Raw genomic sequence first — 57,671 nt, forward strand, 5'->3', positions numbered from 1 at the left:
CCCTTGTTCCCCCCTCTCGACCAAAGTAGTGGCCCAATTTTACGGGGCAAAGACAATCGCAGGGTTCACGCATGATTTTCGAAATAAATACTTCGGTTGCACCAGCGCTCTTTTGCGACCGCGGAATGTAGCGGACGTTGCCCGGATTGTAGAAAAGTGTCAGCAGCACGGCGTGGGGCTGGTGCCAGTAGGGGGCAACACAAGCTACTGCGGAGGCGCGACGCCTAGTGCCCAAGGCGATCAGTTGCTCATCAGTATGCAAAGGATGAACGCAATTCGCGAGGTTGATGTCAATAACCTCTCGATGACAGTCGAAGCAGGATGTCTGCTTTCGGAAATACAATCGGCGGCGGCCTCTGAAAACTTATTCTTTCCGCCTTCACTCGGATCGCAAGAGTCCTGCCAAATCGGTGGAAATATCTCGACGAACGCTGGCGGTGTTTCAGCTGTACGCTATGGTATTACAAGAGATCTGGTCCTCGGGTTGGAAGCCGTTCTTCCTAATGGTGAGATCCTGAACAACCTGTCGCCACTACGCAAAGACAATCGTGGGTACGCGCTACATCACATGTTGATTGGGGCTGAGGGTTCACTGGGAATAATCACCGCGGCATCCCTGCGTTTGCTTCGTGCACCCTTGTCACAAGCTACCGCATTTTTGGCTGTACGCGACATCGGGGATCTGATGCCCTTGCTGGCGATGGCCCAAAGTGCCACAGGTGAGGCCGTCACGTCATTCGAGTACATATCGAACTCGTCTCTGCAACTTCTGCTGAACAAAGTGCCGGAACTACGGCGTCCGACAGAGGAGCCAGCGGAGCACTATGTACTGATCGAAGCTGCGACATCCTCAACTATTTTGTCCCTTGATCCCGCAATGGAAGCGTTTTTCGAAGCAGGGATGGAACAAGGTTTGATCCTTGACGGGGCAATTGCGTCCAGCGAACAGCAGCGCAAAGATTTTTGGAATCTCAGAGAACATATACCTGAGGGCGAGGTGCTCAATGGTAGCTCTGTCAAACACGATGTGTCTGTAAGAGTCTCGCATGTCGGGCGCTTCATTGAACTCGGGTCAGCATTGGTAAACCAGTATGGGCAAGGTGCTCGTCTCTCCATCTACGGACATGTTGGAGACGGAAACATACACTTTAATCTCTTGGCGCCAGAAGGTGCAGACAATGCAGCATTTCTTGAAATGCTCCAGACTGAGATTTCTCCTCGGATTTATGACCTTGTCGCAAAAATGGATGGCTCATTTAGCGCAGAATACGGGTTGGGGCAGGACAAAATTCAACTCAACGAAGCTTATGGGGACCCTGTTAAGCGTGCGCTCATGTCGACACTTAAAGAGGCGATTGACCCCAATAACATAATGAACCCAGGTAAAGTGGTTCGACCTGGCAAACTCGGTTCAGAGGCCGAGGCCTCAAGCGTGTAGAGGTCGAAAAAAAGCCGCAAACAAAACCCTCATGTTGAACTGTGAGCCGCACTCATAAATCAAGTTGGCCGAGAGAATCCTCGGCCACTTGGTTGCGATGCGGATTTGTTGCTGATGCTGAAAAGCGTTGGTTGCCTGGCACCAGCCAAGTCGACAAGGTGGAAATACCTCAAGTTGTCGTTTTACAAAGCCACCGGTTCATCAAACGCCAGATTAGGCCGATCTTGGGTTTCAAGCCTTCTGATTCAGCGGCATCCGCTCTGGCCGGAATTGAACGGACTAATATGATCCGCTAGCATCAATTCAAGCAAGTGCTCGCGTCGTTTCAACAATTTGCGCAACGATTTATATCCGCAAACCGTTGAACCTATGTTCCAAGGATTCCTGCTGATTTCGCCCAATTGCGCGGATTAAAGCATGCCGCGTTCTTCCAGCACTTTACGTGCAACCCGGAAACATTCCAACGATTGCGGAACGCCGCAATATATGCCGATTACGTGAATGATCGAGCGGATTTCTTCTTTGGTTACGCCGTTGTTCAAAGCGCCATTGCAGTGAATTTCCCATTCATGCATCTTGCCCAGAGCGCCAATCATAGTGAGGTTCAGCATTGAACGTGTCTTGTGATCGATTGTGTCGTCACCCCAGCCAAAGCCCCAGCACCAAGCGGTCATGGCTTCTTGGAACGGGCGAGTAAAGTCGTCGGCGGCTGCAAGGTTCTTTTCGACATACTCGGCGCCCAGCGTCGATTTGCGCTGTTTCAAGCCGCGTTCGAATAGGTTGTCGTCCATGTTATTCTCCTTTGATGAAAAGGGCGGTCCTCCAGTTTGGCCGACCCGATCGAGTTTTGTTGTTCCGACAGCGTCGTTGAGACATTGTTATCTTCGCAAATCGGAAAGTTCAGGTAACAAATGCGCCGACCAGCCGCTTGGTGGTATTAGTTATGTCCTTTGTGAAGCCACTACAGAACCCGGCTTTTTTGTGAGTTCGGTCACGCATGGCTTAATCGGCACTTGGTTTGCTCCTCATCGTCGATGGTTTTTTTCCGCTGATCAACTCCGCAACCGGATGGCCACGTTTTTGGTCTGGACATAATTCCAAAGCGCTTCGCGTCCTTTTTCGCGCCCATACCCGGATTTACCGTAGCCGCCGAATGGCGTTTCCACCCCGCCTGCATACCATTCGTTGACAAAGACCTGACCAGCACGGATCTGCCGTGCGGCCTGCGTTGCCCGGTCGATATCGCGTGTGAAAACACCGCCGACCAGCCCATAGGGTGTTCCGTTTGCAATCTCGATAGCCTGGGCATCACTACGGAATTTCAGAACCGAAAGGACCGGTGCAAAAGCTTCTTCATTCGCGATGTTCATGTCAGGGGTGACGTTGGTCAGAAGGGTTGGTTCCAGAAATGCGCCGGGGATATTCATTTTACGACCGCCGGTGGCTACCGTGGCCCCCGCCGCGATCGCATCAGACACCATACCAGCCGCACGATCACGTTGCGCCTCGCTGACCATCGGACCCATATTCGGGCCAAATTCACCACGTTCGATACCCGGACCGACGGAAAGGTTGCGTGCGACATTCGAAATGCGTTCGACCAGCTCGTCATGGCGACTTTCGTGTACGATCACGCGGCTCATGGCCGAACACACCTGACCCGCGTTGAAGTAGATCCCCCAGCGCACATCGCTTTCAAAGGCGTCCAGATCAGCGTCATCATGAACGATGGCTGCGGATTTTCCGCCAAGCTCCAATACACAGGGAACCACATTGCGCGCGGCTGCGCTGGCGATTGCGATACCGGTCGGTACAGAGCCTGTGAAGACGATTTGATTGACATGCGGATGCGCCGACAGCGCCGCACCAGCCTCGTGACCCAAAGCGCACAGGATGTTTACGGCGCCTTTAGGCAAGCCAACAGCTTCGGCCGCGTGGGCGAACCAAGCATTGGTCAAAGGTGTCAATTCAGGCGTCTTGATCACTACGGTGTTGCCAGTCGCCAGCGCGGCCGAAAGGGAACGCGCGGTCATTTCAACCGGGTAGTTCCAAGGAATGATTTGAGCGGATACCCCAAATGGCTCATACGTGGTGAAATCGAAGTAGTTGGCGCCAAGCGGGATGGACCGCCCCTCGACCGTTTCAGCCTGATTTCCGTAATATTCGAAATACCGGGCCGCGCCTTCGATCTCAACGCGCGCTTCCCAGAGCGGCTTGCCCTGTTCAAAGGTCAGAACCGGGGCAATCTTGTTTATGTTATCCAGCAGGTACCGGCCCATAGCCTGTACCATGCGGCCACGTTCCACGGGGCGCAGTTCGCTGAGCGCACCTGAAAGATGCACGCGGCGGGCCGCCATTACAGCGCGATCCACATCCCCGGCATCAGCCAGCGCCTGTTCGGCCAGCTTTTTGCCTGTCCCGGGGTTGAAAACATCGATCCGACCTGCACCACCATCGATCCAGGTGCCGTCCACGTAATTCTGCCAATAGGGCTTCACGTCGTGCATTTCGCGCATCTCCAAAGCTTCGGAGGGCAAAACACCCTCCGAAAAAAGTTGTTTAACTGTGCTGGGCTTTATTCCACCGCCTCACGCATCCATTGTTGGAGCTTGGCGATGGAATGTTCACTCATGACGCCGCAGGCGGGGTCCAGAACCAGCGGGCCGGGAACGTAGCCTTTGGATTTCAGCCCGCGGTGAACGGATTCGACAAGGCGGATGTCTTCTTCGACCGTTGTTTGGCGGTCTTGTACCGCGAGCCCCCGGATAACATCGCTTTCATGACCGCCTTCGGTGTACCAGCCGCGCCATACGGTGCAGGTGTCCACAGTGTTGGCACGCCAGTGATAGGTGTTCAGCACGTTACCCGGATAGCACTGGAACGAGAACATCGGCCACAGGAACCACGACTGATAGTCGCCTGCATGCGGAACTGACATGTCGATCGGATAGGTCATCTTTTCCAACGCCTGACATTCAGTGGTGTGACGCAACACGTAACCGCCGCCCACGTCGGGTTGAATGTCGTAAGTTTCAGGCTTTACAACGCCTTCTGCAAAAGTGGGGTGGTTAGAGGGGCAGTGGTAGCATTCGGAGTAGTTTTCGATCGAAACTTTCCAGTTGCAGTTTTCCGGAATCTCGACCCATTCCAGCGGTGCCAGGTCGTTTATACCAGGCACGTATTCCGAAATCTCTTCCCTCACGCCGGGATACCATTCGTCCATGGGGGCGGCATCTTTGTCGAGGTTGACGAAAAGGAAGCCCAAAAAATCTTCGGTGCGGACCTCGGTCAGGCAGATTTTTTCGCGCTGAAAGCCGGGAACGTTCTTTACGTTAGGGCCTGCGCGCAATCCGCCGGTCAATTCATAAGACCACTGGTGGTAGGGGCACACCACGACGCGGGTATTGCCGGTGCCGGTAACCATTTCATGAGCCCGGTGCTGGCACACATTGTAAAATGTGCGAATGACGTTGTCGCGCCCACGGATAGCAAACAGGTTCTGGCCGGCAATCTCAAACGCGAAATAATCGCCGACATTTGGGATGTCGTTGGCGTGACCCGCAAATTGCCAAGTCCGCATCAGAAGGCCATTCATCTCATTTTCAAAGACTTCCGGGGCGGTGTAGAATCTGGCGTCCAGCGAATGGGTCAGCGGGGCGTTCATGTGTGTTCCTCCTGGTAAAGGCCAAGCTGATGACGGCGTATGTGAAACTCTTCGACCCGCTCGACGATTTCATCACTCGACACAGCAACAACAAAGCTGAGCAGTGTTTCTAAAAGTGCAATGATAGACAGGGAAGAAGGATAGAATTGAGGGGTGTCTACCGAGACAATGAAACTATGCTGTGCCGACAAAATTATCGGGCTGGCGGGCGAGTCTGATATTCCAATGACAGTGACACCTTGCTTTCGCGCGATGTCCACTGCCTCGACGACTTCAGTACGATAGGGATGACACGTGATGGCAATCAGCACATCCTTCTCATCTGCCCAAGCCAGGTCATCAATAGCCGTTGATCCAGGCCGGGGGATCGCATGAAAGTCTGTCATCCCCGTGCGGGCCAGATATGTGAAGTTTGACGCACTCGAGTTGTTTATTCCAACGCCGAGGGTATAGACGGAACGTGCCGACCAAATAACTTCTGCTGCGGATTGGAGCTGTTCGGCATCAATTTCTGCAAAGGTTTCTTCTATGTTCCGAATGGCGGAATCCAACAGGTCGGCATAGAGTTCTCCAAGGTCACCAGTGCGCCTGATTCCCTGCAGCCAACGCGCCCGGTCCGGGAAAGAAACGTCACTTCGACGAATCTCATCACGAAATGGCTCGCGAAAGTCTCCATATCCTTCAAAACCGATTTGCCTGGCCATTCGCACAACCGTGTTTGGTTTTACTCTGGCAGCCTCGGCTATCTCACGCACGGTGGAAACACCAACTTCCCGTGGGTTTTCCAAAACATATCGCGCGGCTTTCTGAGCTTCGGGTGTCAAAAGCGTCAATTCCTCTGACAGGCGCCCCAGAACCCCAGTTGAAACATCTGTACCATTCATTGCGAGTCTCGGTATGTACATTTGTGCCGTTAGACATTGACTCTGGTACATATGTGGCAATAGGAAGTCCATAGAAATCTGCGACTCTCGAACAGGAATTCTTGCGATGTCCACAAAAGAACTGCCCGAACGCGCCAAGGTCGTCATTGTTGGTGGCGGCGTTATGGGATGCGGCCTAGCGTACCACCTAGGTCATGAAGGCTGGGGGGCTGAGACCGTCCTGCTGGAAAAAGCTGAACTGACAAGCGGGTCGACTTGGCACGCCGCAGGTCAAATCACCCATTCCACCAGTTCTTATGGTTTGGGCCGCATGGTCGACTATAACATCGGCCTGTATTCAAAGACGCTCGAGGAAGAGACCGGGCAAGCCGTAACGTGGCACGGCTGCGGTTCCTTCCGTCTAGCCTACACCGAAGACGAAATGGATTGGCTGCGCCACACCCTGTCGGTGGGTCGTTCGCTCGGCTTCAACATTGAACTTGTGGGCCCGGACTTTATTGCAGCGAAGCACCCGTTCTATAACCTCGAAGGCGTTCTGGGCGCGCTTTACACTCCGGATGACGGCCACGTTGACCCGTCGAACGTGACCATGGCCATGGCCACAGGTGCCCGTCAGAAAGGCGTGAAAATCTTCCGTCACTGCCGCGCCACCAACATCACCCAAAACGATGCAGGTGATTGGGTGGTCGAGACCGAGAAGGGCACGATTATCTGCGAGCATGTGGTCAATGCTGGCGGCACTTACGCTCGTCAGATGGGCGAATGGTCGGGCCTGCAACTGCCGATGACCTCGATGACGCACCACTATTTCGTAACCGAGAACGTACCTGAGTTTCAGGATCTGGACACCGAACTGCCGGTGATCCGCGACGACAGAATGGTCTCGGGCTACATCCGGATGGAGCAGAAAAAGGGCCTGATCGGGATTTACGAAAAAGAAAACTCGAACTCGGTCTGGCATGACGAATGCCCATGGGAATACGAGAACTGGCTGTTCGAGGCCGATTATGACCGCGTGATGCCCTGGCTGGAAAACTCGCTGGAACGGATGCCGATCTTTGCTGAACTCGGCATCACCCGCGAAGTGCATGGCGCGATCAGCCATCCGCCGGATGGCAACCCGATGGTTGGCCCCGCTCCGGGCGTCAAGAATTACTGGTGCTGCTGTGGTACACAGATCGGTATCGGTTGGGGCCCTGGCCTGACCCGTGAACTGGCCAAGTGGATGGTTCATGGGGCCGCTGACATCTCGATGCGTGACTACGACCCGCGCCGCTTTGGCGCCTATGCAAAGAAAGACTGGCAGGTCATCAAAGCGCACGAAGACTACAAATTGCGCCATGAGATCCCCTTCCCGCACTTCAACCGTCTAGAAGGTCGCCCGATCAAGCCGTCGCCGCTGTATGAAATCCTCAAGGACAAAGGCGCGGTCTACGAAGAAGTCTATGGTTTCGAACGTCCCCGTTGGTTTGCACCCGAAGGTGTCGAGCAGCACGATCACTACAGCTTCCGCCGCAACGTGGTGCATGATGTGGTCGGGGCCGAGGTCAAAGCCGTCCGCGAAAACGTCGGCATCATGGATGTGACCGCTTTCACCAAGGTCGAGGTTTCGGGACCGGACGCTTACGTGCTGCTGGACCGTCTGACCGCCAACAAGATGCCGCAGAAAACCGGTTCGATCACACTAACCCACATGCTGAACCGCCGGGGCCGGATTGAGTTGGAAACCACGCTGGTGCGGATGGCGGATGACCGCTTCTATCTGGTCTGCGCGGCCTTCTTCGAACAGCGTCTGCTGGACCACCTGAACCACAACCGCGCAGATGAGAATGTGACCATCACGCCACTGTCCGCTGGCTGGTCGGCCCTGTCGCTGAACGGTCCGAAATCGCGCGAGGTTCTGGCACAGTGCACCGATGCGGACCTGTCCAATGCCGGTTTCCGCTGGTTGTCGGCACAGGAAATCACTGTAGCCGGTCACAAGGTATGGGCGTTCCGCATGTCCTATGCCGGTGAGCTGGGTTGGGAATTCCACATGCCGGATGAGGCCTGCGTGGATGTCTACACGGCCCTGTGGGCGGCAGGCGAGCCGCATGGCATCGTCAATTACGGTTCTTTCGCCATGAACGCGATGCGGATGGAAAAAGCCTTCCCTGGTGCGGGCGAGTTGACCAACGAAGTCACGCTGCCCGAGGCCAATGTGGGTCGCTTCTTCAAGCTGGACAAAGAGTATCTGGGTGTCGAAGCCACACGCGTCAGCGCCGAGCAGTCCGAGAAAGGCGAAATGCCCTGGGTCTGCGCCTATCTGGAAATCGAACCAGACGGGATCGAAGACGGACATGGTGGCGAGGCGATCAAGGTAAACGGCGAGATTGTTGGCGCGACAGCATCTGTTGCTTACGGCCACACGGTCGGCAAGATTCTGGCCTTTGCCTATGTCAAGCCGCACGCCAACGTGCCGGGTCAGGAGATCGAAGTGATCGTCGCAGGTGAACCCCGTAAGGGTCGCATACTGGGCGAGCCTGCCTACGACCCACAGAGCAAGCTGCCTCGCACCGACGCACCCGTTGCGGTTCCAGCTTAAAACAAAACCGGCGGGCACAAGATCAGGTGCCCGCCACCCAATACCGACAGCTCAGATCAGGACACTGACCGGTTGGCAACATCGTAGTAACGCCCTGAAGCATCTTGCGACCCCAATAGAAAGACCGAAAAACCTGCCATTTGCGCAACGGGTTAATGAAAGGAAACCTGACGTGAAGATCACCCGCATTGCTGCCTGGGAAGTCCCGCTGACCAGCCATGAAACATATTACATGGCAGATGGGAAAACCTGTGACACGACCATTTCGGTGGTTTTGCGGTTGGACACGGATACGGGCTTGTCCGGCTGGGGCGAAGTCTGTCCGATCCCGCATTACCTGCCCGCCTATGCCAAGGGTGTGATCCCGGCCATTGCCGAATTGGCTCCGGTGCTCATTGGTGCGGACCCGGTGGGGCCGGAAACCGTCATGGAGCAAGCCAACAGGTATCTTCACGGCCATGGTTACGCAAAATCCGCGCTCGATACGGCGCTGTGGGACCTGACCGGCCAAGCCGCCGATCTGCCGGTGCATCGCCTGCTGGGAGGTCGGCAGGTCAAGGACATGCCGCTTTATCACTCGATCACATGTGTGGCCCCGGACGAGATGGCCCGCATGGCACAAGAAGCTTATGACAAAGGGATGCGCCAGTTCCAGGTCAAGCTGGGCGCTGATGGCGACTGGCAAACGGATGTCGAGCGACTGGCCAAGGTGCGCGAAACCGTGGGTCCGGGCCCGATGGTTTATGGCGATTGGAACTGCGGCAGTGATGCGCTGACCGCGATCCGGGTTGGTCGTGCTGCGGCCCATCTGGATGTCATGCTGGAACAGCCCTGTGCCACGCTTAAAGAATGCGCCCACGTGCAGCGGACCACAGGCCTTCCGATGAAGATTGACGAGAACGCGCATGACATCGCCTCGATCTTCGCCGCGCATCAGGCCGGATGCATGCAGGCCGTGGCATTGAAACTATCCAAGATGAGCGGCCTGTCTGCCATGCGGCAAATCCGGGATTTGTGCCTGACGCTGGGCACCCAGATGTGTATCGAAGATACCTGGGGCAGCGACATCACCACCGCCGCGTTGCTGCATCTGGCCGCGTCCACACCTGCGCGTGGTATCATGAACACGTGCGACCTCAGCCACTATGTCGGCCCGCGTCTGGCCCCCGATGGCCCTGTACGCGAGAACGGCCGCATCACACCACCAGAAGGGCCGGGTCTGGGCGTCACACCTGATGCCGACGCTTTGGGCCAGCCCGTCACCATTATCGATTGATCCAAACCTCATCCCGCCGAGAGACCTGTTATGGAAGATTTCAGCAACGCCTTCCCCTCACATGATCCTGAATGGGTCAAGGACATGCATGCAGATCACTATCTGCAAAGCTGGTCGAAGCAAGGCAGCCGCCCACGTGTCATCACCGGCGCGCAAGGCAGCTGGTTCTGGGACAGCAACGGCAAACGCTATCTGGACTTTCAAAGTCAATTGGTGAACGCCAATATGGGTCACCAGCACCCCAAGATCGTACAGGCGATCAAGGATCAGGCGGACAAGCTGTGTTATATCGGCCCGGCGATGGGTTCGGATGTGCGCTCGGAAATGGCGGCGATCATGAACGAGATCACGCCTGAAAACATTACCTCGACCTTTTTCACTACCGGAGGTTCGGCGGCGAACGAGACTGCGATCCGTCTGGCGCGGCACTATACAGGCCGGACCAAGATCATCGCGCGCTATCGCTCGTATCATGGGGCAACCGGGGGCACACTGTCCCTGACAGGCGACCCACGCCACCACCTGACCCGCGCCGATATGCCGGGCGTGGTGAGGATGCTGGACCCTTACGTGTATCGCCTGCCGACAGGCCACACCGATCCGGCGAAATGCCCGGTGGCCCAGGGCGGTCCGCATCTGGAAGAGATCCTGATGTACGAAAATCCCAACACGGTGGCGGCCGTCATTCTGGAACCGATCGTGGGCACCAACGGCATCATCGTTCCCCCGGATGGTTATCTGCAATCGATCAAGGAAACATGTGAAAAATACGGCATCCTGCTGATCGCAGATGAGGTCATGGCCGGGTTCGGTCGTACCGGAAAATGGTTCGCCGTCGATCACTGGGGTGTACAGCCGGACATCATCACCAGCGCCAAGGGCATCAACTCGGGCTATGTACCACTTGGTACCATGTCGGTCTCAACCAAACTGCATGACTGGCTGCGCGACTACCCGATGCCAGGAGGTCTGACCTACGCTGGGCATCCGCTGGCCTGCGCCTCAGGCATCGCTGCAATCCGCGCCATGCAGGACGAAGGCGCTCTGGAAAACGCAACCCTCATGGGTGAAAAGATGCGGGCCGAGCTGGCGAAAATGGCAGAAAAGCACCCCAGCATCGGGGATATTCGCGGTAAGGGCATGTTCAACGGCATCGAACTGGTCAAGAACCGCGACACGCGCGAACCATTGGTGCCGTTTGCAGCGAAGGGCCCGGATGCCAAGCCAATGTCGGATATGATGAGTTTTGCGATGAACGAAGGGCTGTACCTGTCCTTCTATTCCAATGTCGTCCGCCTGACCCCACCGCTGAACATCAGAGAAGAGGATCTGATGACGGGTCTGGAGATCCTGGATCGAACCCTCGACATCGCGGACCGCGAATGTGTTTGAGCGTGACTTTGCGAGGTCAATGAAATGACCAACTATGGGGTCATCATTGTCGGGGCGGGGCAAGCGGGTTGCTCCGCCGCAGTCAAACTGCGCAATCTTGGCTATGACAAGCCAATCGCCCTGATCGGAGAGGAGGCGCACCCACCCTATCAGCGCCCGCCCCTATCCAAAGCGTATCTGTTGGGCAAGCTGCCTCGGGACCGCTTGTTCTTGAGGCCCGAGAGTTTCTTTGATGAGCATCAGGTTGACTTGCACCTGAATCAGCGGGTGACGGACATTTCTGTGGACGATCAGACACTTGCCTGTGACGATCAAACACTGGCCTTTGAACACCTAGTCCTCGCGACAGGCTCAACCCCCAATCGTTTGCCCGAGAGCATAGGTGGAAGCCTGACTGGCACCTATACGATCCGAGGGATTGCCGATATCGATGCAATCGCACCGGAATTCAAGCAAGGTCGAAAGGTTGCCATCATAGGCGGAGGCTACATTGGCCTCGAAGTCGCTGCCGTTGCGGCAAAGCTGGATCTGGATGTGACTCTGATCGAAGCTGCGCCGCGCATTTTGCAGCGTGTCGCGTCACCGGAAACCGCCAAGTATTTCCGCGAGCTGCACGATGCCAACAACGTCCGAATTCTTGAAGGTACCAAGATCGCACGCGTCACGGGAGAGGGCCGCGCAGACGGTGTCGAACTCGCCAACGGGGACGTTGTCCCTGCCGATTTTGTTGTTTTAGGGATTGGCATTACCCCGAACACGGCACTTGCCGAGACAGCCGGAGTTACCGTCGAAAACGGCATCAAAACCGATGCGTTGGGCCGCACCTCGCATCCTTGTATCTGGGCTGCGGGGGATTGTGCGACGTTTCCCCATGGGAACGCCCAGATCCGATTGGAGAGCGTTGGCAATGCCATTGATCAGGCCGAAACGGTAGCCGAAAACATCATGGGTGCCACCAAACCCTATAAGGCGAAGCCCTGGTTCTGGTCGGATCAGTATCACGTCAAGCTTCAAATCGCCGGATTGAATGCCGGCTATGATCAGGTCGTCTCACGCGAAGGTGACGATGGGTCGTACTCGGTATGGTACTATTGTGAAGGGAAACTCATTGCGACCGACGCAATGAACGACCCGCGCGCCTACATGGTTGCAAAACGGCTGATCGAATCCGGCAAGTCCCCGCATCCCGAGATGGTTGCAGACAGGGGTACTGATCTCAAATCCATTCTAAAGGTCTGAGGAAAGGCAAGGCAGCGTATGTATATTGAGTCCAAACCCATCACCCGTTGCCGGGGGGGTGAAAACCCAAGCGCTGTCGGGCATTCAGAAATCATTGCCCAAAAGCGCCACTTTTACTTTCTGCTGCTTCCAGGCACCAACATGTTGGATTTCGCGGCGGCAATCGAACCTCTGCGGGCGGCCAATTTAGTGACAGGTGAAACAGAATACACCTGGTCGGTCATGACCGAAACAGGCAGCAACGTAATGTGCTCGAACGGGATCGAAATCCCGACAGAGACCGGCCTTTCTATGACGCGGCATGCAGACTACGTGATCGTGTGCTCGGGGTACTCCGGCTATCTCGACGCTCTCCCTGAAACTCTGCAATGGTTGCGCAGACATTCCAGATTTGGCGGTCGGGTCGCGGCGATCGGAACCGGTGCATTTACCTTGGCGCGCGCCGGGTTGGCAACCGAAGCGCAACTGACGCTCCACTGGTCTCTGGCGCCGGTTTTTGAAGAGATGTTTCCAAAACTTGACTGCTTGTTGGTGCGTGTTGTGGCTGATGACAGTTTGGCGTCAAGCGCCGGGGGCACTGCCAGCCTGGACTTGACGCTTTCCATCATTGAATCGGACTTCGACAGTGGCACTGCCCAGAAAGTGGCGGACCATTGCCTCCATAACTTTGACAATCACAGCAACCGATCGCAACGCCAGACAATGTCAAAAATGGCTGGATCCCGAAACCCCGCTTTTCTGAGCATTCTCAAGAAAATGGAAGACTCACTTCAGGATCCGATCCCGGTTGATGAATTGATTCGAGAAGAAAAAATCTCGAGGCGGCAGATCGAACGGTTGTTCAACAAACACTTGAAGACCAGCCCGTCACGACACTATCGCAATCTGCGTCTGGACCGTGCGCGCGTGTTGCTGCATGGAACGGATTTGTCCATCATTGATGTTGCCGTCGCAACTGGGTTTGCCAGTATCGTCAATTTCTCAAAAGCCTACAAAGCGCGCTTTGGTGAGCGCCCAACCGCCGACCGGTCGATAGCACTGGCGTACAGCTGACCTGAGATGACAGCTCAAGGAAGCGAAACCAACGCGAAACCCGATATGCTGATCCGTTGGCTGGACGTTAAAGAGGGCAAGCGTTGTCATCCGCCCCCTCAATCGATCAGTATGGCGCGGCGTTGCACCCTGCATTCGCGTGACCAACGAAGAAGGATCCGTATTGATGCCGCACGACGTCGACTCTTGGATCGGACGCTCAGAAACGCGTACGGACACTTTGCGCACCGAACCTGCCCGGTTTATGCAGGCCACAATTGGCCGCGAACCGACATTGCAATGCGGCGACGCACTTCCACCTTTGTGGCATTGGCTTTACTTTCTCGAAGCAAAACCGCTGGGCGAACTGGGTCGTGATGGTCACCCAAAGAAAGGTGGTTTTCTGCCTCCGGTCGCTCTACCTCGCCGAATGTGGGCTGGCGGACGGTTCAAGTTCAAGGCAGCTGTCCCACTGGGCTCCCAGGCTAAGAAACGCTCTACGATAAAAAAGATAACCGAAAAGATCGGTCGCAGCGGGCAACTGTGTTTTGTGACGGTTCTACACGAGCTTTTTTTGAACGACGGAACGCTGGCCATAACTGAAGAACACGACATCGTTTATCGGGAAGACCCGCATCCCAATGCTCAAAAATCCTTGCCTATTCCTGCTCCGATCAATGCCGAAGTCTCTGAAATAATATCGCCGTCGCAAGTTATGCTTTTTCGCTATTCGGCCCTGACCTTCAACGGGCACCGGGTCCATTATGACGTAGACTATGCGCGCTCAGTCGAGGGGTATGACGGGTTGGTCTTTCATGGGCCGCTTACGGCAACGCTACTGGTTGATCTTGCGCAACGTACCATGGGAGCGACACCAAGAATCTTTGAATTCCGTGGAACTGCTCCTCTGGCGGGGATGACTCCGTTCCATATCGAAGGAACGCGTGAAGACAACACGATGCAGCTATGGGCTCGCCGCTTCGACGGGGCCAAAGCCATGCAGGCAAAAGCTACTTTCTAAGTTCCAGGACACTTGGCCAACAAACAATGTGGGCTGCGATAGCGCCTGCAGACTGGAACACCTTCGGGCAACTGTCATACTTTGGCTGTCGCAGATGGCGTGCAGTTTCCTGTTCCTTGATCATTTGGGTGATCTTTTTCTGGGTGCATCTGGTCTTTATTTGCCCATCCCTCAGTTGAGCGGACTAAACACTAATTTGGAGGAGATTCTGGGGCTCAGGCCAGGTGACTTGAACACACAACTTTGACGACAAAATATTGCCTGATGGCTCGATACGATTTGTAGCATGACCGAGTCTGAATTCTGAGCCTCAATGATCCGAACATAAGTTTACCCATGGTGGCGTACCGCCACAGTCACCAACTAGGCTTACTCAATCTGCTAACTGTGATCCCTTCAAAAGCAAAAGACACTTTTGCGCCATTGGGTTCCTTTGCCCAAATCGCGTTAACCGAGCATATACCTTGGTGGATGTTGAATGCCAGTCAACTGGCATCTCAACCAGATCACCACGCGCTAGGTAAGGGTCAATGAAACTGAGCCAACCCAAACCCAAACCCTGACCGGATGCCGCCGCTTCTAACAGATAGACATAGCTATCGAATTCTCCACAGATCGGCCAATCCGCATACTCGGGGTGCGCATCCCACCAGTCAATCCAATCCAACCAACCATAGTTCTCTTTCTGCAATCTCAGTAGCGGCGGTGCTTCGCATTCTCCCGACAGGGCGCTGACAGCGCGCCTAACCATTTCGGGCGTCCCAACCGGTTTGACCTTCTCTTCACATACCACAACATGTTCTGTGTCAGGCGCTGTTGCAGAGTATTCAAAAACAATATCACCGCCCGAATCGACTGCAGCTTGAACCAAATTATATTCAGCAGTCATGACACGCAGTTCGGCCTCATTTCCCATAGCGTTCCGAAGGTATCCAAATCGCGGCATCAGCAACAAGTGCGAAACTGAATGAGAACATACCAGGGTGACCCTGTTATCGACTTGCTTCAAATCCTGAACCGCATTTTGCAATGCATCGAAACCTTGAACCACGCCGGCGTAAAACTGACTGCCTTTGGATGTAAGCGCTATCGGGTTTTTGTCGCGATCAAAGAACTCAACACCATATCGGATCTCCAAGTTTCGAATGTGGCGACTGATAGCGGGCTGTGACGTGTTCAGCTCTTCGGCGGCACGTGCGAACCCCTGCAGTCGCGCCACCGCCTCAAAGGCAACCAGCGAGCTTAGAGAAGGGATGTTGTATCTGCGATTAGCCATATCAATTCAGTTATGGCCGTGAGCACTTCAAAGCAATGCAAAACACAAGCGCCCGCAATCAATCCGGTCAACCGAGTTCGAAACCGGATTCAGTTGGGCAGACAATGAAAGGCTGTATAAAGCCTCTGTAATGCACAAACCCTAAGTTTCAGATTGTCCGGGTTTGCTTCACTTGTCCTTCGCATGAATTTGGCGCGGGGCTTGCTTGCTGGCACCCGTCAAAACACTGACCGTTCCGACTGGAATGCGCCTCACTCCTCACCCCGCTCAGACCTTTCGCGGGCGTTGCATAAACGCTGCATTACGCTGTCCAGCCCTGTCTTTACGGCCTCTGTACCTCCTGCTTCAACAAAGACCTGAAACAATTGTGCGTTCAGCCCAGCCGGGGTCGAATGCTCGATCCGCTGCGCGTCATAGGATTTTTCACAATCCTTCATCGCGGTCTGCGCCAGCGCTGCAAAAACGCCATTCAGGTAGCGTTGCGAATCCACCTGCTTAATTCCGTTTGATTGCATCCAGGCCGAAGCGATATCCAAAATACCAAAGTACGTTCCCATCAGCGCACTTGCGGCGGCAAAGGCATCGAATTCTTCCACTGTCTGGGCACTGACCACAGTTCCCAAGGGGTTAAAAAGCGCCTCGCCTATCGGGTCATGTGGAAACAGGACAGTCACTCCGCGGTGCTGTGCGACTGCGGGCAATGGGATTGCTCGGAACAGTCGTACAGGTGCGCCAATCCAGTCTTGCAAAGCATCATGCGTCAACGTGGCGATCAGGCTGCAGACGTGCTGACCCTCGGAAAACGTGAGCGGGCGCAACACCGCTTGGGCATCCTGCGGGCGGACAGCCAAAAACACCAGATCCGAATTATCAACAACCGATTGCGCGGAATCGCAGATCTGCACAAGATCGCTAGTTGCAGCCAGCCGCGCGGACACTTGGGGATTGCGTTTGGTCACATGAACCTCAGCAATCTCTAGGTCGGTCGCCAAAAGGCCGCTTACCACCGCCTCGGTGATCACGCCCGTTCCAATAAATCCTAGTCGCATATGCGTTGCCCTATTTCTTTTAGATCGCCACGAGGTGATTAAATCTTTCAAATAATGTGAACAGATTGACCCCAAGCCATCTGTTCAAGCCCCAAACTCTCAAAATCTCGCCGGATATCACCTTCAAACCCACCAGACGAAGGGCGGCAGCTAGCCTCCCCAAGTGTCCGATAGTGTGAACCCATTCTGAAACGGGTCGGTAGGATCAAGACCAATTTGGCTCAGGCCATAAATCCAACATTGACCGGAAACGCGGTTTTGCGTTGCAGTGTGGCTTCCAATGACTGTTTCGGAGATAAATTCCGTGGTGAATTCCCCGCCAATTATGGAGCGCGAAACCAGTTTGTCACCCGGTTCCACAAATCCGTCGGCATGTCGGGCAGCCATGTTGGCATTTGACCCGGTGCCACAAGGAGACCGATCCACACGCCCGGGACGCATCGTCGTGCAGGTTCGAATGGCCCCGTCATCGTCTTCGCTACGGAACATGACATAAGCCAGCCCATCCAGAGCTGGCGTCGTTGGGTGTTTCACCTCGATGCTGGACGCGATCCGTTCCCGCAAAGATACGCCGTTCATGGCTAATGCGCGTGCATTCTCAGGTGATATGGTAAGCCCCATTTGTTCCACATCTACCAACGCATAAAACACGCCGCCAAAGCAGATATCATACGTGATCTGCCCCCGATCGGGTGGTTCGATGACAGCAGCTTTGGTCAAAACAAAGGAAGGCGGCATGTCCAGCGCCACGTTGATGACCTTGCCATTCTCGCATCGGGCGATGGCACGCACTAACCCGGCTGCGGTATCCAGCACGACCTCGGTCTCAGGCTCAACCATCTGTTTCATGCCGGTTTCCAGAATGGCCGTCACGGCGCACATTGCATTGGAACCTGACATCGCGTGTGCCTGATCCGGCTGCAAGACAATAAAGCCTGTATCGGCCCCCGGTTTAGTGGCTGGAAGCAACAGAACCACAGAGCCCGCAGGGCCTGAACGCGGCTCAGAACACAACAGTCGCCGCAAGTCGTCATCCACCTTGTTGATATGGTCAAGCTTGTCGGCCATCGTCGCGCCGGGGATGTCCAGCATGCCTCCTGTTACCACGCGGCCAATCTCACCGGCGCAGTGCACGTCGACCAATTGCAATGTTCGTGTCCAACGCATCGGGTCCTCCTTTCAAGCTACGGCCTGAGCGCCCGGAATCTCGAAAACGGATCCGCACAAATACCCTGCCTTTTCGGACCACACAGATCAGAAAATTGCGCAGCAGTACACATGCGCCTGTGCCCACCAGTTCGTGGGTGGTTGCCGATCCAACGAACTCTATTGTCGCCGACAAACGCAAGGCTCGAGCGCGTCTGAATGCCATGCCTCGACCTTTCAGATAACGGCGCGATGGTTTGGAACGACCATATGTCGTGACCTGCTCTGTCTCGAGGCAATTATTTAACCGCCACTCTTCCAACAATCCGTCAACACCAGACTGCTTGTATCTGCCTCAGGGTGCCTGGGTGAAGGTTGGTCGCGAGGCTCCTTAAGAAAAGAAGCGGTCACGCAGTACTGGTTGCCAGTTCCATTTCAAGCACAAGGCTTCGTTCAGCGAAACACCCGGCAGACTAACTTGGTGCCTGGAAAACCGGGTCAAAAAGCGTAGCGTGTGCCGGTTTCCGTATAATTCTGGTTTAAGTTTAGGTCTGCTTTCCTGCTGTTGCGAATAACAAGCTGGGCATTGGGCAGATCGTTAGATTTAGCACGTCGAAGCGCGGATTTTGGGTCAAATCCATGCTTTATCCATCGCTGTTGCAGCCTGCTTTCGAGTTCTTCCAAAGTTGGGCTTATGAAAACCGTTGCAGCATACGCATCCGCCACTGTCCTCCACGGGTCGCTGTCCATCAGAAGGTAGTTTCCTTCTACAACAACAACTGGCGTTTCAGGGTGAACAGCAATCGCGTTTGCGATGGCAATATCCATATGGCGGTCGAATTTTGGGTAAAAGAGCTCATGCCGTGCAGACTGAAGCCGTCTGATTGCATCGCAAAACCCAATACCGTCGAAGGTTTCTGGCGCGCCTTTTCTCGGCAGCAGACCGCGCGGTTCGAGTACACCGTTGTCCAAATGGTAGCCGTCCATCGGGATCAGAGTCGCAAACGGAACCACCGAGTTTTGCTGAGTGTTCAGCGATTTTACAACGGTTTCTGCCAAGGTCGATTTACCGGACGCAGGAGGGCCGGCAATTGCAACAATCGTCCGGACCTCAACCTGCCTCCGGGAGGAAATCAAATCGCAAACGCGCTCTACGTCCTGCTTGATCACGCGGCGTCCTCTTTCGGGGGCTCTTTGGCGCCGGTCATGAAGGCGACGGCGTCGGACATCGTATAGTCCTTGGGATCGATCGTGCAGAGCCGTTTGCCTAGTCGGTGCACATGGATGCGATCTGCAACTTCAAAGACATGCGGCATGTTGTGGCTGATTAGGATGATCGGAATGCCACGCGCGCGTACATCCTGAATAAGTTCAAGCACCTTGCGGCTTTCCTTGACCCCCAAAGCAGCCGTCGGTTCGTCCATGATAATGAACTTGGTCGCGAAGGCGGCTGCGCGGGCAACGGCAACACCCTGGCGCTGTCCACCCGAAAGCGTCTCAACCGCTTGGTTGATGGATTGAACGGTCATCAGCCCAAGCTCGGTCAGTTTCTCACGAGCGAACTTTTCCATTGCAGGTCGGTCAAGCTGACGCAGGTATTTGCCCATGAAGCCCTGTTTGCGGATCTCGCGACCCATGAACATGTTGTCCGCAATGGATAACGCCGGGGACATCGCAAGCTGCTGATAGACGATCTCAATCCCCATGTTGCGAGCGTCGATCGGTGAGGTGAAGTTGACTCTCTTCCCTTCGATCAAGATCTCACCCTCATCCGGGATCGTAGCGCCGCAAATCGCCTTGACGATAGACGACTTGCCCGCACCGTTGTCTCCGATGACCGCAAGGATTTCACCTTGGCGCAGCTCAAAGTCGGAATGGTCGATGGCGGTGACGTGGCCATAGCGCTTCACGATCCCGCGCCCTTGGACGACTGGAGTTGTGTCTGACATCAGCCCGATACCTTTCTGATCCACTGGTCGACTGCGACTGCTGCGATGATGAGAAGCCCGATAAGCAAGAAGGTCCACTGCGCATCTGCGCCAAGCAACCTCAGCCCGAGGGTGAAGACACCCACGATCAGCGCCCCGAACAGGGACCCCAGAATGGAGCCACGGCCGCCGAACAAAGAAATACCTCCGATCACGACAGCGGTGATGCTTTCAATGTTGGCCAATTGGCCGGAGGTTGGTGAGACCGATCCGATGCGCCCGATCAAAGCCCAGCCCGCAAAAGCGCAGATCAGACCGGACAGCATGTAGACGGACATTAGGGTTCTGTGGACGTTGACACCGGACAGCTCGGCGGCCTCGGGGTCATCCCCTACGGCATATACGTGTCGGCCCCACGCTGTGTGTTTGAGCGCATAAGCCAGCACAAAGATAAGCGTGAGCATGAATATGACGCCAACGGTAAAAGTCGCCCCGCCAATGCTGAACTTTGTTCCGAAGAACTGAAGGAAGGGGGCGTTGGCTTCGATATCCTGACTGCGAATGGTTTCGTTCGCAGAGTACAAAAAGTTGGTCGCAAGAACGATCTGCCACATCCCGAGTGTGACAATGAAGGGGGGCAGCTTGACGCGACTGACAAGCCAACCGTTCAAAGCTCCGATCATCGTGCCAACGGCCAGACCGCACATGACGGCAATTGGTACCGGAATACCGTAGCGGAAGGTGAATTGCCCCATAATGACAGAAGAAAACACCATGATCGCCCCGACGCTTAGGTCAATGCCGGCGGTCAGAATGACCAAACTTTGCGCTGCGGCGACGATACCTACAATCTGAACCTGTTGCAGGATCAGGGTCATTGCGAAGGGCGAGAAGAATTTTGAACCCAATAGCAAGCCAAAGATCAATATTGCTCCGACCAATACGATCAAAGGCACAAAAGATGGGTTGACGTGGAGAAGGTGCTGTAACTTCCCCAACATGCCGCGCCGGTGGCTCTCAAATTCAGCCACGGTCTCTTTCGGACTGGCAGCAGTCTCAAACTCCTGGGCGCCTCGTTTTGCTTCAGACATCTCTCCCCCTTCCCTAGCGCGCATCGCAGCCACGAGATCAGTTTAAAGGAAGTTTCGGTTTTTCGGTGAACAGAAAGGATGAGGCGCTGCGACGCGCCTCATCCAATTGGTGCTTGCTTAGCCCCAGCAGAGATCCAGGCCTTCGGCGACCGAAATAGACTCGACGCCGTCAACTGGTTGGTCGGTAATCAGTGCAACGCCGGTATCGTAGAAGTCTTTCCCGGGCGTATTTTCGGGCTTCACACCTTCGTCCGCCCATTTCTTGATGGCTTCGACACCCAGCGAGGCCATTAACAGCGGGTACTGCTGACTGGTGGCACCAATGACACCTGCCTCTACGTTTTGGACACCGGGGCAGCCGCCATCAACCGAGACGATCAGCACGTCGTTCTCACGTCCGATAGACTTCAGAGCTTCGTAAGCACCTGCCGCTGCTGGTTCATTGATCGTGTGAACGACATTGATTGTTGGATCTTTTGCCAGAAGGTTTTCCATTGCACGTCGGCCACCTTCCTCGTTGCCGTCGGTTACATCGCTGCCAACCAGGCGCGCATCGGTTTCGTCACCGATCACGTTGGGGTCGGCCAAGTCTACACCGAAGCCATCCAGGAAACCTTGGTTGCGAAGAACATCCACTGTTGGCTGGCTGACGTTCAGATCAAGTGTCGCAATTTTGGCGTCGGCAGCTGCATCACCCATTTTGGCCTTTGCCCATTGTCCGATCAGTAAACCAGCTTTGTAGTTGTCCGTGGCAAATGTAGCATCCGCCGAGTCAATTGGGCTCAGCGGTGTGTCCAGCGCAATCACCAGAAGTCCAGCGTCGCGCGCCTGCTGAACAGCCGGTACAATCGAGCTTGTGTCAGACGCCGTGAGCAGAATTCCCTTTGCGCCATCAAGAATGCAGGTTTCGATCGCCTGAACCTGAGTTTCGTGGTCGCCGTCGACCTTACCTGCAAAAGCCTTAAGCGTCATGCCAAGCTCTTCGGCTTTGGCTGTGGCACCTTCCTTCATCTTTACAAAAAATGGATTGGTATCCGTCTTGGTAATCAGGCAAACGGTTTCACCAGCCGCTTGGGCGGATGCTGCGGCCATCGTAAGCGCAGTCGCTGATGCGGCAATCTTGAATAGATTTCTCATGTTGTCCTCCCAGAAAATTGTTGTTGCCTCGCACGGCATGCCAGCAAGACCCGACCTCATCCTCCAATGAAGGTCTCAATCAGAGAACAGTGATTCTGGCCTCTCTGTCAATAAATAAATAAAGTTTATTTATTAATTTGCGCGGATGTCTTTTCATAAGAAAATAAGGCGTTTATGTTCAAACTTATGGAGAAAGAGGCTCTTAAATCACTGACCGGCGGGGTAAGTCAAAGCGGGGTTCGCGATCACAACGAACGTCTGATTTTGACGGTTTTACAGCGACATGGGCCCACCGCTGGCGCGGACGTTGCGCGGTTAACAGGCCTGTCTCCGCAAACTGTATCAATAATTTTGCGCAAACTTGAAAAGGACGGGATTCTCAAACGTGGAACCCCGTTGCGCGGCAAAGTGGGGAAGCCCTCAATCCCCATGGAATTGAACCCGGAAGGCATCTTGTCGGTGGGGATGAAGATTGGACGGCGTAGTGCCGATCTGCTGTTGATCGACTTTTTGGGCACGCCGCGCCGCCAACTCTCCACCACGTATGACTATCCGCTACCAGAGGTCATTTTCGGCTTTCTGGAGTCTGGGCTGGAGACGCTCCTCTCACACGAACCTCGGACTCTTCGGGACCGAGTGTGCGGTATCGGAATCGGTACTCCGTTCGAACTTTGGAAGTGGCATGACCTGTCAGGGCTTGCAGCCAAGAAATTCAGGTCGTGGAAAAACGTGAATTTCTTTTCCGAAGTTGCCAAATTCAGCGATCTTCCGGTCTTTGTGGTTAACGATGCTACTGCCGCGTGTCACGCTGAGCATCTCTATGGTCGTGGGGCCGAGTATCGCGACTATTTCTATTTCTTCATCGGCTCGATGATCGGCGGTGGCGTCGCGTTGAACGGCACGGTGTTCGAGGGCAACCAAGGCAATGCAGGTGCCTTAGGCGCGATGCGCACAACAGGCCCATTGGGTGAAAGCCAGCAACTGATCGACACTGCATCACTGTTTCTGCTCGAGGACAGGCTGATCGAAGCAGGTGTCGACCCCGGGGTTCTTTGGAGAAAACCGCAGGATTGGAGCAGCATTTCCCGATATGTGGACCCATGGATCGGCACCACTGCGCAGGAATTGGCAAAAGCGGCATTGTCCATCTGCGCTGTCATCGACTTCGAAGCAATTTTCATCGATGGCGCATTCCCACCCGAAGTGCGGGATGAACTGGTCGCCCGGGTTCGCCGGTATCTGGTCAATCAGGATAAACGGGGTTTGATCCCTCCGGTCGTCGAAGCTGCGGCGGTCGGAGAGAACGCGCGCGGAATTGGCGCGGCAAGCAGCCCGATATTCCGCCAATTTCTTTTGAACACCAATGCTGGGCTTTCAAGGATGTAGCGACTTCTTCTCGCGATCATGCTTCGCGACCCTTCAAGATACCCGGAAGCTGTCAAAGGCGATGTGGAGTTCCTTATTGCTACCGACAATTAACGCGTGTCCGACGGCAGATTCTTATCAGGTGCGCTGGGAGACACGCTCGCATTCAAGGCCCTGGACACCAGCCGCGACGAGATCGAGCGCAATATCGTCGAGCAAGGCATAACCAACCCCAAAGCACTCGCAAACGGTCCTTTGCGCCGCTCGGAAACACGACAGTGTTGTTTGAAACCGGACCAAAGGCACAAGATTATCAGAACGTTGTCACAGGGGGCACGATCGAGGATACCGGAGACGGCAGGGAAGGAAATTTACATCGTAACTGTCATCTCAGGTGCTGATCATTCGGCTAACATCGCCGAAAGCTTTTTCGCCCCTTTTTGCAGCGTGCCCAGAAACGACATCAGGCTTTTGACATCGTGACGTTGTGTTGGGGCATGAACCGATAGCGTTCCAGCCAACCTGCCCTGCCCATCTTGAATCGGCACAGCAAGAGCTGTCATTCCGGCCATGAACTCCTCGTCATCTGTGGAAAAATTGTTTTCGGATATACGCCGGATTTCCGCTTGCAAAGCTTTGGGATCCGTCAACGAGTGTTCAGTCTGCGGCAGTAAGTTTCCTGCTGAAAGAAACCCATCCAACGTTTTCTGCCGCAGTGTGGACAAATACATCTTGCCGCTTGCGGTGCAATGGAAAGGCACTTGCGTACCGACAGGCAACTGAATGCGCAAAGGCCACTTCGTTTCGACCCGGTCAAGATAAATCATTCCCTCGCGGTCCGGGATCGCCAGATTGCAGGTCTCGCCCACTTCTTCCGCGACACTGCGCAAGATTGCCAAACGTGCTGTTCGCAGATGCTCTGACGACATTGTATTGACCGAAAGCAACCGTAACCGGCGACCTGGTCCATAAGAGCGACCGTCCAGATCGCGTTGCAGGAAACCTTCGGCTTCTGCCGTTTGCAACAAACGATGAATGGTTGGCTTGGCCAGCCCAAGTGTTTCGATCAAGTCCGATGGTTTGACAGCCACCCCGCGCCGCGCCACCTCCTCAAGAATGAGAAGAAGGCGCAAGTTGGTCGGGATCTGAGTTTCTTTCTCTTGTGTTTCCGTTTCAGCCATCCCGTAACAGTCTAGCTATTTGGCAGTAGGATCAAGGCCAGATCGGGCACAAGCGACACCAAAATCCAAACCGACAGCAACGCCACCAGATACGGCACCGTGTATCGCAACAACCGGAAATAGGGTACGCCTGTCACGCCCGAAGCCACATAGAGATTTAGACCGTAAGGTGGTGTGATGAACCCGATAGATGCCCCAACCAGGAAGATCACCGAAAAATGAATCGGATCGATTCCAACCGAAGCTGCAATCGGGGCAAGGATCGGGGCAAGGATGATTGTGACTGGCAAACTCTCCAGCACCATGCCCGAAAAGAAGACGATGACCATCGAAGTGAACAGAACCGCATAATAGCCACCCATTGAAGTCACGAAATCGCCAATGGTTTGCTGCGCCCCTAGCAAGGACAGGATCTGTTGCATCACCACAGAAACAGCGATCAGCGGCGCAAGAATGCCGGTGATCTGCGCCGAACGGATCACGATCGACGGGATCTCGGGGATTGTAAAACCTTCAACCACGAACATTTCGGCAAAGCTTTTCTCGGTTGGTGGAATGTCGTTCCGTGCGCCCATGATCCGATTGATCGGATAGCTGACCAGACCGGCAATGACGCAGAAGCCAACAGTTACACCTGCGGCCTCGGTCGGGGAAAACTTGCCTGTGTAAATGCCCCATAGCACCAAACCAATGGCGAAGAAACCAAGCCAAGCGCCAAACGCCGTTTTCAGGACACGGTTCAGCTGCAACGGGATCAGGTAGCCCCACCCGTTCATGCGGCAGATAATCCAGCAAGCAAATTGCATCCCGATAACCATCAGTGCGCCGGGTAGAATCCCTGCCACAAAAAGTTCGGAAATTGGCAGATTCATCAAAAACCCATAGACGATGAAGATGATTGATGGGGGAATGATGATCCCCACCGTGCCACCCGCTGCCGCTGTGGCCGCACTGAAACGTTCATCATAGCCGCCCTTGACCATCTCTGGATGCAGCATCGAGCCGATTGTAGCCGTCGTCGCCGAGTTCGACCCCGAGATCGCCGCAAACAACCCGCATGCCCCAAGCGAGGCCATTGCCAGCCCGCCGCGTATCCAGCCCAGACAGGCGTAGGCAAAGTCGCTGAGCCTTCGGGCAATGCCGGATTTGTTGATGAGGTCACCGGTCAGAATGAACAGGGGCATCGCCAAAAGAGCAAAGCCCTTGTTGAAGACATTGAGAAGCTCGGCACCCATGTTGTCCAGGGTGAGACCCAGCACAAAGGAGCAACCGATCACCCAATATCCAATGACCAGAAAAACGGGCACGCCCAGCATGAACAGAAAGGTCACGCCCAGCGAGATTAATGTCACCAAAGTTCCGTCAGCCATCAGTCTGCCCCAATCACGGCCTGCTTGATAAGCGGCTCACCCGTTTTCCAGTTGTGAAGATCACCTGCCAGGTTCTGAAAGACCCGCCCAACCATCAGAAAGAAAGACAGCGGCGCAGCCAGAAGGAACCACCACTGCATGATGTTGTCCGTGCCCAGAACGATCTGGAAATTTGACGCCGACAACGCCACCAGACGCGTGGTGGTCACGATTACGATAACTGCAAAGCCAAACCACAAAATCGCATCAAGGATCAGACAGGTCAGCTGTCCGCCACGGGGCATAGCGGTTCGAAATTCGCTAAAACTCAGATGAGTGCGCAGACGGACGTTATAAGACGCGCCGAACCACGCCATGACCATGAACAAGAGCGGCGGGATGGTCGTCGACCACGGCTCCTGATCGTTAAAGACGAACCGATCAATAACACCCCAGAAGATGATCAGCGCGATGGCGAGATAGGAATACACCATCACCGACCGCTCCAGATGGCGTTCGACAAAGGGCACTGCCCGATAAATCAGCATGATCGCGACCCCGCCCAGGGCCGCGACGACCGCGCCCAATACCCAGGTCGCGTTCGATTCCAGCGCAGATTGAATCTCGAAGGAATCCTGGCTGAGAAAGGCGCTGAATATCGCGCCTGTTTCTGCCCAAAACGACATGTACCCCGTCCTCCCAGTCGGTTTTGCATCGAACCGGCCCGCTATGGGCCGGTTCGCAGAAGCTTATCAGGCCTGGCCCATCCACCAACGGCGTGGCTCGACATTCTCCGGCAGCATGTCTGCTGGAATCTCACGCGCGATGTCGTAGATTTCCTGATAGGTGTCGATGCCACCGGCCCATTTGTTCAGACGCTCACGCCACTGCGCCCAAGGTTCAGGGTTATAGTTGGGGGCACACATCTCCTCGGCCAATTTGATCTGATCGTCGGGCAGGAAGGCCGGACGCACACCGTTCTCAGCAAAGATCGTGTTGGGCAATTGCGGCTCTGAGAACCCAACTGTGTTCAGCAGCGCGGCCTCGTTCGCACCCTGAATCAAAGCCTGAGTGAAGTAAGAGGACTCCATCACTGCATCCTGCAACTCGCCGCCCAAACCGTCAAAGACCTTGGCCGACATCGATGTATGCTCGGTTCCGCAGAAGAACTTCAGGTTGACCGACTGAGATACGACCGGTGCCATATTGGCGTAGGCTACTGCCGAGGCCCAAGTTTCGGCGCCGTCGATCAGACCGGTTTTCAAAGCGTCCAGCGTTTCTTCCCATGCCACCGGCACAGGGTTCAGATTCAAGAGCTGCATGGCGATGCGGCCAAGCTGCGTGCCCGTCACGCGGTTCTTTGTGCCAAACAGCTCTTCCAGCTTGGTCACGGTCGGCTTGTCCGCAAAGGTCGAACCCATTTGCAGACCGCGCAGTTCGCAATGGGTGAACAGGAACTTTAACCCGTGCCGTTTTTCCAGGGGATCCCGCAGGATGCGCTGGCTCGCGGGGCTGTAGAAAAAGTGATACTGCGCCGCGCGGCTCGGGAACATGTAAGCATAATCCAACACGTTCAGGTAAGGCGCGCCACCGGCCGAGTTCTGGGTCGAGGCCGCGTAAATGTCGACGATCCCCTGCTGGGTCTTCTCGACACAGCTCAGCTGTCCGCAGATCTGATTGTCGCCGATGAACTCAATCCGGATCTCTCCGTCAGTGCGTTCCTCAAGATCACGCGCGAACTCGATCGCACCGGCGCGTTCGATCAGCAGGTTGCGAGTGTTGAATCCAGAAGCACCAAACTTCAGCGTGTGTTTCGGCTCTTTAGAAAAGCGCTTTTCATAGGTTGATTCGGCGGCCTGAGCCAGATTCGCCAAACTCATCGCTCCACCGAACCCGCCTGCTGCCAACAGCGTCGAGCTCATGCCGTAACGGCCCGCCACACGGAAGAAATCCCGCCGCGAAATACCACTCAGTTTCTTACCGATCTCCATTGCTTACCTCCCTGATTGCAATTATTGAGACGTTTTGTATCAAAAAAGGCTAGTATAATTCCTCTATCTTGCATAGAGTTTTTTTCAGCGGCATTGGGAGGAGGCGATAATGGAAGTGGATTATGCGATTGTCGGGGCCGGTTCCGCAGGCTGCGTGATTGCCAATCGGCTCAGCGCCGACCCCAACACGAGTGTTGCATTGCTTGAGGCTGGTGGCCGCGACAGCAACCCGTGGATTCACATCCCCGTTGGCTATTTCAAAACCATGCATAACCCCACGGTCGACTGGTGTTATCGCACCGAACCTGATCCGGGGTTGAACGGGCGCTCGATCGACTGGCCACGCGGCAAAGTGTTGGGCGGCTCATCCTCGTTGAACGGGTTGCTATACGTACGCGGTCAAAAGGAAGACTATGACCGCTGGCGGCAAATGGGCAATGAAGGATGGGGCTGGGATGACGTCCTGCCTCTGTTCAAACGCTGTGAAGATCAAGAGCGGGGCGCAGACGAATATCACGGTGTTGGCGGGCCTTTGTCCGTGTCCAACATGCGTATCCAACGTCCTATCTGCGACGCGTGGGTCGCCGCTGCACAAGCGGCAGGCTACCCGTTTAACCCCGATTACAACGGCGCCAAACAAGAGGGTGTTGGGTATTTTCAGCTGACTACGCGCAACGGCCGCCGATGCAGTGCCGCCGTGGCCTATCTAAAGCCCATAAAAGGCCGCCAAAACTTAAACATCATCACCAACGCGTTGGTGTCACGCGTGGTCATGGACAAGAAAAAGGCGACCGGTCTGGTATATCGGGATCGCTCTGGGGTCGAGCAAACGCTGAAAGTTCGTCGCGAAGTCATTCTGTCAGGCGGCGCGATAAACTCACCACAGATTCTAATGCTTTCAGGGATCGGGGACCCGGACCACCTGAAAGAAAACGGTATTGAACCGCTGCACGCCTTGCCGGGTGTCGGCAAGGGCCTGCAGGATCACTTACAGGCACGGCTGGTATTCAAGTGCAATGAACCGACATTGAATGACGAAGTCCGCAGCCTCTTCAATCAGGCGCGCATTGCCCTGAAATACGCGTTGTTCCGCGCAGGGCCAATGACCATGGCTGCAAGCCTTGCAACCGGATTCATGAAGACCCGCCCGGATGTTGAGACCCCCGATATTCAATTCCACGTTCAGCCCTGGTCCGCCGACAGCCCCGGCGAGGGCGTGCATCCGTTTTCCGCCTTTACAATGTCGGTTTGTCAATTACGCCCGGAAAGTCGGGGGGAATTGCGCCTTAACGGCCCGGATCCGTCTAAACATGTCAAAATAATTCCAAACTACCTGTCTACAGAAACGGATTGCCGCACAATTGTGGATGGTGTGAACATCGCGCGCAGGATCGCTAAACAGAACCCTCTGGCGTCAAAAATTTCAGAGGAGTTTCGGCCAACGGCAGAGTTAAGCCACGATGACTATGAAGGCACGCTGGATTGGGCCAGATCGAACACTGCATCAATCTATCACCCAACCGGCACCTGCGCGATGGGCAGCACCAAGACATCGGTTGTTGATGCAAAGCTAAAGGTGCACGGGATACAAAACCTGCGGGTGGCCGATTGCTCGATCATGCCGGAAATCGTCAGTGGAAACACCAATGCACCAGCGATAATGATCGGAGAAAAAGCCAGCGATTTGATAAAGGCGGATGCATAATAACTGATACCCCAGCACCCATTGTCTGGCCTGGCTACAGTGTGGAAAATTGTGCTGTGCTAAGTTGCGAGACAGGGTTGGGGATTTGAATTATCCTCCGAGTATTCGAACCCCTGATCGCAGCTTTGTATAGTTTACATGTTTGAGTTCACAGGGAAACTGCCCCGGCGCGGCGCATAACAGGACGTCTTGCGCGATGGGTTCAAAATCGGCTCGGAAGTGGGTTGTGCTTTTGACGCAAATGATCCGAGCGCGTTCCGGTTCCAGATTGAACAGCCGAATTTGCGCCAGATCCAGACATTGATTTCGAATGCTGGTGACTATGACATGAATTTGCGTTCCAATCAGCTGCAATGCCGTCGAAGGACCCAGCGTTGCAATCCCGCCGCCATACATTTCGCCCGTGTAACGACATTGGCCATCGCTCAGATGATGCACACGCACATTTGCCAAATATGGCGTTTCGCCAAGGCCTCGACCGCCAATTTCTGCCTCAAATTCTGCACCTGGACCCCTGGCATGGGCTTTTGCCGCCAATTGCGGATCATGCAACAGCCCAAGAATGGAAAGTGGGGTATTCTGAATAACAAGTTCACGCAGCAGCCCAGTGGTGTCCGCCGACGCACCGGCACCTGGATTGTCCTGTACATCCGCAATCACAACAGGCCCAGCGCCAGTTGCCTTTTGGGCGGTTTCGACTGCGTCCTTTGGGGTTAGCAAAGCTGTTTCGAACTGTGTTTCAGCTGCTTGCAACTTTGCAAAAACATGCCCGGCCATTGCCTCGGCGTCGGGCTGAGAGGAACTATACGCCAGCACGGATGGACCACAATCAGCTGTGTCCGCTGCGGTAAACCCCATGGCGAGTTCAACCAGTCGCGTGCCGGGCCCGTCGAACGCCTTCAGAGTTCCATACAGCGTTTGGGCTGGCGCCACTTCTGTATACTGGCTGTGCAGCGGGATCAGATACTCCCCTTGTCTCCATGATTTCGCGGGTCGGCCATTTGCATGGATTTCGCGTATCATCCGATACGCCCGTGCGCCTGTGGCTGCCATATCAAGATGCGGGTAGGTGCGGAAAATGGTCATTGCATCCGAGTAATTCACCATTTGTTGCGAGATATTGGCATGCATATCAAGGCTTGCAACAAGCGGAAGATCCGGCCCAATGATCTGTCTGATCCGCGCCAAAAGCTCACCCTCGCCATCATCCCATGACTCTGTCACCATGGCACCATGCAGGTCCAGGTAAACACCGTCGAGCGGCATCATTCCCTGAAGGTTGTCAGTTATGAGCCCCGCGATGGTGTCAAAGGCGTGGTCTGTTACCTTGCCGCCCGGTTCTGCTGCGCACCACAGAATGGGTAGTAATTCCACGCCTTCCGCCAACGCCGCCTTTGCGAATCCGGCGATGGGCAGATTCATACCATCCGTCACGCCCAAAACGTCCCGCCCCCGCAGCAATTCTGGCCAGCTATCTGCCTGTTCAAAATCACTCAGTCGCGTTGGGCTTTCCACGAAGGTGTTGGTTTCGTGCTGAAATCCTGCAATTGCAATTCTCATCTAACTGGTCAGCCGTTTACTGCTGCACCAATTCGGCGCTTAAAATCTCGCGTAGTTTTTTCGCTACGACGTCAGGTTTGTGGCGTGTCATGGAAACATGTCCCAGCCCTGGGATCTCGTGGAATGTTCCGTTCTGCGCCAGGTCCGAAACAACCTTGCACATGACTGGAGCGGTCTGAACGTCCTCAGAGAAAGCGACTACATGTATAGGGACCGGGCAGGTTTTCAGATCTTCGCGGCAATCGAAGTTCAGGCACGCTTCCCATTGATCGATTGTGGCTTGCGGATCGCGGTCGCGGAAGCGTTCGGTGTAAGATGCCTTGAGCTGTTCCCACAGTTCTGGTTCGTGCAGCGCTTTGGCTGGAAAGGCATAGACCGCATAGTGGGGGGCAAGAAAGTAGTCGGGTAGGGTTATGCCATCTTTTCGAAGGTCAATCTCGGCTTGCATCCAGTCGCGCGTGAACCCATCGATATAGGCGGAAGTTCCCATGGGAATGGCAAGTTGAACCTTGTCAGGAAAGTCGATCGCAGTTTGCTGTGTAACGAGGCCACCCAACGACAAGCCACATACAGTTGCGCGACCACCCGCAAACGCATCGATCACCGCCGCACAGTCGGCAGCATAGTCGTTCATCGTCCAGGGAGGCGGGGGTGATTGGGTCTCGCCCGCACCGCGAGGATCATAGGTGATGCAACGAAAGCTGTCGGATAAGCGCGAGAACTGTTCTGAATAGGCTTCAGCAGTTTGGTCCCCACCAGGTACAAATACGATAGCAGGCCCCTCACCCTCGGTAACAACTCGCATGGTCACACCCCCGACCGATAGTTGATGCGTCTCGGCCCGCGGTCCAAACTGCAAGAATACCGACATCATTCTTCTCCTGTTATTATACTGCCGACAGTAGTCTGTTTGGCCGGATACTTGGTTGGGTTTTAGTGGCTACATCCCGTTACGAGGGATGACGTGCACATTCTCCTCCTCATAGACAAGTTCGGTTCCTGCCCAAGCCTTGAGACGTGAGGTCAAATGAAACTCTGTCGGTGTCGCTTTCTGTTCCGAATAGGTCCAGATCTTGGCCGACCAGCCTTCGCGGTCGAAACCGGCCGTCTGCTCCATCGTGGCAGTGGCCGAAAGTGGATCGCTGGGATGGATTGTGTAACGCCGATCTGAAACGTCGCTTAACACTGTTCCAATATCGTCGAGGCGGAAATCGCCCACTGGTCCGAAAACGCCACCATCAAGGAAAAACCTGTGAATGGTTTCTCCGTTGGTCAGATCAGTGCGGATAGAGCGTTCCATTGAACCTGACCGCACTTTCGTTTTTCGGGGCGCCGTTTGAGGCTCGCTTGGCTCGGGCAGCGCGCGTGGTTCCGATTCTTGCCCCTTTTGCGTGCGAACAGGCAGATGCAAACACGATGACCCCGACTGGATCGTCAGCGTTACGGGTGCAGGTGCGGGCCAAAGCACAGGCCAATAAGCCGAGGCTATCTGCACTACGATGCGATGACCGGGCATGACACGGTAACCGCTGCCGTAAAGCGGTATGGTCACGGTCATGTCCTCGCCCGGCACAATTGCGGTCGGGTTGGTGTCACCAATCCGATGGTTCAGATTGCAGAACCCCCGAGAAATCAGGGTTTGCGCACCGCTGGGGGCTTCGTCGACCAACAAAGCAGCAACGAAGCCTTGCTCCTGATCCGCAGAAACTGTGATTTCAACAGAGGGCTGGCCCAGAACGTCAACCGCTGCTTCCAGAGGATCACCTTTGAATTGCAGTGCCCCTGCCGCATCGATCCGGCAGTCTTCAGCCATGTCGCCGGGTATGGCAAACGAACACATATCGCCTGCAGCGGCCCCAAAGTTCTGTGGCGAGCAAATGGACATTGTAGAGCCAGTACGCGGCTTAATGTCCAGAGTACCGTCGTTTAACCACATCGAATGATCTTTGACGTTTGGCGAGGGCCAGCTTGGTTCTTCGACCCAGCGTCCTTCACGTTGCAGATGAGTTCCACTTGGTGCCGCGCTTTCCTGCATGAAGAACCGCAAGAGTGGTTCATCCATTAATCCGGTGTCGATACCCTTTAACCAATGGTCCCAGAACCTAAGGACTTCCCCTACAAAATCGGCCTTGGGGCCCGGCACCCCTTCATGTGGATACAGGTGGGCCCAGGGCCCCATCAGGATTTTCACAGGACCGCTGAGATGTTGAGCGATACGGAACGGGGTGTCGCGATAAAGGTCCATCCACCCGCCGAAAAAGTAAACCGGAACCTCGACGTCGGCGTAGTTTTCGCAAATCGAGCCGCGTCGCCACATCTCATCATGGGTTTGGTGTTCCAGCCACATGGCAGGCCAGAAACTGGCCCCCTCCATACGTTCGCGCCACATGTCGATCCAGCGGTCTTCACCTACGATCTCGGGATCGGGCGGCATCGCATTGTAGAGCTGCATGATGGAGCCCCACCAGAAATTATCGTTGGCCAGACAACCGCCGTAGAAATGGATATCCTCGCGCCATCGATCATCCGTTCCCATCACCGGCGCGATAGCCTTCAAGGCCGGGGGTCGTGTTGCCGCGACTTGGAACGCATTATATGCCCCCCAACTTTTTCCGAACATTCCCACATTTCCATCACACCAGTCCTGATCTGCGATCCACTGGATGACGTCGTGTCCGTCTTGGGTTTCCTGATGTGAATACTCGTCTTCAGCAATGCCGTCGCTATCCCCATAGCCCCGAATATCCACCCGAATCGAAGCATACCCAGCGGCTGCAAAATGCGGGTGCATACTTTCGTCGCGCATTCGCGTGCGGTCTCGACGACGGTAGGGTATGTATTCGAGGATGCAGGGCAGCGGAGTGGTTTTCGCCGCTTCGGGCAACCACAGTCTTGCTGCCAACTGCGTTCCGTCAGGCATTGGTATCCAGACGGTTTCGATGACCTCAACATTACTCATGACAAGACGCTTTCTTTTTGCTCAGGCGGGCGGGCCCCAGGTGCCAGCGGGAAGTGGCATGCGATTGCCCGCTCATCCGTAACATGTCTTTCAGGAGCATCAAAACTGCACTGCGATTGAGCCCAGGGACAACGGGTGTGGAACTCACAACCCGACGGTCGAGCCAACAGCGAAGGGACTTCAGCCGGCAAGGTGATCCGGTCGTGGGTCTTGTCCGGATCAGGCTCGGGGTTGGCCGAGAGCAGTGCTGCGGTATAGGGATGCTGCGGCGCGCTGAATACCTCTTCGGTTTCACCAGCTTCTACAAATCGACCCAGATACATTACGGCAGTTCGATCCGCCACATGATGCACCACGTGCAGATTGTGCGTGATAATCACCATTGCCAGCCCAAGACGTTCCCGCAAATCGTTCAGCAGGTTCAGCACCTCACCCTGAACCGAAACATCCAGTCCCGCAGTCGGTTCGTCTGCGATAATCAACGCCGGGTCCAATGCGATGGCTCGTGCCACTCCAACCCGCCGAGCCTGCCCTCCTGACAACTGATGCGGGAAGCGCGAGTCAAAGCTTGTGGGCAAACCGACCAGCGTCAGCAGACGCTCGGCTTCATCCCGCAGATTACGCCCTTCGATGCCGTGAATGCGGAATGGTTCCGTCACCAGATCACCCACGGTCATACGAGGTGAAAGGGATCCTACTGGGTCTTGAAACATCATCGACATGCGTTTGCGGACAGGCTTCATCGCCCTTGGGTCTAACTCGTCGATACGTTGATCTTCGAACGTTATGGATCCTGCGCTAATTTCCTGCAGACCATTCACAGCCCGCGCGAGGGTCGTTTTACCCGACCCGCTTTCTCCAACGAGTGCAAAGGTTTCGCCTCGGTTAACTTCAAAACTCACCCCGGCCACGCCCAGGATCGAGTTTCGACGCCCGAACCCACCGACTGGGAAAGAAACCTGGACGTCTTCAACCTTGAGAATGGGATCGCTACTCATGCAGTCACTCCGGTTTCCTCGGGACAATCTGCAATAATGCAGCGCGCGACATGACCGTCTCCGATGTCTTTGTCGGGCGGAGGGGCCGAGCAGGCGTCGCTCACGAGATCGCACCGATTGGCAAAGATACAGCCTGCGGGCCGCGCGCGCAGATCAGGGATTTCTCCGGGGATTGTCGGCAGATGCCGGGTGCGTTCGCTTTGCCGCGCCGGGTCGCATTCAAGCAATCGCGCTGTGTAAGGGTGGCGAGGGTCTTGGAATATCTGGCGGACGGTGCCGCGCTCCACCACTTCACCCGCATACATGACCACAACGTCATCACACAGTTCGGCGATGACACCCAGATGGTGCGAAATGAACATGACCGAACAGCCGATTTTCTGCTGCAAATCCTTGAGCAACTCGATCGTGGTCACCTCAAGTGTCGCATCCAACGCCGTTGTGGGTTCATCCGCGATTAGAAGGGCGGGTTCCATCATCAGCGCCATGGCGATGGCAATCCGCTGTTTCATCCCGCCCGAGAACTGATGCGGATACCGCGCCAGCGCCGCGCGGGCATCAGGAATGCGGACCAGTTCCAGCATCTCGACAGCGCGGTTCATCTTTTCGTCTTTCGACAAGGTCGAGCGATACTGGATATTCAGCATCTGCTTTCCGACCGAGATGACCGGGTTCAACGCGCCCATCGGGTCCTGAAACACGGTGGCTATGCGCGGGCCGCGCAGGTCGCGCATCCGCGACGAGGGCAGGCTTGTCAGTTCATCCTGCCCTTCGAACAGGATCGAGCCACCCTCGATGCTACCATTGTCTGCCAGCAGGCCCAAAATGGCGTTGATCAACGTGGATTTCCCGCAGCCGGATTCGCCCACGATGCCGACAATCCGGTTTTCCGGTACATCGAAACTGACGTTTTTCAACGCATGCAGCGGCCCGGCTTCGGTCGAGAAGCTGACGTTCAGGTTGTCTATGCGCAGCGTGGTCATCAGCGTCCTTTCAGCCGGGGATCAAACACGTCCCGCAGCGTCTCACCCAGGAAGGTAAAGCCCAGCGTTGTGATGATGATCGGCACACCGCCGGCAATCGCGATCCAGGCGGTGTCGCGGATATTGGTGAACCCGTCATTCAGGATCGAGCCCCAGCTTGGGGTTGGCGGGCGAACACCAAGGCCCAGAAAGCTCATGCCCGCCTCAATCCCGATGACGACCGGAATGTCCATCGACGCGAGGATAACTAGCGGCCCGATCACGTTGGGCAGAATATGTACCCGCAGGATACGCGCCGATGACGCGCCCATACTTTGCGCTGCCGTGACGTATTCCGAGGTTTTCAATGCAATGGTCTGGGTTCGGATGATCCGCGCATATCCAGGCACGGTGACCAGAACGACAACAACCATCACGGCGGTCAGTGACGGCCCCATCAGCGTCACCAGCGCAAGGGCCAGCATGACGGTTGGAAAGCTCTTCATTGCGTCGAACAGCAAGATCATCAGGTTGTCCAGCCAACGCGGCCCGTAACCTGCGATCAGACCGAGAACGATGCCGATCACCAGCGAAACCGCCGTCGAGACCAGCGCGACAAACAAGGCAATCCGTCCGCCGTGTAGCACGCGTGCAAACAGGTCCCGGCCCAACTGATCCGTACCCATCAGGTGATTGGCGCTTGGTCCCTGAAATCGGTCCCGCGGATTAATCTTGGTCGGGTCCCAACTGGTTAACAGATCGGCGAAAACGGCGCCGAAGATGACAAACAGGACAAGGAACAATCCCAGCGCGCCCAAAGGTTCTCGCAGGATTTTGCGGATCGGGCGCCACAGCTCGGCCATGCGCCCGGGGGCGGGATTAGAAACTGCTTCTGACACGGGGATCCAAAGCTCCGATAATGAGATCTGCCAACAGGTTGAGCAGAACGAACAAGACGGTTGTGATCAGAACGGTGCCTGTCACAATGGGGAAGTTGCGGGTTAGGATGGCGTCATAGACCAGCTTGCCAACGCCGGGTCGGGCAAAGACGATCTCGGCAAAGACAGCCGACGAGAGCATCTGACCGATACCAACACCCAGCAAGGTGACTGTGGGCAGGATCGCGATCGACAGGGCGTAGCGATAGGTGATCGTCCTGTCTGGCAGGCCAAAGGCGCGCGCGGTGCGAATATGGCTGGCCTCAAGCACTTCGAGCATCGAGGCGCGGACCATGCGGGCGATGTAGCCAACCCAGCCCAGACCAACCGCCAGGGAAGGCAGGATCAGGTGGGTCAATTGATCGCCCAAATCGCCGGGTTCGCCCGCGCCGATAGCAGGCAGCCAGCGTAGCTCAACAGAAAAGATCAACAGGGCATATATCGCAATCACGAACGAAGGCACGGCGATCACAGCCACCGAGAGAATGCCTACAATACGGTCGGCCCAGCTGCCGCGGCTGACCGCAGCCCAGCAGCCTAGCGGGATACCAAGCGCCACCGACCACGTGATGCCACCGACGATCAGGGCCAGCGTGTAGGGCAGTTGTTCGAAGACAACCGTGGTGACGGGACGGCCAGATAGAACCTCATCCCCAAGATCACCTGTCCATGCTCCGATGTAGAAATTCCAGAACTGAACCAGAACTGGCTGGTTCAGCCCCATCTTCTCGCGCAGGGCAGCGCGCATTTCCTCGGTCGCCCGAGGGCCCAATGCTACCGAGGCCGGATCGCCCGGGATCAGGTAGATCATGCAAAACAGCAGGAACATGGCGACCGAGACAATCGCAGCAGCCAGTCCAAGCCGTTTGAAAAAATAGCTTAGCATACGCGCCCCCTATTGGCGGACGGGCGGCAGTTGGATGCCGCCCGCTTGCGTGGATTAGGCGGGTTTGAACAGCGGCAACAACGGCTCGCCATTCGGCTTGAGGCCCGGATCGACCGTATCCTTGTGGATCAGGCCAACTACCTCATGCGTCAGGAAGACGTAGCAGCCGCTTTCATCCATGAGACCCTGCATCTTCTTGTAGATCTCATCACGCTTGGCCGCATCGCTTTCGACCAGACCTTCTTCGTGCAGCGCTTTGTATTCCTCGTTGTTGAACCGTTCCCAGTTCCAGACGCCAACTTGTTCCGGCGTGAACCAGACCGTCGCCCAGCTTGGGTCAGGGTTCATCGAGAACCGGCTGAGTACCAGTTGCAGGTTCATGAAGTAATCACCATCCTTGGACCCCAGTGTCCAGAACGTACCGCTGTCATTCTGTTTGATCTCGCAGGTGATCCCAACATCGGCCAGATTGGCCTGAATGACCTGCGCTGCCGTCAGACGTTCCGACTGGTTCAGGATGTCCAAGGTAACGGTCATGCCCTCGGCGCCTGCCTCGGCTAGCAACTCGCGCGCCTTGTCCGGGTCATAGTCATAGGTGACACTGTCGCGGCTGCCCGGCAGACCCGGTGCGATGATACCGTTGCCAACGGCGGCAGCCCCGAAATAGGCCGCATCGACAACCGTTTGCCGGTCAATCGCGTGCTGGATAGCCCGGCGGATACGAACGTCTTTCAACGCTTCGTTGTCCTGATTCATGCCCAGCCAGACATAGGCCAACGAGGGTTTTTCTTCGACGACCGACCCCGCAGGTGGGTTTTCCTTGAGCCGCGGCAGCGAGGAAACCGAAGTCCAAGTGTAATCCAGATCACCAGCTTCGAAACCCAGCTCGGCGGTCGAGGGGTCTTCGATCGGCAGGATGTGAATTTCCTCGTATCCGCCCGGCTCATACGCCCAGTCCGGGTTGCGTTTCAGAACGGTTTTCTGTTTGGGCACCCATTCGGTCAGAATATACTGGCCGGATTGCGCCACCGGCTCAGACCCGATCTTGCCGCCGATTTCCCCGACAGCCTTGCGCGACACGATGCAGGACGCAGGTGTTGGCAAGGTTGTCGTCCAAAGCGGAACGAATTTGTTTTTCAGATGGATCAGGCCTGAGAGGTTGTCCTTGACCTCAACCTCTTTCAGCGCGCTCCAGTCGCCAGCGTATGGACTTTCATTGGCTGGATCAGCAATCCGCTCGATCGAGAACTTCACGTCGTCAGCCGTCATTTGGCCAAAGCCGTCCGTAAAGCCGATATTGTCGCGCAGCTTGAAGGCGATGGTCAGGTCGTCCAGCTGTTCGATGCTTTCGACCGCAACGGGGCGCCAGTTCCAATCGTCGCCTTGCTGGTTCGACACCAGTGGGGCATAGATCGACCGCATGATATCGGCTTCGGGCAGCGCCAGCCAAAATGCGGGGTCCAACACTTGCAGGTCACTATAAGACCGGATGGTCAGAACCGTCCCATCGGCGCTGACGGCCATATGCGGAAAGGCAAGGCTGGCTGCGCCCAATGCGCCAGCTCCGGCCAAAACGGAGCGTCGGGAAACGTCCCCTTTGAAAATCGAACTCATTTGCTTACTCCCTGTTTGTCTTCGTATCCGGGCATCTGTCCGGCGTGGTTGCTTGCGGGCAGAGCCCGCGACTTCAGGTGCCAGCAGGCGTTATCCGTTCTTTTTCTTGTGTGACTGTGGCAGTTGCTCGTCAGCGCCAAGCGCTGAGAATCTTGGAATGATCACGGGTGAGTTCACCCAGATCATACGCGCAGGTTGGTCAGTTACGTTGCGCAGGACGTGCAGGATTTCACCGGGAAAGCTAAAGCTGTCACCCGTGCGCAAGGTGACGGTTTCATCTTCCATCACCAATTCCAATTCACCATCCAGAATGACCCCGTGCATCTCGCCATCGCGCGAGAAGTACTGGTCAACAACCTGCTCGGAATAGGGGCGATAGTCCGACACGCCCAGACAGAACCCGCCACCGATAGAGCTGGACAGCAACTGATCTGCATAGCCCGACTGCTCGATGGGCTCATCATACAGCAGGTTCAGATTGCGGCGGTTGGACTGCCGCACAACATAGGCGCGCTCTAACGGGCCGGATCCGGGGCGGTGATTGAAAAACCATTCCTCTGGCACGCCCAGAGCGTCCGCAATTCGCGAGATTTTGTTGAGCGAGGCGCTGACCGTTCCGCGCTCGATTGCGCTGAGATGGCTGATCGAAACACCGCTGCTGGTCGCAAGCTCGGCCAGTGTCATCTGACGTGCTTTGCGCAGCTGACGTACCTCGGCCCCAAAGGCCGCCAGGCCCTCTTCGCTCGCAGTACGGCTGTATTTTCTTGATGCGCCCTGGCTCACGAATCCTCCCTTCGGTTACTAGGTGTTTCAGGAATGCTACGACAACTTTTCTTTTTCGCAAGAATTTTTGCTAATTTTTCCTTTATTGCTTTTCAAACTCGTCTACAAAACTTGGTTTTGCACGCATGTCACCACCGAATTCCAATCCGCAGCGCGTCATAGATTGCAGCGTGAATGTTGCGTGCCGATACGGCGTCTCCGATACGATAGAGGTCAAATTCCGCCTCGGGGTTTGACTGTGGAAACAATTGGCCCGTGCCCGAGACAAGTGCGCCTTGATCTACGGCACCCCTATTGCGCGAAAGCGGTTTGAGATCAAAGTAAAGGTCGCCCAGCGGTAGGGTGCCCTGATTGACAACTATCTGATCGTAATACTGTTTCTCTCTCAGGTCCGAGTAATCGGTACCGACATGGGCCAATAGCTGATTGCCGGATTTCTCGATCGCGTTCAGTGTACGTGTCACCGTGAAAACGGCGCCGGTCTTTTGCAGCGCACGCATATACGGCACCAGGTTCATCGCCATCACTTCCGGCGCGAAACTGCGATCACGTGTCATGATTTCGACACGCGCGCCGGTGGCGGCGATAACTTCGGCCGCCATCAGCGCAGGATGGTCCCCCGCATCATCATAGATCAGCACGTTTTCACCCGGCTGCACATCGCCAGACAGAATGTCCCAAGCAGAAATCGCCAGTTCATTGCCCGAATCGAGGATCGTCGTCTCGGGCAAACCACCCGTTGCGATCACAACCATGTCCGGCGACAGCGCGGTTACGTCCGCGACATCGGCGAAGGTGTTAAAATGAAATTTCACGTCCCGCGCCGCACATTGGGCCATGCGCCAGTCGATGATCCCGATCATTTCGGCCCGGCGTTTGGATTGCGCGGTCAGGCGCACCTGTCCGCCGGGTTCAGGTGCGGCCTCTAGAACGGTGACTTCATGCCCGCGCTCTGCTGCAACGCGCGCTGCTTCAAGCCCACCCGGACCTGCGCCCACAATGACCGCGCGACGACGTGTTTCAGCCACCGGTATGATATGTGGCATGGTCAATTCGCGCCCGGTTGCCGGGTTGTGAATACATAATGCTTCACCAGCCTGATAGATGCGATCCAAGCAATAGGTCGCCCCTACGCAAGGTCGGATGTCATCCTCCTGCCCGGCTTGTATCTTGGACACAATCAACGGATCTGCCATGTGGGCACGGGTCATCCCGACCATATCCAATAGGCCCGAGGCCACGGCATGGCGCGCCGTCGCCACATCTGGGATGCGCGAAGCATGAAAAGTTGGCATTCCAATCTCGGCCCGCACGCGCCCGGCAAAATCCAGATGTGGCGCACTTTTCATGCCCTGCACGGGGATCACATCCGTCATGGCGGGGTCGGTATGAATGCGCCCGCGAATAACGTTCAGAAAGTCAACCTGACCGCTATCGCGCAGCCTGCGCGCGATTTCCAACCCCTCCTCCTGAGTAATGCCGCCCTTTTGGACCTCGTCGGCGGTGTAGCGCACCCCAACGATAAACTCTGGACCCACACGGTCGCGAATTGCATCCAAGACCATGAAACCAAAGCGCAATCGGTCGTCGAGATTTCCCCCAAACGGCGAGTCCATCGTGTTGGTCAGCGGCGACCAGAACTGATCCAGCAGGTGCCCGTAGGCCTGCAACTCGATCCCGTCCAACCCAGCAGCCTGCATCCGTTCGGCGGCGTCGGCATAATCGGTCACAATCCGCTCGATGTCGAAGTCTTCCATCTTCTTCGGAAAGGCCCGATGCGCAGGTTCACGATAATGCGACGGCGACAGAGACGGCAGCCAATCGCCCTTGTTCCAACCGGTGCGCCGCCCCAGATGGGTCAGCTGGATCATCACGGCACAACCATGGACATGGCAGGCGTCGGTCAGTTCACCCATCCAGCGCACCACCTCGTCCTTGTAGGCAAGGATGTTGTTGAAGACTGGCGGGCTGTCCCGGCTGACAGTGGCAGAACCTGCGGTCATCGTCATGGCAACACCCGCTTTCGCACGCATTTCGTGATAGGCGCGGTAACGTTCCTTGGGCATTCCATCTTCGGGATATGCTGGCTCATGACTGGTGGTCATGATCCTGTTTTTCAAGGTCAGGTGCTTCAATTGGTAGGGCTGTAACAGAACATCGCGGGTCATTGCCGCGTCTCCTGTTCCGCAGCATTGGTCACCGCGACATCCTTTGGAATGACCACTGGTGAGACTGCCCAGATCAGGCGGCAGACCCGGTCTGTTCGATTGCGGGCATGGTGCGGAATACGTGCGTCAAAACTGTAGCTGTCCCCGGCGCGCAGAGTAATGAATTCATCACCGATCTGCATTTCCAGCTCGCCCTCAAGAACCAACCCGTGTTCTTCACCTTCGTGTTCCTGCAAAGGATCCTCGGGGCGTTCTGAATGCGGCGCATAGACCGCCATACCCATGTAAAACTGCCCACCAATCGAGCTGGACAACAATTGGTCGGTATAGCCAAGCTCTGCCGCATCCTGACCGTAAAGTGTATTAAGGGCACGGCGGTTCTGAGCACGCACAACAAACGCTTGCTCCATCGGTCCAGCACCGGCGCGTCGGGCAAAAAACCAGTCAGGCGTGACGCCTAAGGCGCTCGCAATGTCTTGCAGGACGTCAACCGAAGGTTTGGATACACCGCGTTCAATCGCCGACACATGGCTGAGCGAAATACCCGCCTCTTCGCTCAACTGTTTGAGAGTGAGTTGGCGAGCCTTGCGCAACTGTCGAACCTCACTGCCCAGCGAAGAAATTGCAGATGGCAAAGCGACGACATTGTCAGATGGCATTTGGCTCTCCGGATTTAGGTCAAGCGATCTATTTTCTCCAAAATTGAAATCAGACTGGAATTTTAAAGTCAAATTCTATTTTAAAATGAATGAATGTACTGTATTGCAAATATTCTTGGGATTTGCAGAACTGGCTCGAACACAAAACGCATGTGGCGGATCACTATGGCGGACCAAACCGAACATCCTTTTGACGTTACAGAGACGGACCATCTGTGGATCAGAATGCCGGATGGAGTGCGACTGGCCGCCCGGTTGTGGCGCCCTGTGACGCAAAGGCCTGTCCCCGCCATCTTAGAATACATCCCCTATCGCAAGACAGACATGGTGCGCGCGCGCGATGAACGGAACCACCCTTTTTTTGCTGCCCATGGGTATGCATGCATTCGGGTGGACATGCGTGGGTCTGGCGACAGCGAAGGACATATGTCGGATATGTACGCGCCAGAAGAACTGGATGACGCGCGACAGGTCATCGATTGGCTGGCCGCGCAGCCCTGGTGCAACGGCCGCGTCGGGATGTTTGGTACGTCGTGGGGTGGCACGGCCTCGCTGCAGGCCAGCGCAAATGCGCCAGACGCTTTGAAGGCGACAATCGCTGTTTGCGCCACACATGACCGGTTCGAGGACGACATCCACTATATGGGTGGATGCGTTTTAACGGATACGTTCGAATGGGGTGCAACCTTGCCATCCATTCTGGCCTCACCTCCGACACAAAACGTTGGGGCAGGCTGGAAAACCTTGTGGCAAGAGCGCGTTGAAAACCTCTCCTTTCCTTTGGAAAACTGGCTACGCGAGGACGCACGCGGTGCATACTGGCGACATGGGTCTGTAATTCACGAGACAGATGCGTTTTCCGTACCGATCCTATCCGTAGGGGGTTGGAGCGATCGGTATTCAAACTCTGTCATGACAATGGTCGATGCGCGCCCTGACCTGGTGTGGGGGGTGGTGGGCCCTTGGGGGCACCACTATCCCGATCACGGCGCACCGGGACCGGCGATTGGGTTTCAGCGTTTGGCACTGGATTGGTGGGATCATTGGCTGAAACCAGACACTCCGAAAACACCGGATTGGCCGCAGTTGCGAGTCTGGCTGCGCGAATTCGATACGCCGGGCGATACGCTGGTTGAACGGCAAGGCAACTGGATCGAAAGCGGCCCGACGATCGAGCATGTTGACCCTCAGACAGTCTCTTTAACCAGCCTCGAGTCGTCTGCAGGTCACGCGCCTTGGGTGTTACCAAACTCGCGAAACGTTGGGCAGATGTCCGGGGATACGGGATATTTCGGACGCGCAGGTGGTTTGCCTCTGGACCAGTCCGACGACGACGCACGGTCTTTGGTTTTTGAAACAGCCCCGCTGTCCGAAGATCTTGTGCTGTACGGCGCAGCGGACTTGACCCTTTCAGCTGACGTAAAGGGCTATCCTGCGGTTGTCGCAGCCCGGCTAAGCGACGTCAACGCAAACGATGAGGTGGCACGGATCAGTTATGGCGTGCGCAATCTGGCCCTTGATGAAAACCTGGACAGTCGATCGCAACCCGATCAACCGGGCCGGGTGGATTTTTCGATGCGCCTGCACACGACAGCTTATCGCGTTCGAAAAGGGCACCGTCTGCGGCTTGCCTTGTCTTCGGGCATGTGGCCGCATTTACATTTGCACGCACCACCGCAAGATATTGTAATACAAGATGGCGCGCTGAAATTGCCTGTTTTTAATGGTGCCACCATGGACTTGTCAGCGCAATTGCCGCCGCCTGAACCGCTGCCCAAAAAGCCTTCGCACAAGGTTGTTACGTCAAACAATCTGGTGCGTTGGAATAAACAAATAGCCGGCAGTCACGAGGTTGGATGGCATCAGCCGATGATGCAGGTTTTCTATCCAGACATCGGGACAACATTTGGGTATGAGACGCGCATGTCCCACACAACGTCGCTGGATTCGCACGAACACCAGCGAACCCAAGTCGATCATCGGATGGTGTTTGAGCGCACGGACGGAACTGCCGATGTTCGCGTGTCCCTTCTTGCAAGCGCATCACGTGGCGTTACTACTGTTCATGCCAACCTTACGGCAACTTGGAATGGCGCTCCATTCGCGGCACGGACCTGGACTATTCGCCACCCTGCCAAGGGGGGCATTCCAGAACGAGACGATGACAGTTGAGCAAACACTTTTGTCCGCGTGAAGCACGGATCAAGCACTAGCGGTCACCATCATTCAAACACCAAGGTACTTGGTGAGGATCGTTCCATCCTGAGCGACATTCGCAGGTGCAACGGTTTCGCGATCCTGACCGTTTTCAATGAACGTGATACGGTCTGCTATCGACATAACCGCATCAATCCGCTGCTCTACCAGAATGATGGCATAGCCTTGCGCCTTCATTTTGACGACCACTTGTCGGATCTGTTCGATCATCGAAGGTTGCAGACCTTCGGTCGGTTCATCCAGTAGCAGGACTTTAGGGCGCAGGCACAGCGCGCGGGCTGTTGCCAGCATCTGCTGTTCGCCCCCCGAAAGCGTGGTAGCGACTTGGTCCAGGCGCTCTTTCAGCCGAGGGAAAAGTTCCAGAACCCAGTCTCGAGTGTTCGCGCCTTCGCCGCGTGCCATCAGACCCATTTCGATGTTCTCTGAAACAGTCAGCTCAGGGAAAAGCCGCCGACCCTGCGGGATGTAGCCTATGCCGCGTTTGGGCACGAGGTGCGCCGGCAAGCCACTGAGACGTTCCCCATCCAGCGTGACTTCACCTTGGTTCAAGGGTAGTTGGCCCATAATGGCCTTGAGCAGAGTCGTTTTCCCGGCCCCGTTGCGGCCCATGAGACAGTGTATTTCCCCGGCCTTGACCGACAAAGACACACCGAAAAGAACTTTTACCTGACCATAGCCGGTGTGAATATCAGTGACCTCAAGCATTGGCAGTTGTCCCGAGATATGCGGCTTGCACCGCCGCATTCGCGTGGATTTCGTCAACAGTTCCCGAGGCTAAAAGGCGACCTTGATCCAGCACAGCTACATGGTCGGCGGTCTCGGTGACTACACGCATATTGTGTTCGATCAGTAGGATTGTTGTCTCTTTGGCCATTGTCCGCATCAGCGTCACAAATGCATCCACTTCGCCTTCGGCCAAACCCTGTGTCGGTTCGTCAAGGATGAACAGCTTTGGGTCTTGCGCCAGACCCATAGCAATTTCCAGCACCCGTTGATGGCCATAGCTGAGATCCGAGGCAACCTGATCAGCCCGGTCCCCCAATCCAATCTTGTCCAGAACGGCGGCGGTCTTTTGAGCATGGGCCGTCTTGTCGTGCGCCAGCTTCCGGCCTGCCGCTAGGGCGACGTTGTCTTCGACCGTCAGCCCGGGAAAGATCGATGTAATCTGAAACGTGTAAGCCATGCCCAGTTGTATACGTTTATGTGCAGGCAAACGGCTGATGTCCTGGCCCTCAAAAAAAACGCTGCCATTGGTCGGTTTCGTGCGCCCGCTGACCATACCAACGAAGGTCGATTTGCCAGCCCCGTTGGGACCGATCAACGCAGTTATCGCATTCCGCCGCAGGGAAAAATCTATGTCGGTGTTGGCCTGAAGCCCGCCATAAATCTTTGTCAGACCTTTGGTTTCGAGGATACTTACGGCAGCCATGACACAGCTCTCTTGCGCAATGTGCCCGCAATGCCTTGCGGGGCGAACAGGGTAAGAAGAACCAAAGCAATGCCGGCAACCAGCATATAGGCATTGGTAAAGCTGCTGGAGACATCGATCAGGTAGAACATGAAGATCACCCCGATAAGAGGGCCGACCGTAGTTCCGGCGCCACCAAGCAGGACCCAAAGCAACGGAAAGATCGAGTAATGGACCGCTGCAAAGCTGGCCCCGACATAGCCAAACAGCATCGCATAGGCAGCGCCTGCCACGCCCGAGAACAATCCCGATACAACCAGCGCGGCAAGCTTCAGCCGCCCCACGTCATAGCCCAGCATCCGGGCACGTTCCTCATTTTCCCGAATGGCGACGAGGCGCTTGCCAAAAGGGCTTTGCACCAAACGCGCCATGGCGAGAAAACAGATCGCGAACAGGATAAATGCCGTGAAATAGCGCGCCGTTTCCGTGGTCAGGTCAATTCCAGCGATGCTGCGTTGCGCCTGTTGGATGATAAAGCCCTCGTCGCCGCGAGTATATTCTCCAAAATAAAGGATCACGAGATAGAAGGTTTGAGCAAACATCAGCGTCACGATCATGAACGCCACACCAATGGTGCGCAACGCCAAAAAGCCAACAGCGACGGACAACAGCCCTGCGGCGGCAACTCCGACAGCAAAGGCAGGCAGAACGGTCAAACCGCCAAAATTCATGCTCAGCCCAAAGCCGTACATTCCGGCGGCAAAAAACATGGCGTGGCCAAGGCTCAGCAGGCCGGTATAGCCAAAAAGCAGGTTGTATCCGATGGCATAAATCGCCAGCACCATGATCCGCGAGAATGCACCCACGTGATAGGCGGGAAGCACGAAGAAAAGCGCCACAAGCGCAAGCAAAACGCAAGAATGCAAAGCGGCTGATCTGGACACCACCATCAGGCCGCCACCCGCCTCATCAGGCCCTGCGGCCTGAATACAAGCACCATTGCCACAAGGAAAGTTGCGATTATTTTAGCTAGGGTCGGCGAGAAAAAGACCGAGATGATGCCGTCACTCATTCCGATCAGAACAGCTGCAATCACCGTGCCGGGCAAACTGCCAAGACCGCCGATGATCACCACGATAAACGCCAACAACAACGGATCTCCGCCCATCAAATAGTGGGCCTGTTGGATTGGAACGACCAGCACCGCGCCCAGCGCTGCAAGCCCTGCTCCCAATCCAAAGACCCAGGAGTAAACGCGATTGACAGGCACTCCAAAGGCCTGCGCCATTTCGCGATCCTGCTGGGTTGCGCGCATGATCAATCCGATCTTGGTGCGCGTCAGTACGAACCAAAGCACCCCCAGCACCGAAATTGCGGCAAATATCACGAACAACTTGTATGTCGTAACGCTCAGCCCCCAGGGCCAGATCATCTGGAACCCGTCCGCACCAAATTCGAACCACGGAAGCGCCAGGCGGGTATTGAAGGGCGGCTCAACCGGCCGCGCCTCTGGACCGTACAGCATCAGCGTCGATTGTTGCACGATGTACAAAATGCCAATCGTGGCCACGATGGTCCGATCCACGTCATAGTCGATCCGTTTGAGGATCAACTGATCCACCCCCGATGCAATACATCCGACCAGTACCGGCACGATAAGCAAAGCAGCCACGAAGCCAAAAGCCGCATGTCCACCGATCATCGTGCTGACTGCCCAGGCGAAAACCGCACCCAACATGAAGAATTCGCCATGGGCGACATTTACAACGCGCATGACGCCAAACACGATGCTGAGCCCCATCGCCGTCAGCACAAGAATAGCCGAGATGACCGCCCCCTCGATGGAGGCGAGCATCAGGTGAGGGCCGAAGTCCATACCCTGCCTCGCTTTTGCCTGTTGATGGGATCAGAAGGATCGCGTGGTGTAATCCACCTCATCCTCATACAACCCGTCCTCGATCGACGCCGTATGCACTACATCCAGCCGGCCGCCACCGACCTTTGAGATAAACTGTTTGCCAAAGGCCTGATGTGTCTTGCCGTTGAAGACTTTATCGCCCTGCGGGTGTTCGATGGATTCAGGCATGTCGCTCATTGCCTCGACCGCTTCGATCAGTTTGGCGCGATCTGCAGGGCCCTGATAATCCGCCGCTTCCATACCGGCTTTGATGACATGCAGCGTTTCCCAACACCCGAACATATGGGCGTAAGTGGCGACGTTAGAAGGGTCATCTATTGCTGCCCCACTGTCATTGACACCAACGGCGGCACGATAAGCCGAGGCCGCCTCGGATTCGTTGGCCTGCTTGTAACGAGGCATACCTTCCCAGAAATATGTACCTTCAAGGAACTCCAAACCCGGGCTTTGGATATCAACCGCTTCAAGACTGTCGATAAACCCAAAAATCTCGGGTCGGCTGGGCCCAAAGAACTCGCCCATTTCCTTGACGAAGGTCAGCACGGCCGGTCCTACCATCACGTGGTAAATCACCTCGGTCTCGCGAGGGATGTTTGGGAAGTAACGCGTGAAGGTCGTCTCGGTGGGTGGGATCGCAATCTTCGCAACAACCTCACCACCCTGCGCTTCGATCGCTTCCGAGAAAAAGTCGCGGTGATCGTGGCCAAAAGCAAAGTCAGGATAAATCATCGTGACCTTCTTACCCAAATTGTCAGCCACAAAAGGCGCCATCGAGATGACCTGGCTTTTTACATCTGTTATGCCGGGTTGCAGCGTATACCGGTTTAGCATGCCGCTGGCCACGTGGTGACCTTCGGAGACAACAAAATAGGGCAGCTTTAGCTCGCCCGCGCGGGGTGCAGACCCGATCACGACGTGGCTGAACAGGGTGCCGAAGGCAACGTCAACTTCGTGCTGGTTGGTGAATTTTTCTAACACTTCGGCACCGCGACCGGGGTCGGTCGCGTCGTCTTCGGTGATGATCTCGACAGGACGCCCATTGATACCACCCATCTCGTTGATGCGCGCAGCAGCGGCGTTCGTCGCAACGTCATACCATCGTCCATATGCCGCACCGATGCCGGTCGCGTGCTTCTGGAACCCAATCTTGATCGGAGCCGAGCTTTGCGCTTGTGCAAAACCAAGCGAACCGGGCAGCACACCGCCTGCCGCCAAAGCTCCTGCACCGGCCCCCAGACCCAGCAATGTCTTGCGGCGACTGATATTTGAGGTCTTTGTCATGACGTTCATCTCCTCTGTTGTTTATAGGGCGGTGCTTCGCCTCTTTTGTGATCAGTTTGTATGTATGCTAACGAGTTGTCTACTTTTTTAAGCGCCGCGTGGACTTGCTAGTAGCCACAACCCGAAAATCGTATAGCAAATCATCAGGATAGACAGGCCCAATTGCAACACAAGTATGTCCCGGCGCGTGTGGCAAAAGGTTTCAGCCGTCCGGTGGCTGAGTATGACCGCCAGCACATGGGACATCACCACGACCCCGGCCTGAGTAAGCCAAATGGCCTTCACAGTGCCGGGGACCGTCAAAAACCCAACCATGACCCGACGACTGCCAAGCCCGAACAGGTTCCAGCCAAGCGCAAAAGGGTCCGCCAATGTTGCGATCACAACCTGTATTTGCACAAGGAACGTCACGAAGTAGTGGGCAAAATGATAACCAATCGCAATCGGCAGCAAAGTGATGGAAAAGTGAATGAACGCGTTTTTGAAGGGTATTTTCTCGCGCACCAGTACGGTTCCTGAAAACACGGCAAACCCAAACACGCAACTCAGCAGCAGGACGCTGCCATAAAGGCCCACCGTTGTCGGCCAGATCAATGCCGTCCGGCCCGGGTATTCCAACGGGTTGACCCCAATCTGCGCCAACCACCAAAAGGTCTCGTACAGGCCGTCAAAGCTGCCTGCTGCCAAGGTTACAAGAACCAAAGCTGCATGGCTCAGATCGAACCTACTGCCATGAAACACCTGCCACCCCGGCAGACCAAACGCACCGGCGCGCGCGATCCTCATAGTGCCGATCAAGTTGAACAAAACCGAAAAGCACTCGACTTGCTCCAGCCAAGGTCTGCGCCCAAACAGGGTCATTCCCGCCAAGGTGAACATCCAATACCCGAACGCGACACGCGCAAGTCGACCGGGGTCATTTGGTGCCGCATCGGCCAGAACAAATCCTTGAAACGCCGCCACCAGAATAACCGCCGGCCAGATCGAAACCTCTTTGGGCAGCCTAAAAAGCGCTTTGTGATCCGGGGCCAGAAGGCGATGCAAACCCGGCCAGGGATTGACCCATTTCCAGACATCAAAAACCAGCGCCTGCACAACAAACAACAGCATCCACCATACTGTCCACAGCATTAGCGGCATCAGGTTCGCTTGTGGATCCGTCGGCCCTCGCAAGCCAATCAGGATCAACCCTGCCAGGCAGAGGGACGCGGCAATCTGACCCCAATGGTGCCATGTGCTGTTTCCTCGCCCTCGATTCAGAACAATAGGCCTGAGCACAGTTGCAAGCTGGCCGGGCCTGAGGCAAACAAGAAGCAGGATCGTAATTGCTACGGTCAATGTTCCGCCGATAATGTAGGCGGTAGTAGGCAACAAAAGAACAAAGCCCTGATCAGCCGCATGGGCAAAAGCCGGTTCCACGCTCGATACTGCAATGAGAAACGCGGCGAGAAGGGGCTTCAAAATCGGCGCCATTTTGTTAGCATACACACAACTTCGTTCGGGGAGGCAGATTAAATGAGAAAACGCTGGTTCGCCGTGGCAGGCATCGCGGCTGCGTTGGGTCTCGTTTACATGTTCACTGGTACGCCGCAAACCACAATGAAGGTCAGCGACGGACGGGCCATCCCGATGGGAGCCTCGGGATCGATGTTCATGGTTACGCTGAACCTGCAAAACGATGGTGAACCTCGCACTCTTCTAACTGTCACGTCGCCTTCCGGAGGCCAAACATCCATAATGAATCCCGGACGTGACGGACCACTTGTAGTGCCCGGAAGTGATACGGCGCAACTGGCAATGGATGGCGCTCATGTCATGTTGCAAGTCCCGGAGGGCGCGTTCCCCGAAGGCACGTACCATGCGCTTGCGCTGAAATTTGATGACGGCACCGAAGTTGTCGCCCGCATCTTGCACCCCGAAGCGACCGGTGGCGCGCGAGGAATGGATCACAGTATGTCCAACGGGATCGCTGTTTCACCCAGTCCAACCATCGAGCTGGCGCAAGATCCAGATGTCAGCACAGACGGGTTCGCCGTTGAAATCAGTGTTGAGAATTTCGAGTTTGTCCTCATTGAGGATAGCGCACCACATGTCGATGGTCAGGGGCACGCGCATATCTATCTGAACGGTTTTAAGTTGGGCCGCCTTTATGAAGAGCGCTTTGAGGTCGGTGCTCTTGCGCCCGGCGACTATGTTCTTACCGTCGCACTGAACTCCAACGACCACCGCCCTTATGTTTTCGAAGCAGCACCTGTTGCTTTGACCTACAGATTCGACCTTTAACGCACTAGGTAAGAGATGATGGCTGTCAAAGGACAACACACGGCCCCCGTTCAATTTTCAGATGTACCTTAGGCCGGGTGTCTTATCCCTCGCACGCTAATGACTGAGTTTCGATACACCGCTCTGCCAATTGCTTTGCGATGTTTGAGGCTCGCGCCAGAATTTTCTTGACGCGCGCTTGCATACTATATTCGTATACTAATGAATATCGGGAGGGTCCTATGGAAAAACTGGTCATCAAGAACATCGGTATGATCCTGTCCGGCAAGATGGAAGACCCAATCTTTGACGGCGATTGTTTGATTGCGATCGACGGCAAGATCGATGCGTGGGGTTATGAAAAGGACCTTGATACAGACGACCCGACCTGTGTTGTTGACGCGCATGGAGTGACGCTGGCCCCCGGTTTGATCGACAGTCATGTGCATCCGGTTGTCGGCGATTACACCCCGCGACAACAGCAACTCCACTGGATTGACTCCACCTTGAATGGGGGCGTGACCACGATGATCTCGGCCGGAGAGGTCCACATGCCCGGCCGACCCAAAGATGTGATCGGCCTCAAAGCGATGTCGATTGCAGCACAGCGTTGGTACGAGAATTTTCGCCCCTCAGGCGTCAAGGTTCACGCAGGTGCCCCAGTGATCGAACATGGTATGGTCGAAGAGGATTTTGCAGAGCTGGCGAATGCTGGCGTGAAATACCTGGGCGAAGTTGGCCTGGGGTCGGTCAAAGATGGCAAAACCGCGAACCAGATGGTCGAATGGGCCCGCAAATACGGTATTCAGTCAACAATCCATACCGGGGGGCCGTCCATCCCCGGGTCCGGTCTCATTGACGCAGATATGGTGATCGAAACGGGTACGGATGTGATCGGCCACATCAATGGCGGTCACTCGGCGCTGCCCGATGACCAAATCATCTGCCTGTGTGAAACCTGCACCAAGCAAGCCTTTGAAATCGTGCATAACGGTAATGAACGCGCTGCTGTGCTGACCGTGAACACAGCGCGTGAACTTGGCAAGCTGGATCAGGTGATCCTGGGCACTGACGGGCCAGCAGGGTCAGGTGTACAGCCCCTTGGCATCCTGCGCATGATCGCGATGCTGTCAGCCTTTGGAAATGTCCCGGCCGAGATCGCCTTTTGCTTTGGAAACGGCAATACCGCACGACAGCGGGATCTGAATGTGGGCCTGATCGAAAAAGGCCTGTGCGCCGATTTTGTCCTTATGGACCAGGCCCAGCACGCACCGGGGAAAACAATGCTGGAAAGCGTTGCGCAAGGGAACCTGCCCGGTGTCGGCATGACGATCATCGACGGTGTGATCCGCTCGGAGCGTTCACGCAACACACCTCCAGCGCAACGCCTGCCGGAACGCATCCTCTAAGCACGACGGAAGGTCAGGTGATCTTTCTGAGCAATGTCAAAAGCGTTTTTTGTTCAGATTTCTTGAGCGGCGCCAGCGTTTCCTGTGAGATCCCTAACCCATCTGCATAAAGCTGGTCTATCAATTGCGCACCCGCATCGGTCAATGAAATGATCGAGCGTCTTTTGTCTCCGGGATCGGCAGTCGCTTGCAACAGACCCTTGGCCTTCAGCCGGTCGACCACCCCTTTGATCGTCGCGATATCCATTGCCGCAAGTCGGCCCAGCTGATTTTGCGAAACCTCTTTCTTCTCGGCCACGCGGATCAGCGTGGAAAACTGAGTGGGCGTCAAATCTCTGGAGATGCGGTTCTGAAAGATGATCGAATGGCGTTGGCTGGCCAACCGCAATAGGTATCCGACCTGATCTTCAAGACGGTAGGGATCGACGCTGTCTGACATAAGTGCTCCTAACGAAGCCCGTCTTTGCCTTCTGCGTCGTCATGGGTCAAGCCACCAACTCGCGGTAGCGGCCGCCCGCTGTCAGTCACTGCCACAGCTACCATAATCTCGTTTGCGCGCGGCGCATCATTCAGGCGCACTTCAATCCCGTCGAAATGGCTGCGCACATAGGCCGCATCCTTGTGCCCAAGTGGCACATCCAGCACCTGACCCGGAGAGCCCATCTTTTTCGAGGACGGCACCAAGGCCGCTCCTTTCTCTACTTCTTTGCGCAGTGGTGCGCCCAGTTTGGGATGCAGAATTGCAGCGGCGTGTTCCAATTCGCCATTCTCCCCCACCATGGCCGACTTACCATAGCTTTCAGCTTGCTCGGGCGCGATACCAAGGGCTTCGACGCATTTGCGACCCAACAACGCACCCAATTCCGCGCCTATCTCCATCAGCGCACTCAGGTCTTCCTGATAAGCACCTGCAAACGGGTTCTCGATCACGGCCACTGCAACTGCTTTGCGCGTGGCCGGGTCGATCTTGCGCCCGATTTCGGTATGGGTTTCTTCGATGTTCACGGCAATTTTGCGGATCTTGGCATTCATCTCAGCCCATCCTCTCCTTTGATGTCTTTTGCAGCCAGGCCACCAGCCCGGTCGTGGATGCGGGGCCCAGTGCTCATGACAAGAATAACGGCCATCTCGCCCGCCTTGGGTGCGTCATTCAAGCCAACTTCCATGCTGTCAAAATGGCTGCGCACGTATAAAGCATTGATATGGGTGATCGGCACATCCAGCCGCCCACCCACACCGGCGACCTTTTTGGATGAGGGCACAATCGCATTCGAGTTGTCCAGAAGCTCGCGCATCGCGTATCCACCGGGCGCGTGCCACAGTGCACCATGCTCCAACTCACCGGCCTCTCCAATCATTGCGCCTTTGCCATAACCTTCGATTTTGTCAGCGCCTCCCAGCATCTCGACCAGACGCTTTGCCATTTTCAATCCCAGCGGCTTGAGGTCCTCCATGAACCACTGAATGTCGGGCTCGTACCGCCCTGCAAACGGGTTCTCGATGATCGCGATCGCCGCCGCCCGGCGCAAGGGTGTTGCAGGCACAGGGCCACCTTCGTGGAAAATCTCCTCAACGGAATAGGCGGTCTTTCGGACGTTAAGTTGGGACATTTTGGATCTCGTGTTGAATGGGTAAAATATGTGCGCCGGTCGTGACGGCGTGGCCTTGAAGGAACAGTGCCGCAGTTCTAAGGCAACCGTGGGTCTTTAACGATGTTGCGCGACGGACACCGAAGGCCAATGCTTGCTGGCACTCGCTGGCCGATAAAGCGCCACAACCGACAACCACAGGCAAGCCCCCAAGATCGCTGTTCTCGTCAACCCCGCTGGCTGCGCGACGGCTGACCGAAGGGTGCCCTGGCACATCCACTGCATTGGCAACAAGTGTTGCTGCGGCATCAGCCTCGGCGGCAGAGTTAGCAAGAACTGTCACGCTGTCTGCAATACCCAACGACAGGCTACGCCCGTGGCGGCCCGACGTCGCGATACCGCCGATTCGATCCGCACCTGTGACCTCGATCCGGCCCAAATCGCTACCGTCATGGGCCTTGATCGCTGTTTTGAACGAGGTTCCCGGCGTCAGATGTAAGGCAATGTCGCCACCGTTATTGACATAAGCGCGGGTGATATCCGCGTTTTTGGTCATGGCCGCAAGAACCTCGTCTGCTATGCTTCCCGCCACGGCGGCCATCCGGGTTAGATTGCCTACATGCATCAAAGGCAGACACGCATCATGCATTCGGCGTGCCACCGCGCCTTTGGGGCGGTTGGTAAATGGTGACAACATCGCACGAAGGTCAGGCAGCTCCTCGACCACCTCGGCAATAATGGTTTCGAACCGACGCATTGCGGCCCGATACGCGTGATCCCGCGCGCCATCCGCCCATACAATCAGATCGCTGGGGCCATGCTGCAAATGCAAGCGCTGGCCATCGGGCAACAGGCGCGCGTGCGGTTTCATTCCGCGTCTGCCTTCCAGCGGTAGTTGCCAAGGTCCATTGGATTGCCCGCTTTGGGATTTTGCCGCACATGACGGGCCTGATCAGAGTTTATGTCACTCACCTGCCGCATATGGTCGACGTGCCCGCCCAAAGCGGCATAGTCGCTCACGCGCAGGGTGAACTCGATGGGCGCGACCAGAGCAGGCGTTGGCACGTAGCCAAAAGAATTGGTTGGCATGTCCAGAACATCCACCATCACAGTGATACCGCCGCCGGGCCAAACATAGGCATCCGCCCCACCGCAGGACACATGCGTCAGCGCCTCCTTAACCGATTTGGTCAGACGCACTGGGTTTTCCGTGACACCCGCCCGCAGCGATCCCCCTGCCCCGCCCATGAACAGGACCGAGCAAACCGATGGTTCGCAGTTCTCCGCGATCAACGCCGCCGAGGACGCAAGTTTCGCGGGCACCTCACGCTGTTGCGGAACAAGATCAGCATCAAGCTCGTAATATGAGAATTGCTCACCGGTGGTCGACACCATGAACAACCGCAACCCTTCCCAGGCTGTTTTGGGATTGAACGGGCCGAGGATCGCCAGAGGATCTTCAATATCCGTGCCGCCCCACCCTGTTCCGGGTTCTGCCACCTGAAAATACCGCCCCGGCGTCGAGCGGCGCCCCTTGATCTTGATCCCGGTCGCCGGCACGTCTAGCTGCTTGCCTGTTTCGTGCTCACTGAGAACGCCGGTTATGTGATCGTCCACCACCACAACGTCGTCCACATGGCCGATCCACTGTTTCGGGAACATGCCAATGGTGGCCGAGCCGCAGCCCACGCGCATCAGGCTTTCGGTAACGCCATTTATGATCGGGGGTTGACCCGCCTGCACCACGACTTCTGTCGCGTGATCCTCTTCGCCGATCATCATGGTCACTGGTTCTCGGTTGCACAGCCGCAGCAGCGCGTCACAAGTCACACGGCCTTCTTTCTTGCTGCCACCCGTCAGGTGCTCGACACCACCCAAAGACAACATCTTTGACCCGTATTCCGATGTCATTACATGGCCGATCGGCTCGCCATCCACGCGCACCACATCGCGTTCGTGGCCAATATGGCGGTCGGTGTCGATTTTTACCTTCACACCGCAATAGCTAAAGATCCCCTCGGTCACGACCGTGACCATATCGACACCTTCAACCTTCTGACTGGCGATGAAGGGGGCGGGCTTGTAATCGGGATAGGTTGTTCCTGCGCCAACGGCAGTAACAAACTGACGCTCTCCTTTAAAGATGTCCCCATCCCAATCCGCGGACGCGCCCTCTCCCATAAACGGTACAAGTTCCTGCCCGCTTTGGATGATGGTCAGCGGATCCAACCGTACCAGTTCACCACCATGGTTTGCATAGCGGTCACAAGCGCCGGACTTGCCGTCGGCGATGTAGCACATCACTGGGCAGG

General features: G+C 55.8%; 49 protein-coding genes (1 of these 49 running past the window's edge). 12 read left to right on the top strand and 37 right to left on the bottom strand.

Annotated features, from left to right (window positions below):
- Positions 1–1,438: FAD-binding oxidoreductase (locus tag GOV91_RS15940; RefSeq protein ID WP_171236233.1), on the top strand; the 1,438-nt coding region annotated here is incomplete at its 5' end.
- Positions 1,439–1,848: 410 nt separating this feature from the next.
- Here the strand turns inward: GOV91_RS15940 and GOV91_RS15945 are convergent.
- The 4 genes from GOV91_RS15945 to GOV91_RS15960 form a co-directional block, all read right to left on the bottom strand.
- Positions 1,849–2,229, bottom strand: coding sequence for a carboxymuconolactone decarboxylase family protein (locus GOV91_RS15945; RefSeq protein ID WP_171236234.1), 381 nt, complete (start codon positions 2,227–2,229; stop codon positions 1,849–1,851).
- 261 nt (positions 2,230–2,490) lie between these two features.
- Positions 2,491–3,945, bottom strand: a complete 1,455-nt coding sequence (locus GOV91_RS15950; RefSeq protein WP_171236317.1) for an aldehyde dehydrogenase family protein — start codon at positions 3,943–3,945, stop codon at positions 2,491–2,493.
- A gap of 68 nt (positions 3,946–4,013) precedes the next feature.
- A complete protein-coding gene (locus GOV91_RS15955) occupies positions 4,014–5,102 on the bottom strand; it encodes an SRPBCC family protein (RefSeq protein ID WP_171176499.1) in 1,089 nt (362 codons plus the stop codon).
- Positions 5,099–5,986 (bottom strand): MurR/RpiR family transcriptional regulator, encoded by an 888-nt coding sequence (locus tag GOV91_RS15960; RefSeq protein ID WP_171236318.1) that lies wholly within the window; start codon positions 5,984–5,986, stop codon positions 5,099–5,101. Before GOV91_RS15960 ends, GOV91_RS15955 begins: the two co-directional genes overlap by 4 nt.
- Before the next feature lie 106 nt (positions 5,987–6,092).
- Between GOV91_RS15960 and GOV91_RS15965 the strand changes: the two genes are divergently transcribed.
- The 6 genes from GOV91_RS15965 (at position 6,093) to GOV91_RS15990 (ending at position 14,530) form a co-directional block, all read left to right on the top strand.
- Positions 6,093–8,570, top strand: coding sequence for an FAD-dependent oxidoreductase (locus GOV91_RS15965; RefSeq protein WP_171236235.1), 2,478 nt, complete (start codon positions 6,093–6,095; stop codon positions 8,568–8,570).
- A 172-nt stretch (positions 8,571–8,742) separates the two neighbouring features.
- Complete coding sequence (locus tag GOV91_RS15970; protein ID WP_171236236.1) at positions 8,743–9,846, top strand: mandelate racemase/muconate lactonizing enzyme family protein; 1,104 nt, start codon at positions 8,743–8,745, stop codon at positions 9,844–9,846.
- Positions 9,847–9,876: 30 nt separating this feature from the next.
- Positions 9,877–11,238 (top strand): aminotransferase class III-fold pyridoxal phosphate-dependent enzyme, encoded by a 1,362-nt coding sequence (locus tag GOV91_RS15975; RefSeq protein WP_171236237.1) that lies wholly within the window; start codon positions 9,877–9,879, stop codon positions 11,236–11,238.
- A 24-nt stretch (positions 11,239–11,262) separates the two neighbouring features.
- Positions 11,263–12,477, top strand: coding sequence for an NAD(P)/FAD-dependent oxidoreductase (locus GOV91_RS15980; protein WP_171236238.1), 1,215 nt, complete (start codon positions 11,263–11,265; stop codon positions 12,475–12,477).
- An 18-nt stretch (positions 12,478–12,495) separates the two neighbouring features.
- Positions 12,496–13,530 (top strand): GlxA family transcriptional regulator, encoded by a 1,035-nt coding sequence (locus GOV91_RS15985; protein ID WP_171176489.1) that lies wholly within the window; start codon positions 12,496–12,498, stop codon positions 13,528–13,530.
- Between the two features lie 166 nt (positions 13,531–13,696).
- Entirely contained in the window at positions 13,697–14,530 is an 834-nt protein-coding gene (locus GOV91_RS15990) for a MaoC family dehydratase N-terminal domain-containing protein (RefSeq protein ID WP_171236240.1), read from the top strand.
- Positions 14,531–14,903: 373 nt separating this feature from the next.
- Here the strand turns inward: GOV91_RS15990 and GOV91_RS15995 are convergent, their stop codons facing one another.
- The 7 genes from GOV91_RS15995 to GOV91_RS16025 form a co-directional block, all read right to left on the bottom strand.
- Positions 14,904–15,806, bottom strand: a complete 903-nt coding sequence (locus GOV91_RS15995; protein ID WP_171236241.1) for a LysR family transcriptional regulator — start codon at positions 15,804–15,806, stop codon at positions 14,904–14,906.
- A gap of 251 nt (positions 15,807–16,057) precedes the next feature.
- Positions 16,058–16,855 carry a pyrroline-5-carboxylate reductase gene (locus tag GOV91_RS16000; protein WP_171236242.1) on the bottom strand — a complete coding sequence of 266 codons (798 nt, stop codon included), beginning with the start codon at positions 16,853–16,855 and terminating at the stop codon, positions 16,058–16,060.
- 150 nt (positions 16,856–17,005) lie between these two features.
- Positions 17,006–18,022 carry a proline racemase family protein gene (locus GOV91_RS16005; protein WP_171236243.1) on the bottom strand — a complete coding sequence of 339 codons (1,017 nt, stop codon included), beginning with the start codon at positions 18,020–18,022 and terminating at the stop codon, positions 17,006–17,008.
- A gap of 477 nt (positions 18,023–18,499) precedes the next feature.
- Complete coding sequence (locus GOV91_RS16010) at positions 18,500–19,171, bottom strand: uridine kinase (RefSeq protein WP_171236244.1); 672 nt, start codon at positions 19,169–19,171, stop codon at positions 18,500–18,502.
- Complete coding sequence (locus GOV91_RS16015; RefSeq protein WP_171176477.1) at positions 19,168–19,950, bottom strand: ATP-binding cassette domain-containing protein; 783 nt, start codon at positions 19,948–19,950, stop codon at positions 19,168–19,170. The genes GOV91_RS16010 and GOV91_RS16015 overlap by 4 nt, the downstream gene beginning before the upstream one ends.
- On the bottom strand, positions 19,950–21,020 hold the full coding sequence (locus GOV91_RS16020) for an ABC transporter permease (RefSeq protein WP_171176475.1): 1,071 nt from the start codon (positions 21,018–21,020) through the stop codon (positions 19,950–19,952). Before GOV91_RS16020 ends, GOV91_RS16015 begins: the two co-directional genes overlap by 1 nt.
- Positions 21,021–21,137: 117 nt before the next feature.
- On the bottom strand, positions 21,138–22,112 hold the full coding sequence (locus tag GOV91_RS16025; protein WP_245223183.1) for a sugar ABC transporter substrate-binding protein: 975 nt from the start codon (positions 22,110–22,112) through the stop codon (positions 21,138–21,140).
- 231 nt (positions 22,113–22,343) lie between these two features.
- Between GOV91_RS16025 and GOV91_RS16030 the strand changes: the two genes are divergently transcribed.
- Positions 22,344–23,543: an ROK family transcriptional regulator gene (locus GOV91_RS16030; protein ID WP_171177281.1), complete on the top strand. Its 1,200-nt coding sequence runs from the start codon at positions 22,344–22,346 to the stop codon at positions 23,541–23,543.
- A gap of 380 nt (positions 23,544–23,923) precedes the next feature.
- Here GOV91_RS16030 and GOV91_RS16035 read toward each other — a convergent pair whose 3' ends face one another.
- From GOV91_RS16035 to GOV91_RS16050, 4 genes are all read right to left on the bottom strand, one after another.
- Entirely contained in the window at positions 23,924–24,703 is a 780-nt protein-coding gene (locus GOV91_RS16035; protein WP_171236245.1) for an IclR family transcriptional regulator, read from the bottom strand.
- 11 nt (positions 24,704–24,714) lie between these two features.
- Positions 24,715–26,073, bottom strand: coding sequence for a TRAP transporter large permease (locus GOV91_RS16040; RefSeq protein WP_171236246.1), 1,359 nt, complete (start codon positions 26,071–26,073; stop codon positions 24,715–24,717).
- Positions 26,073–26,738 (bottom strand): TRAP transporter small permease, encoded by a 666-nt coding sequence (locus GOV91_RS16045; RefSeq protein ID WP_171236247.1) that lies wholly within the window; start codon positions 26,736–26,738, stop codon positions 26,073–26,075. Before GOV91_RS16045 ends, GOV91_RS16040 begins: the two co-directional genes overlap by 1 nt.
- 66 nt (positions 26,739–26,804) lie before the next feature.
- A complete protein-coding gene (locus GOV91_RS16050) occupies positions 26,805–28,043 on the bottom strand; it encodes a TRAP transporter substrate-binding protein (RefSeq protein ID WP_171176463.1) in 1,239 nt (412 codons plus the stop codon).
- Positions 28,044–28,152: 109 nt separating this feature from the next.
- On the opposite strand from GOV91_RS16050, the gene GOV91_RS16055 reads away from it, so the two are divergent.
- Positions 28,153–29,748: a GMC family oxidoreductase gene (locus GOV91_RS16055; protein WP_171236248.1), complete on the top strand. Its 1,596-nt coding sequence runs from the start codon at positions 28,153–28,155 to the stop codon at positions 29,746–29,748.
- A 90-nt stretch (positions 29,749–29,838) separates the two neighbouring features.
- Here the strand turns inward: GOV91_RS16055 and GOV91_RS16060 are convergent, their stop codons facing one another.
- The 11 genes from GOV91_RS16060 to GOV91_RS16110 form a co-directional block, all read right to left on the bottom strand.
- Complete coding sequence (locus tag GOV91_RS16060) at positions 29,839–31,308, bottom strand: M81 family metallopeptidase (RefSeq protein WP_171236249.1); 1,470 nt, start codon at positions 31,306–31,308, stop codon at positions 29,839–29,841.
- 16 nt (positions 31,309–31,324) lie between these two features.
- Positions 31,325–32,179 carry an alpha/beta fold hydrolase gene (locus tag GOV91_RS16065; protein WP_171236250.1) on the bottom strand — a complete coding sequence of 285 codons (855 nt, stop codon included), beginning with the start codon at positions 32,177–32,179 and terminating at the stop codon, positions 31,325–31,327.
- Between the two features lie 69 nt (positions 32,180–32,248).
- Entirely contained in the window at positions 32,249–34,267 is a 2,019-nt protein-coding gene (locus GOV91_RS16070) for a CocE/NonD family hydrolase (protein ID WP_171236251.1), read from the bottom strand.
- Positions 34,264–35,265 carry an ABC transporter ATP-binding protein gene (locus GOV91_RS16075; RefSeq protein WP_171236252.1) on the bottom strand — a complete coding sequence of 334 codons (1,002 nt, stop codon included), beginning with the start codon at positions 35,263–35,265 and terminating at the stop codon, positions 34,264–34,266. The genes GOV91_RS16070 and GOV91_RS16075 overlap by 4 nt, the downstream gene beginning before the upstream one ends.
- The gene (locus tag GOV91_RS16080) at positions 35,262–36,248 is read right to left on the bottom strand and encodes an ABC transporter ATP-binding protein (RefSeq protein ID WP_171236253.1); all 987 of its coding nucleotides are present in this window, start codon (positions 36,246–36,248) and stop codon (positions 35,262–35,264) included. The genes GOV91_RS16075 and GOV91_RS16080 overlap by 4 nt, the downstream gene beginning before the upstream one ends.
- Positions 36,248–37,126 (bottom strand): ABC transporter permease, encoded by an 879-nt coding sequence (locus GOV91_RS16085; RefSeq protein ID WP_348540080.1) that lies wholly within the window; start codon positions 37,124–37,126, stop codon positions 36,248–36,250. The genes GOV91_RS16080 and GOV91_RS16085 overlap by 1 nt, the downstream gene beginning before the upstream one ends.
- A complete protein-coding gene (locus GOV91_RS16090) occupies positions 37,107–38,051 on the bottom strand; it encodes an ABC transporter permease (protein WP_171236254.1) in 945 nt (314 codons plus the stop codon). Before GOV91_RS16090 ends, GOV91_RS16085 begins: the two co-directional genes overlap by 20 nt.
- Before the next feature lie 54 nt (positions 38,052–38,105).
- Entirely contained in the window at positions 38,106–39,665 is a 1,560-nt protein-coding gene (locus GOV91_RS16095; protein WP_170707374.1) for an ABC transporter substrate-binding protein, read from the bottom strand.
- A gap of 90 nt (positions 39,666–39,755) precedes the next feature.
- Positions 39,756–40,448, bottom strand: coding sequence for an XRE family transcriptional regulator (locus GOV91_RS16100; RefSeq protein WP_170572598.1), 693 nt, complete (start codon positions 40,446–40,448; stop codon positions 39,756–39,758).
- A gap of 128 nt (positions 40,449–40,576) precedes the next feature.
- Complete coding sequence (locus tag GOV91_RS16105) at positions 40,577–42,616, bottom strand: NADH:flavin oxidoreductase (protein ID WP_171236255.1); 2,040 nt, start codon at positions 42,614–42,616, stop codon at positions 40,577–40,579.
- The gene (locus GOV91_RS16110) at positions 42,613–43,275 is read right to left on the bottom strand and encodes a helix-turn-helix domain-containing protein (RefSeq protein WP_171236256.1); all 663 of its coding nucleotides are present in this window, start codon (positions 43,273–43,275) and stop codon (positions 42,613–42,615) included. The genes GOV91_RS16105 and GOV91_RS16110 overlap by 4 nt, the downstream gene beginning before the upstream one ends.
- A gap of 165 nt (positions 43,276–43,440) precedes the next feature.
- Between GOV91_RS16110 and GOV91_RS16115 the strand changes: the two genes are divergently transcribed.
- Entirely contained in the window at positions 43,441–45,447 is a 2,007-nt protein-coding gene (locus GOV91_RS16115; protein WP_171236257.1) for a CocE/NonD family hydrolase, read from the top strand.
- 54 nt (positions 45,448–45,501) lie between these two features.
- Here GOV91_RS16115 and GOV91_RS16120 read toward each other — a convergent pair whose 3' ends face one another.
- The 6 genes from GOV91_RS16120 to GOV91_RS16145 all read right to left on the bottom strand — a co-directional run bounded on the left by GOV91_RS16120 (position 45,502) and on the right by GOV91_RS16145 (position 51,518).
- Positions 45,502–46,197 carry an ABC transporter ATP-binding protein gene (locus GOV91_RS16120; RefSeq protein WP_171236258.1) on the bottom strand — a complete coding sequence of 232 codons (696 nt, stop codon included), beginning with the start codon at positions 46,195–46,197 and terminating at the stop codon, positions 45,502–45,504.
- Positions 46,190–46,921, bottom strand: coding sequence for an ABC transporter ATP-binding protein (locus tag GOV91_RS16125; RefSeq protein WP_171236259.1), 732 nt, complete (start codon positions 46,919–46,921; stop codon positions 46,190–46,192). Before GOV91_RS16125 ends, GOV91_RS16120 begins: the two co-directional genes overlap by 8 nt.
- A complete protein-coding gene (locus GOV91_RS16130) occupies positions 46,909–47,850 on the bottom strand; it encodes a branched-chain amino acid ABC transporter permease (RefSeq protein ID WP_171236260.1) in 942 nt (313 codons plus the stop codon). Before GOV91_RS16130 ends, GOV91_RS16125 begins: the two co-directional genes overlap by 13 nt.
- Entirely contained in the window at positions 47,850–48,776 is a 927-nt protein-coding gene (locus tag GOV91_RS16135; protein WP_171236261.1) for a branched-chain amino acid ABC transporter permease, read from the bottom strand. Before GOV91_RS16135 ends, GOV91_RS16130 begins: the two co-directional genes overlap by 1 nt.
- A gap of 30 nt (positions 48,777–48,806) precedes the next feature.
- Entirely contained in the window at positions 48,807–50,099 is a 1,293-nt protein-coding gene (locus GOV91_RS16140; protein ID WP_171236262.1) for an ABC transporter substrate-binding protein, read from the bottom strand.
- 87 nt (positions 50,100–50,186) lie between these two features.
- Positions 50,187–51,518, bottom strand: a complete 1,332-nt coding sequence (locus GOV91_RS16145) for a hypothetical protein (protein WP_171236263.1) — start codon at positions 51,516–51,518, stop codon at positions 50,187–50,189.
- Positions 51,519–51,614: 96 nt separating this feature from the next.
- Here GOV91_RS16145 and GOV91_RS16150 point away from each other — a divergent pair, with 96 nt between their 5' ends.
- Both GOV91_RS16150 and GOV91_RS16155 read left to right on the top strand, forming a co-directional pair.
- A complete protein-coding gene (locus GOV91_RS16150) occupies positions 51,615–52,382 on the top strand; it encodes a copper chaperone PCu(A)C (protein ID WP_171236264.1) in 768 nt (255 codons plus the stop codon).
- 221 nt (positions 52,383–52,603) lie between these two features.
- Positions 52,604–53,770: an amidohydrolase family protein gene (locus tag GOV91_RS16155; RefSeq protein WP_171236265.1), complete on the top strand. Its 1,167-nt coding sequence runs from the start codon at positions 52,604–52,606 to the stop codon at positions 53,768–53,770.
- A gap of 13 nt (positions 53,771–53,783) precedes the next feature.
- On the opposite strand, the gene GOV91_RS16160 is transcribed toward GOV91_RS16155, so the two are convergent.
- The 5 genes in view from GOV91_RS16160 to GOV91_RS16180 are tightly spaced (at most 8 nt apart) and all read right to left on the bottom strand, a layout consistent with a single transcriptional unit that may run on beyond the window.
- Entirely contained in the window at positions 53,784–54,209 is a 426-nt protein-coding gene (locus GOV91_RS16160; RefSeq protein ID WP_171176414.1) for a MarR family winged helix-turn-helix transcriptional regulator, read from the bottom strand.
- A gap of 8 nt (positions 54,210–54,217) precedes the next feature.
- Entirely contained in the window at positions 54,218–54,802 is a 585-nt protein-coding gene (locus tag GOV91_RS16165) for an amino acid synthesis family protein (protein WP_171176412.1), read from the bottom strand.
- The gene (locus tag GOV91_RS16170; RefSeq protein WP_171236266.1) at positions 54,799–55,380 is read right to left on the bottom strand and encodes an amino acid synthesis family protein; all 582 of its coding nucleotides are present in this window, start codon (positions 55,378–55,380) and stop codon (positions 54,799–54,801) included. The genes GOV91_RS16165 and GOV91_RS16170 overlap by 4 nt, the downstream gene beginning before the upstream one ends.
- Complete coding sequence (locus GOV91_RS16175) at positions 55,367–56,230, bottom strand: UPF0280 family protein (protein WP_171236267.1); 864 nt, start codon at positions 56,228–56,230, stop codon at positions 55,367–55,369. Before GOV91_RS16175 ends, GOV91_RS16170 begins: the two co-directional genes overlap by 14 nt.
- Positions 56,227–57,671, bottom strand: partial view of a 6-hydroxynicotinate reductase gene (locus tag GOV91_RS16180; RefSeq protein ID WP_171236268.1) — the 3' portion only. The gene runs 40 nt beyond the window's last position; 1,445 of the gene's 1,485 nt are visible here — the last part of the coding sequence; its start codon lies off the right edge, out of view; the stop codon is at positions 56,227–56,229. Before GOV91_RS16180 ends, GOV91_RS16175 begins: the two co-directional genes overlap by 4 nt.

Origin of the sequence: Ruegeria sp. HKCCA6837 (assembly GCF_013034475.1) — a bacterium.
GTDB lineage: Bacteria > Pseudomonadota > Alphaproteobacteria > Rhodobacterales > Rhodobacteraceae > Ruegeria.

Coding starts and splice junctions, on each gene's coding strand:
- GOV91_RS15945 (WP_171236234.1), bottom strand. CDS start 2,229: ATGGACGACAACCTATTCGAACGCGGCTTGAAACAGCGCAAATCGACG.
- GOV91_RS15950 (WP_171236317.1), bottom strand. CDS start 3,945: ATGCACGACGTGAAGCCCTATTGGCAGAATTACGTGGACGGCACCTGG.
- GOV91_RS15955 (WP_171176499.1), bottom strand. CDS start 5,102: ATGAACGCCCCGCTGACCCATTCGCTGGACGCCAGATTCTACACCGCC.
- GOV91_RS15960 (WP_171236318.1), bottom strand. CDS start 5,986: ATGAATGGTACAGATGTTTCAACTGGGGTTCTGGGGCGCCTGTCAGAG.
- GOV91_RS15965 (WP_171236235.1), top strand. CDS start 6,093: ATGTCCACAAAAGAACTGCCCGAACGCGCCAAGGTCGTCATTGTTGGT.
- GOV91_RS15975 (WP_171236237.1), top strand. CDS start 9,877: ATGGAAGATTTCAGCAACGCCTTCCCCTCACATGATCCTGAATGGGTC.
- GOV91_RS15980 (WP_171236238.1), top strand. CDS start 11,263: ATGACCAACTATGGGGTCATCATTGTCGGGGCGGGGCAAGCGGGTTGC.
- GOV91_RS15985 (WP_171176489.1), top strand. CDS start 12,496: ATGTATATTGAGTCCAAACCCATCACCCGTTGCCGGGGGGGTGAAAAC.
- GOV91_RS15990 (WP_171236240.1), top strand. CDS start 13,697: ATGCCGCACGACGTCGACTCTTGGATCGGACGCTCAGAAACGCGTACG.
- GOV91_RS15995 (WP_171236241.1), bottom strand. CDS start 15,806: ATGGCTAATCGCAGATACAACATCCCTTCTCTAAGCTCGCTGGTTGCC.
- GOV91_RS16000 (WP_171236242.1), bottom strand. CDS start 16,855: ATGCGACTAGGATTTATTGGAACGGGCGTGATCACCGAGGCGGTGGTA.
- GOV91_RS16005 (WP_171236243.1), bottom strand. CDS start 18,022: ATGCGTTGGACACGAACATTGCAATTGGTCGACGTGCACTGCGCCGGT.
- GOV91_RS16015 (WP_171176477.1), bottom strand. CDS start 19,950: ATGTCAGACACAACTCCAGTCGTCCAAGGGCGCGGGATCGTGAAGCGC.
- GOV91_RS16020 (WP_171176475.1), bottom strand. CDS start 21,020: ATGTCTGAAGCAAAACGAGGCGCCCAGGAGTTTGAGACTGCTGCCAGT.
- GOV91_RS16025 (WP_245223183.1), bottom strand. CDS start 22,112: ATGGCCGCAGCATCCGCCCAAGCGGCTGGTGAAACCGTTTGCCTGATT.
- GOV91_RS16030 (WP_171177281.1), top strand. CDS start 22,344: ATGGAGAAAGAGGCTCTTAAATCACTGACCGGCGGGGTAAGTCAAAGC.
- GOV91_RS16035 (WP_171236245.1), bottom strand. CDS start 24,703: ATGGCTGAAACGGAAACACAAGAGAAAGAAACTCAGATCCCGACCAAC.
- GOV91_RS16040 (WP_171236246.1), bottom strand. CDS start 26,073: ATGGCTGACGGAACTTTGGTGACATTAATCTCGCTGGGCGTGACCTTT.
- GOV91_RS16045 (WP_171236247.1), bottom strand. CDS start 26,738: ATGTCGTTTTGGGCAGAAACAGGCGCGATATTCAGCGCCTTTCTCAGC.
- GOV91_RS16050 (WP_171176463.1), bottom strand. CDS start 28,043: ATGGAGATCGGTAAGAAACTGAGTGGTATTTCGCGGCGGGATTTCTTC.
- GOV91_RS16055 (WP_171236248.1), top strand. CDS start 28,153: ATGGAAGTGGATTATGCGATTGTCGGGGCCGGTTCCGCAGGCTGCGTG.
- GOV91_RS16060 (WP_171236249.1), bottom strand. CDS start 31,308: ATGAGAATTGCAATTGCAGGATTTCAGCACGAAACCAACACCTTCGTG.
- GOV91_RS16065 (WP_171236250.1), bottom strand. CDS start 32,179: ATGTCGGTATTCTTGCAGTTTGGACCGCGGGCCGAGACGCATCAACTA.
- GOV91_RS16070 (WP_171236251.1), bottom strand. CDS start 34,267: ATGAGTAATGTTGAGGTCATCGAAACCGTCTGGATACCAATGCCTGAC.
- GOV91_RS16075 (WP_171236252.1), bottom strand. CDS start 35,265: ATGAGTAGCGATCCCATTCTCAAGGTTGAAGACGTCCAGGTTTCTTTC.
- GOV91_RS16080 (WP_171236253.1), bottom strand. CDS start 36,248: ATGACCACGCTGCGCATAGACAACCTGAACGTCAGCTTCTCGACCGAA.
- GOV91_RS16090 (WP_171236254.1), bottom strand. CDS start 38,051: ATGCTAAGCTATTTTTTCAAACGGCTTGGACTGGCTGCTGCGATTGTC.
- GOV91_RS16095 (WP_170707374.1), bottom strand. CDS start 39,665: ATGAGTTCGATTTTCAAAGGGGACGTTTCCCGACGCTCCGTTTTGGCC.
- GOV91_RS16105 (WP_171236255.1), bottom strand. CDS start 42,616: ATGACCCGCGATGTTCTGTTACAGCCCTACCAATTGAAGCACCTGACC.
- GOV91_RS16110 (WP_171236256.1), bottom strand. CDS start 43,275: ATGCCATCTGACAATGTCGTCGCTTTGCCATCTGCAATTTCTTCGCTG.
- GOV91_RS16115 (WP_171236257.1), top strand. CDS start 43,441: ATGGCGGACCAAACCGAACATCCTTTTGACGTTACAGAGACGGACCAT.
- GOV91_RS16120 (WP_171236258.1), bottom strand. CDS start 46,197: ATGCTTGAGGTCACTGATATTCACACCGGCTATGGTCAGGTAAAAGTT.
- GOV91_RS16125 (WP_171236259.1), bottom strand. CDS start 46,921: ATGGCTGCCGTAAGTATCCTCGAAACCAAAGGTCTGACAAAGATTTAT.
- GOV91_RS16130 (WP_171236260.1), bottom strand. CDS start 47,850: ATGGTGGTGTCCAGATCAGCCGCTTTGCATTCTTGCGTTTTGCTTGCG.
- GOV91_RS16135 (WP_171236261.1), bottom strand. CDS start 48,776: ATGGACTTCGGCCCTCACCTGATGCTCGCCTCCATCGAGGGGGCGGTC.
- GOV91_RS16140 (WP_171236262.1), bottom strand. CDS start 50,099: ATGACAAAGACCTCAAATATCAGTCGCCGCAAGACATTGCTGGGTCTG.
- GOV91_RS16150 (WP_171236264.1), top strand. CDS start 51,615: ATGAGAAAACGCTGGTTCGCCGTGGCAGGCATCGCGGCTGCGTTGGGT.
- GOV91_RS16155 (WP_171236265.1), top strand. CDS start 52,604: ATGGAAAAACTGGTCATCAAGAACATCGGTATGATCCTGTCCGGCAAG.
- GOV91_RS16160 (WP_171176414.1), bottom strand. CDS start 54,209: ATGTCAGACAGCGTCGATCCCTACCGTCTTGAAGATCAGGTCGGATAC.
- GOV91_RS16165 (WP_171176412.1), bottom strand. CDS start 54,802: ATGAATGCCAAGATCCGCAAAATTGCCGTGAACATCGAAGAAACCCAT.
- GOV91_RS16170 (WP_171236266.1), bottom strand. CDS start 55,380: ATGTCCCAACTTAACGTCCGAAAGACCGCCTATTCCGTTGAGGAGATT.
- GOV91_RS16175 (WP_171236267.1), bottom strand. CDS start 56,230: ATGAAACCGCACGCGCGCCTGTTGCCCGATGGCCAGCGCTTGCATTTG.